Origin of the sequence: Sphingobium sp. BHU LFT2 (genome assembly GCF_018604485.1) — a bacterium.
Classification (GTDB): domain Bacteria; phylum Pseudomonadota; class Alphaproteobacteria; order Sphingomonadales; family Sphingomonadaceae; genus Sphingobium; species Sphingobium yanoikuyae_A.
Window position 1 is genome coordinate 170,011 of the sequence record NZ_JAFCGW010000008.1, and the last position, 45,246, is coordinate 215,256.

General features: G+C 60.0%; 34 protein-coding genes and 3 pseudogenes (1 of these 37 only partly in view). 13 read left to right on the plus strand and 24 right to left on the minus strand.

Annotated features, from left to right (window positions below; all coding sequences use genetic code 11):
• Together JQK15_RS16205 and JQK15_RS16210 are read right to left on the minus strand one after the other, a co-directional pair.
• Positions 1 to 3,259, minus strand: partial view of a chemotaxis protein CheB gene (locus JQK15_RS16205; RefSeq protein WP_214866435.1) — the 5' portion only. 143 nt of this gene lie to the left of the window's left edge; 3,259 of the gene's 3,402 nt are visible here — the first part of the coding sequence; the start codon lies at positions 3,257 to 3,259; its stop codon lies beyond the left edge, outside the window.
• A gap of 41 nt (positions 3,260 to 3,300) precedes the next feature.
• The gene (locus JQK15_RS16210; RefSeq protein ID WP_214866436.1) at positions 3,301 to 3,858 is read right to left on the minus strand and encodes a PAS domain-containing protein; all 558 of its coding nucleotides are present in this window, start codon (positions 3,856 to 3,858) and stop codon (positions 3,301 to 3,303) included.
• Between the two features lie 678 nt (positions 3,859 to 4,536).
• Between JQK15_RS16210 and JQK15_RS16215 the strand changes: the two genes are divergently transcribed.
• Together JQK15_RS16215 and JQK15_RS16220 are read left to right on the plus strand one after the other, a co-directional pair.
• Entirely contained in the window at positions 4,537 to 4,803 is a 267-nt protein-coding gene (locus tag JQK15_RS16215) for an N-6 DNA methylase (protein ID WP_214866437.1), read from the plus strand.
• 225 nt (positions 4,804 to 5,028) lie between these two features.
• Positions 5,029 to 5,289 (plus strand): hypothetical protein, encoded by a 261-nt coding sequence (locus tag JQK15_RS16220; protein ID WP_214866438.1) that lies wholly within the window; start codon positions 5,029 to 5,031, stop codon positions 5,287 to 5,289.
• A 227-nt stretch (positions 5,290 to 5,516) separates the two neighbouring features.
• Here the strand turns inward: JQK15_RS16220 and JQK15_RS16225 are convergent, their stop codons facing one another.
• Together JQK15_RS16225 and JQK15_RS16230 are read right to left on the minus strand one after the other, a co-directional pair.
• Entirely contained in the window at positions 5,517 to 5,654 is a 138-nt protein-coding gene (locus JQK15_RS16225) for a DUF5818 domain-containing protein (RefSeq protein WP_251007796.1), read from the minus strand.
• Between the two features lie 62 nt (positions 5,655 to 5,716).
• Positions 5,717 to 6,568 (minus strand): S1/P1 nuclease, encoded by an 852-nt coding sequence (locus JQK15_RS16230; RefSeq protein ID WP_214866439.1) that lies wholly within the window; start codon positions 6,566 to 6,568, stop codon positions 5,717 to 5,719.
• Between the two features lie 532 nt (positions 6,569 to 7,100).
• On the opposite strand from JQK15_RS16230, the gene JQK15_RS16235 reads away from it, so the two are divergent.
• Entirely contained in the window at positions 7,101 to 8,870 is a 1,770-nt protein-coding gene (locus tag JQK15_RS16235; protein ID WP_214866440.1) for a GGDEF domain-containing protein, read from the plus strand.
• Positions 8,871 to 8,973: 103 nt separating this feature from the next.
• On the opposite strand, the gene JQK15_RS16240 is transcribed toward JQK15_RS16235, so the two are convergent.
• The 9 genes from JQK15_RS16240 to JQK15_RS16280 form a co-directional block, all read right to left on the minus strand.
• On the minus strand, positions 8,974 to 9,306 hold the full coding sequence (locus tag JQK15_RS16240) for a c-type cytochrome (RefSeq protein WP_251007797.1): 333 nt from the start codon (positions 9,304 to 9,306) through the stop codon (positions 8,974 to 8,976).
• A gap of 82 nt (positions 9,307 to 9,388) precedes the next feature.
• The gene (locus JQK15_RS27475; protein ID WP_353047208.1) at positions 9,389 to 10,282 is read right to left on the minus strand and encodes a cytochrome c oxidase assembly protein; all 894 of its coding nucleotides are present in this window, start codon (positions 10,280 to 10,282) and stop codon (positions 9,389 to 9,391) included.
• A complete protein-coding gene (locus JQK15_RS16250; protein ID WP_214866443.1) occupies positions 10,255 to 10,575 on the minus strand; it encodes a hypothetical protein in 321 nt (106 codons plus the stop codon). Before JQK15_RS16250 ends, JQK15_RS27475 begins: the two co-directional genes overlap by 28 nt.
• On the minus strand, positions 10,572 to 11,189 hold the full coding sequence (locus JQK15_RS16255) for a cytochrome c oxidase subunit 3 (RefSeq protein WP_214866444.1): 618 nt from the start codon (positions 11,187 to 11,189) through the stop codon (positions 10,572 to 10,574). The genes JQK15_RS16250 and JQK15_RS16255 overlap by 4 nt, the downstream gene beginning before the upstream one ends.
• Positions 11,186 to 13,075, minus strand: coding sequence for a cbb3-type cytochrome c oxidase subunit I (locus JQK15_RS16260; protein ID WP_251007798.1), 1,890 nt, complete (start codon positions 13,073 to 13,075; stop codon positions 11,186 to 11,188). The genes JQK15_RS16255 and JQK15_RS16260 overlap by 4 nt, the downstream gene beginning before the upstream one ends.
• Positions 13,075 to 14,064, minus strand: a complete 990-nt coding sequence (gene coxB, locus JQK15_RS16265; RefSeq protein ID WP_214866446.1) for a cytochrome c oxidase subunit II — start codon at positions 14,062 to 14,064, stop codon at positions 13,075 to 13,077. The genes JQK15_RS16260 and coxB overlap by 1 nt, the downstream gene beginning before the upstream one ends.
• Positions 14,061 to 14,519: a c-type cytochrome gene (locus JQK15_RS16270; protein ID WP_214866447.1), complete on the minus strand. Its 459-nt coding sequence runs from the start codon at positions 14,517 to 14,519 to the stop codon at positions 14,061 to 14,063. Before JQK15_RS16270 ends, coxB begins: the two co-directional genes overlap by 4 nt.
• Positions 14,520 to 14,521: 2 nt before the next feature.
• Entirely contained in the window at positions 14,522 to 16,798 is a 2,277-nt protein-coding gene (locus tag JQK15_RS16275; RefSeq protein WP_214866448.1) for an FdhF/YdeP family oxidoreductase, read from the minus strand.
• Positions 16,799 to 17,340: 542 nt separating this feature from the next.
• A complete protein-coding gene (locus tag JQK15_RS16280; RefSeq protein ID WP_214866449.1) occupies positions 17,341 to 17,685 on the minus strand; it encodes a hypothetical protein in 345 nt (114 codons plus the stop codon).
• 163 nt (positions 17,686 to 17,848) lie between these two features.
• Here JQK15_RS16280 and JQK15_RS16285 point away from each other — a divergent pair, with 163 nt between their 5' ends.
• Together JQK15_RS16285 and JQK15_RS27480 are read left to right on the plus strand one after the other, a co-directional pair.
• Positions 17,849 to 19,342 carry an ATPase domain-containing protein gene (locus JQK15_RS16285; RefSeq protein ID WP_214866450.1) on the plus strand — a complete coding sequence of 498 codons (1,494 nt, stop codon included), beginning with the start codon at positions 17,849 to 17,851 and terminating at the stop codon, positions 19,340 to 19,342.
• 102 nt (positions 19,343 to 19,444) lie between these two features.
• Positions 19,445 to 21,424: a hybrid sensor histidine kinase/response regulator gene (locus JQK15_RS27480; RefSeq protein ID WP_270093793.1), complete on the plus strand. Its 1,980-nt coding sequence runs from the start codon at positions 19,445 to 19,447 to the stop codon at positions 21,422 to 21,424.
• A gap of 748 nt (positions 21,425 to 22,172) precedes the next feature.
• On the opposite strand, the gene JQK15_RS16295 is transcribed toward JQK15_RS27480, so the two are convergent.
• The 4 genes from JQK15_RS16295 to JQK15_RS16310 all read right to left on the minus strand — a co-directional run bounded on the left by JQK15_RS16295 (position 22,173) and on the right by JQK15_RS16310 (position 25,447).
• Positions 22,173 to 22,403 carry a type II toxin-antitoxin system RelE/ParE family toxin gene (locus JQK15_RS16295; RefSeq protein ID WP_251007799.1) on the minus strand — a complete coding sequence of 77 codons (231 nt, stop codon included), beginning with the start codon at positions 22,401 to 22,403 and terminating at the stop codon, positions 22,173 to 22,175.
• 53 nt (positions 22,404 to 22,456) lie between these two features.
• Positions 22,457 to 23,203: a GntR family transcriptional regulator gene (locus JQK15_RS16300; RefSeq protein WP_214866452.1), complete on the minus strand. Its 747-nt coding sequence runs from the start codon at positions 23,201 to 23,203 to the stop codon at positions 22,457 to 22,459.
• A gap of 31 nt (positions 23,204 to 23,234) precedes the next feature.
• The gene (locus tag JQK15_RS16305; RefSeq protein ID WP_214866453.1) at positions 23,235 to 24,302 is read right to left on the minus strand and encodes a Rieske 2Fe-2S domain-containing protein; all 1,068 of its coding nucleotides are present in this window, start codon (positions 24,300 to 24,302) and stop codon (positions 23,235 to 23,237) included.
• Positions 24,303 to 24,799: 497 nt separating this feature from the next.
• Positions 24,800 to 25,447, minus strand: coding sequence for a helix-turn-helix domain-containing protein (locus tag JQK15_RS16310; RefSeq protein WP_214866454.1), 648 nt, complete (start codon positions 25,445 to 25,447; stop codon positions 24,800 to 24,802).
• 170 nt (positions 25,448 to 25,617) lie between these two features.
• On the opposite strand from JQK15_RS16310, the gene JQK15_RS16315 reads away from it, so the two are divergent.
• From JQK15_RS16315 to JQK15_RS16345, 7 genes and pseudogenes are all read left to right on the plus strand, one after another.
• Positions 25,618 to 27,600: a serine hydrolase domain-containing protein gene (locus JQK15_RS16315; RefSeq protein ID WP_214866455.1), complete on the plus strand. Its 1,983-nt coding sequence runs from the start codon at positions 25,618 to 25,620 to the stop codon at positions 27,598 to 27,600.
• Between the two features lie 2 nt (positions 27,601 to 27,602).
• Positions 27,603 to 28,610 (plus strand): dipeptide epimerase, encoded by a 1,008-nt coding sequence (locus tag JQK15_RS16320; RefSeq protein WP_214866456.1) that lies wholly within the window; start codon positions 27,603 to 27,605, stop codon positions 28,608 to 28,610.
• Between the two features lie 169 nt (positions 28,611 to 28,779).
• Positions 28,780 to 30,957 carry a TonB-dependent receptor gene (locus tag JQK15_RS16325; RefSeq protein ID WP_214866457.1) on the plus strand — a complete coding sequence of 726 codons (2,178 nt, stop codon included), beginning with the start codon at positions 28,780 to 28,782 and terminating at the stop codon, positions 30,955 to 30,957.
• A 14-nt stretch (positions 30,958 to 30,971) separates the two neighbouring features.
• Positions 30,972 to 32,015, plus strand: a complete 1,044-nt coding sequence (locus tag JQK15_RS16330; RefSeq protein WP_214866458.1) for an N-acetyltransferase DgcN family protein — start codon at positions 30,972 to 30,974, stop codon at positions 32,013 to 32,015.
• Positions 32,012 to 33,145, plus strand: a complete 1,134-nt coding sequence (locus JQK15_RS16335) for a YkvI family membrane protein (protein ID WP_214866459.1) — start codon at positions 32,012 to 32,014, stop codon at positions 33,143 to 33,145. Before JQK15_RS16330 ends, JQK15_RS16335 begins: the two co-directional genes overlap by 4 nt.
• A complete protein-coding gene (locus JQK15_RS16340) occupies positions 33,142 to 34,722 on the plus strand; it encodes a serine hydrolase (RefSeq protein ID WP_214866460.1) in 1,581 nt (526 codons plus the stop codon). Before JQK15_RS16335 ends, JQK15_RS16340 begins: the two co-directional genes overlap by 4 nt.
• Positions 34,719 to 35,894: pseudogene (locus JQK15_RS16345) on the plus strand (dipeptidase); the annotation flags it as partial. The gene JQK15_RS16340 and the pseudogene JQK15_RS16345, both read left to right, overlap by 4 nt.
• Positions 35,895 to 35,916: 22 nt before the next feature.
• Here JQK15_RS16345 and JQK15_RS26925 read toward each other — a convergent pair.
• The 7 genes and pseudogenes from JQK15_RS26925 to JQK15_RS16375 form a co-directional block, all read right to left on the minus strand.
• Positions 35,917 to 36,087: pseudogene (locus JQK15_RS26925) on the minus strand (IS630 family transposase); the annotation flags it as partial.
• Between the two features lie 166 nt (positions 36,088 to 36,253).
• Complete coding sequence (locus tag JQK15_RS16350) at positions 36,254 to 36,391, minus strand: helix-turn-helix domain-containing protein (RefSeq protein WP_214866461.1); 138 nt, start codon at positions 36,389 to 36,391, stop codon at positions 36,254 to 36,256.
• A 66-nt stretch (positions 36,392 to 36,457) separates the two neighbouring features.
• The gene (treY, locus tag JQK15_RS16355) at positions 36,458 to 38,857 is read right to left on the minus strand and encodes a malto-oligosyltrehalose synthase (RefSeq protein WP_214866462.1); all 2,400 of its coding nucleotides are present in this window, start codon (positions 38,855 to 38,857) and stop codon (positions 36,458 to 36,460) included.
• Positions 38,854 to 40,620 carry a 4-alpha-glucanotransferase gene (gene malQ, locus JQK15_RS16360; protein ID WP_214866463.1) on the minus strand — a complete coding sequence of 589 codons (1,767 nt, stop codon included), beginning with the start codon at positions 40,618 to 40,620 and terminating at the stop codon, positions 38,854 to 38,856. Before malQ ends, treY begins: the two co-directional genes overlap by 4 nt.
• Positions 40,617 to 42,323 carry a malto-oligosyltrehalose trehalohydrolase gene (gene treZ, locus JQK15_RS16365; RefSeq protein WP_214866464.1) on the minus strand — a complete coding sequence of 569 codons (1,707 nt, stop codon included), beginning with the start codon at positions 42,321 to 42,323 and terminating at the stop codon, positions 40,617 to 40,619. Before treZ ends, malQ begins: the two co-directional genes overlap by 4 nt.
• Positions 42,320 to 44,425, minus strand: coding sequence for a glycogen debranching protein GlgX (glgX, locus tag JQK15_RS16370; RefSeq protein WP_251007800.1), 2,106 nt, complete (start codon positions 44,423 to 44,425; stop codon positions 42,320 to 42,322). Before glgX ends, treZ begins: the two co-directional genes overlap by 4 nt.
• A 44-nt stretch (positions 44,426 to 44,469) precedes the next feature.
• Positions 44,470 to 44,676 (minus strand): DUF2934 domain-containing protein, encoded by a 207-nt coding sequence (locus JQK15_RS16375; protein ID WP_214866465.1) that lies wholly within the window; start codon positions 44,674 to 44,676, stop codon positions 44,470 to 44,472.
• Positions 44,677 to 44,821: 145 nt separating this feature from the next.
• Between JQK15_RS16375 and JQK15_RS27485 the strand changes: the two are divergent.
• Positions 44,822 to 45,146, plus strand: a pseudogene (locus JQK15_RS27485) (antitoxin Xre-like helix-turn-helix domain-containing protein); the annotation flags it as partial.
• Positions 45,147 to 45,246: the final 100 nt, after the last annotated feature.

Genomic DNA, 45,246 nt, shown 5'->3' on the forward strand with positions numbered 1-45,246 from the left:
GTGAGGAATTCGTTTCTTTCCAGAAGATCGTGAGGTGATGGTCGGCTAGTGCCCACCCGATGGTCAATTTGCCCTGTGGCGTGCGCAAGGCCCCGTATTTAGCCGCATTTACTGTCCATTCGTGAAGGATAAGCGCCACGCTCGACAAGGCATCAGAGGAAATTATGATGTCACTGCCCTCGATTTTGATGCGAGCTTGCCCTGAATAGGCCTCCAAAGTTGTCTCAACAAGAGCGCGCAGGCAGACAGACTGTTGCTCGCCTGACGGCGATGCAAGGGAATGGGCTCGGCCCAGCGCCGCTATTCGATCCCGCACATCTTCGCAGTAGGCTCTAACATCATCATGCGTCCGCGCAGCGACCGACATGATTCCGCTCACGATCGCAAAGAGGTTCTTAACCCGATGGTTCAATTCTCGCAGCATCATCGCGCGATTTTCCGCAAGAGAAAGTTCCGGTGTCACGTCGATCGTTGCCCCGATCAGTCGAGTAGGGACTGAGCCCCTTACCACCTGCGCGAAGCTTTTGAGATGTCTCTCCCTGCCGCCTGACCAAAGGCAATAGGTTTGTTCGAACACGGCGTGGGACGATGCTGCTTCACGCAAAGCGCCTAGCACGCGATCACGGTCCTGCAGGTCGATCGCGGCACCAAACATATCGATGCTCGCCCTGCCGTCTTTAAGACCAAGCAGTGACTGATGCGTCTCGTCGAGCATCAGTATGTCATCATCGGCGCATAACTCGAAAACGCCGATGCGGCCAGCTTGGGTCGCAAGTTTGAGGCGTTCGCGCTCAACCTCGAGGTCGTTTTGCAACTGGAGAGCATGAGAAATGTCGGTCAACACAAGCGTGGCGCCGTCTATTTCACCTTGCTGGGTCCGATAGGGCAGGGCCCGAAGCGAATAGGTCCGCTGACCGTCTTTGGATAAGATCTGCCGGCGAATGTCGTTACCCGAAGCCGCAACGCTTCTAGCATCGTCGAGATAACTGCTATCGGCCAGGCGGGTGGACACATCGGCTAGCGGGCGCCCGCGGTCGGAAGCTTTCATTGGGAAAACCCCCACTGCAGCTTGGGTGAAGTTCCGGATGCGCAGGTCACGATCAACAACGATAACCGCCATATCGGTGGATTCAAAGAAATTGCGTATGTCCGCGTTGGCGACCGTCAGCTGCTCAACCTTGTGCTTGAGCTCATCATTGACTGTCGAAAGCTCCTCGTTTGTCGACTGAAGCTCCTCATTCATGGACATCATTTCTTCGTTGGAACTTTTAAGTTCCTCATTGGCGGTCTCAAGTTCCTCTACGGCAGATCGCAACTTATGGCGGGTAAGGCGCAACTCTTCCTCGAGCGCGTCCATGTGGTCGCCGCCCGCTTCAAGATCATCGATATCAGGGGCATCGCTGACTACGAAGCTTCCGGTGTCGCGATAAATGACAAGAAAACTTTTATCTGGCAGGGGATCACAAATTATCTCGATGGGCTGGGTCCCAAAGTCCGTAACGACTGTGATATTGCGCGCTGCGGTACGCCGCCCTGTATCGCGAGATTGACGCAGCAGTGGCCCGAGTGCCTCGCGCAGTCCCGGCCGCGCGAGATTGAACGCGCTGATCCCGCCGGTGCGCGTAACCGGAAAATCGAAATAGCGGCCCAGTTTACCATATGCCGCCAGCACAAGGCCATCTTGGTTGAGGATCATCGATGGCGGTGCGTAACGCTCCGCGAGGCGGGTGACGGCATCTGAGGTCTGTATCGGATCGGCATGATCATTGCGCCGGCCGTAGCTTTCGTCTCGCCGCCGGACCGGGCGGTCATGCATCGGCAGATCTAGTGGATAGCGACTGCCGCCCTCGCTGCGCTCAAAGATCCGCGAATGATGATCGATTGCTGGGAACAGCTGATCGAAGCGGCCTATGCTTTCGGATGGGCCAAGGAAAAGATAGCCGCCAGGCCTAATCGCATAATGCAGAAGCGGCATTACGGTTTGCTGCAAGCGCTCGTCGAAATAGATCAGCAGATTGCGACAGGACACAAGGTCAATCCGCGAGAAGGGCGGATCGCGGACGATACTATGATTTGAAAAGCGGATTAGGTCCCGAATGTGCCCGGCGATTGTGAAATGATCGCCATGGGGAATGGTATAGTTTTCCTGAAACATACTCGGCATGTCGCCAAGCGCCGAGGCGGGATAGCGTCCCTCGCGCGCGACTTGCAGCATCTGTTCGTCGATATCGGACGCAAAAATCTGCACCGGATTAGGTACATCAAGATTTCGCGCAGCCTGCGCGAAAAGCATGGCAATCGTATAAGCTTCCTCACCGCTTGAGCAGCCGGGCACCCAGACCCTGATGTCCTCGTCAGGATGACGATTGCGCAACAACGGTTCGATCACTTTGGTTCGCAGGGCATCAAACATCTCGGCATCGCGGAAGAAGCGGGTTACGTTGATCAGAAGATCCCGAAACAACGCTTCGCATTCAGAGCTGTCAGCGCGAAGCCGATGCAAATAGGCCTTGCCAGATTTGATGTTACGCACGTGCATGCGCCTCTCGACGCGGCGTATGAAGGTCGATTTTTTATAGCCTGCGAAATCATGTCCGACAGCCTTGCGCAAGGTAGCGCACAAATCTTCTATATGATCCGCAACCTGCCCTGCCTCCTCTTCCAGTACGTCTAGACCGTTTCGGTCGAAAAACGAGAGCAAGCAATCGATGATCTGGTCCGGGGGGCGCACAAAATCGACCAGTCCCGTTCCGACGGCGGCAGTGGGCATCCCGTCGTAACGCGCGGTGTCGGGCTGCTGCGCGATGCTGATGCCGCCATGTTCCTTGATCGCCCGCAGCCCTGTCGAGCCATCTGCTCCCGTGCCAGAAAGGATCACGCAGGCCGCATTTCCTTGCTGATCGCTGGCAAGTGAGATAAAAAAATCGTCGATCGGTCGCCGAAGCCCGCGAGGCTGCGCGAAGTCGGTGAGGGCAAGCCGGCCTTCCTGGATTGCCAAACCTCGGCCAGGCGGAATGATGTAAACCCTGTCGGCAAGAATCTGCTCGCCGCCTTCGCATTGCAGGACGTCAAGCTCTGTCGCCCTGTCGAGCAGCTGTGCGAGCATGCTTTCATGGGTGGGATCGAGGTGCTGGACCACGACAAACGCAAGGCCTGTCGGAGCTTTGGCAGCGCCCAACATTTCGCGTAATGCTTCCAGGCCTCCGGCCGAGGCCCCAATGCCGATGATAGGCACAGGCGACTCTTCCGCTTCGGACATAGCCGATCCTCTGTCTTGCGCTGATGTCATTGAAAAAAAGCTCAACCCTCTAGATTAGCGAGCATCATTTTAGCCTGAGCTATCATATGCGCGGAATTGGCAATTGTCGTCAGCGAACCTTCGATAATCATCCCGGTTTCCGCGACGAGAGGGGTGATTGTTGCGAGCGTCTCATTTAGAGCTCTGTCATATTCCTCGAGACGTTCAGGGTGCGCTCGGCTCACATCAAATTGCGATGCGAAAAAAAACTGCGTCAAGCCATCCGGGCTACGAAGCCGCGACATGTAAAGCAGGTTTACAAACACGCTCCCGCTCTTTTTAAAGTTTACAATAGGCGTGCGGACATTTGGCGCAGCGTCATTTTCGAGAAATGCGCGTAAAGTCGCGCGCGCCTCGCTGTTATCCGCGTCGCGCTGCAACAGCCTGCAATTACGGCCTATCACTTCCTGCGAAGCATATCCAGTCAGCTTCTCAAAGCCAGGGTTTGTGAGAATTAAAGGGGTGTCATCATCCGTTGAAGCCAGCGCCAGCGCGATTGTAGATTTGTCAAAATATGCGCGTAAATGGGCCGGGACATCAAATGGTGCATATTCTGACATCTGGTTCTAAACTCCTGAAGCTCGTCACCCCCGTGGTTTGAAGCTGGATCCTTCTGCCCGATTCCGCAATATGGCGCTATCTTCATCTGGAGCCTGCCCCTTCAGTGTAACCCTAGGCGTCCAAGGGCCCTTGGAGCTTCATTCAGTCCTGACGTCGTTTGTTTCTGGTAGATGGGGCTTGCGCGTGGAGAAACGAAGTCGTGACCTGTAAAAACATTGCAGTTGATATGCGACTATTGAATGCATCAGTTCCACTGCGCGCCAAAGCAGGGGGCTGCCACCATGGTGTGGAAGAGTGAGGGGAAGTTGCAAACCTTCTAGCCACGGCAAAGGGAAGTCGGTCACATCCATTTACGATCTTAAAGCGACGTGCGTTGGGCAGGGGCAATCGTTGAGACGCAAGGAGGGCATTCGGATTGAGCGCCCGCTCAACCAAGGGAATTGTCTCGGCGTGGCGTCATGCCTTTCGAGCTTGAAATCCCTTCCCAAGCTTAAGCATGATATGTCGTGCCATAGAGCCCCCTCAGGTAAAAAAGAGCGTATCTGACACCTACTCCTCGGAGCAGCGCATCGAAATCTAGCTGCAGATATGTCCGCGATGATTTCACGGCACCGTCTCCCACAAGCAGCCCAATTTCCTCCAGCATATCATGACGAGCCTGCGCCCCGGCGGCCGTAGTGTTGCCCGACAACGTGCTGTTGGAGGGGGGCGCGGCTGAGGCAATCGGTAGGCGGCTGCTCAAGGACTTCAATTTCTACATGCTGCTGTTCGTGCCGACCGGTATTCTTTACAAACAGGGCGTGAAGGCGAACGTCCTGTTTGTCGAAGAGGTGGCAGCAGGCGAGCGCACCGCTCCCGAGGAGATGAGCTCTATCATTCCTGCGCCAAGCAGCGCCCCGCGAAAATTATCAGCAAATCCTCCAGCTCTATGCCTCGGTAGATAATGAGCAAAAATATCGCTGAATATTTTTTCACCGCAAGTCATATAGGTAATTTTACGTTTTGCTGGATTACCGCGCCGTGACGTTGGCGGAAGACCAATTCTTAATTTCGATCAACCGCCGTGTTTCTCGCCTCGCGAAAACACCCATTCGGCTTGTTAACCATCCATGTCCAGGCCTTGTTCATTGCGACATTTGCTAGAACGTTCGGGTAAATTGGAGGCAACCATGGATGCGGCGCTGATCTGTGAGAGGTTCGAACGCTGGCCAGGGTCATTGGCCGGCCAGTTGTTGTGGGGAGGCACAATCGAGGACATCACTATCCATAAGGTATCGGAATATGGGATCGTCTTCTCGGCTCTCTATGTGCCGCACGTAAATTCGCCAGTTACTCTCTTATTGGATGAGTATCGGGCAGAGGCCATCATCAGCTCCCGGAACGCGAAAAGGGGCGCAATGCTCTTTGTCCGGCCGGCCAGCAAGCAGTGAGCATAGAGCCGGGGTTGGATCTCATGTGTAACGATTGATCCGCCCGATAAGGACGATGGCAGAAGCAACATGAAGCAGGGCGGCTGCAGGTTTAATGGTTCGGTCGAACCCTTCTGCGTCGATCCCGATCTGCTCTTGGGTTCGGACCGCATGGCGGACCAGCCGACACAAAGCATCAAAATGAGGGCTGGTGATTTTCGGTGACAAAAAACCAAAGGGCGTAAGGCTCAGGCGGGTTCAATGCGCTCGATGTCGATCATGTCGAAGTCCGAGCCCAGGCCCAGGATCCGCACCCGCTGGCTAAGGAGGTGGCGGCAGGATTTGATGCAATTTAAGCGCCATTCTCCGCCATCATCGACGCGCATCACAGGGGAGGCCGGCGCTTAGCAAAATGCCGACAAGCTCATGATGAGTGCTGTGCGGCATCTCAGTTGCGCCTCCTTCGCTTGGCTCGGGTCTCGGAACCAGACTCGGTCTTGTTATGGTCGCGGGGCTGCTCGAAGACCCAATTGAGATAGGCGGCGATGCGGATGCCTGCATGTTTCAGCCGATCGTCAAGCTCGAGACGGTGCTGATAGGCATAGTCCCATGACAGGTTATTATCTGCGGGATAAATGGTCTTGCGCAGTGCAATACTCTCGCCAATCCAGGTATGCGGATCACGGTCATTCCAGGCAATGACCTGCAAGGGGGTGATTGCGCGCGACAGCCAGTCGGCCAGTTCGGAATAGGAAAGCGAGCGCTGCTCGATCATCGCGCTGTCCCACACCGAATGAAGATTAGTCGAACGACCAAACCAGCTAACCTTCACATCATTGCCCCCCCGGTCATCCCCGCCGCCGGCATGGAGCGGCTGGTGGAGGTCGCCGATGATATGAACGATGAACCGCAGGGCGAGGCGCCTGTCGTCAGCCGAGACAGAAGGATCGCGGAGCGTGGTGGTGAAACGGGTTAGTGCCGTCATGGCGTCTCCTTGGGCAGGTGCGTCGCCGCTGCTATAGGCGTCGCCCTCCCGGACCGTCACATAATGCCAAACACTGGCCTGCTTCTGCCAAAAATCGGAAGGATCGGACTTCATGTCATCAGGCCAAGTCGCCGCCTCGGCCAGATCCTCTTCCCCCAGCAGAAGCTCGACATTGGCCCGCGCGATACCACTCAGGTTGCGCTCCGCAATTGCGCCGGTCACCCGGTGGCCAATGGGTCCCCAGGCAAAAGCGGAAGGGGTGAGGGCAGAGGTCGTCAGCCCAATAACGAAGGCTGCTATGAAGGTCTTGTACATGATCCCTCCATAGCCCGCGCGCAGCATGAATCTAGGGTCTGGGTCAGCGTTATGCCCTGCACCTTTCGACAATCTGGCGCGGACATTGTCCAGGCGCCTTCCTGAACACAGCCTGCCTCGTCCGAAAAATTTCTGCTCCTGTGAGGCATTCGCACCTTCGCGCGGCAAATATGATTAGATGATGTGGCAAAGGGATTTCCATTATGCCCAGCAATAGATTGACCCGGCTCAAGCGCCTCCGCCTCCAACTCGACATTGACCGGCCCGTGGCGAAGGCGGGCCAACCAAGGCCCCGACCCGCCGCCCATGTCCCCAAGCTAAAAATATCCCACAATGCGGCAAGCCCGACGCGACGCAATCTGCGCCGTGCCCGAGGTTCGCGGGGCGATCAGCCAAACTAGGGAGCGCAGCGTCCGGTAGATACGCTGATGCTTACTTGCCGGCAGCCTCTCTGACAGAAAATACAGGACGCTGGACGGATTCGTCGCATTGTCCATGATCTGTTTGGGATTTTGCCATAGGCCGGGCCGGGATGGACCGCGAATCGCTCAGGCTGCGCCGCTTCCCAAAAGCCATGAAAGCACTTTGCATGATCGTATGCATGGTGATGATGGGGCTTGGGTGGTCCTCCCCCGCCTCTTCGGAAATGCTGCGGATCGGCCATCGCCTATGTTATGCCGTAAGCGAAATGACAATGCCCCGCGATGTTATGCCTTCAACATTCTCCTGTGCTGGGGTGCCCGAGGGATATCAAATGGGAACGCTCTGGCTTCGTGCCTCCGTGTCCCCCGACACCCACAAATCTGACGATCTCTCGCTGATCGTCCACAGTTCGCGCTTCGATCGCCTTATCGTGGCATTCACCTATGCCGATGGCATAGTTGAACGGCAGGATGTCCGCAGCGGTGATTTCGGGATCCATTGGCGTGCAGGTGGGCAACTGGTCTTTCAGGCGCCTCATCGGGATGCTCAACTGGCAGCGGTGACCCTCCGGTTCGACAAGGTGGCCAGTGCACGTCTGCTGCGTATCCGGTTGGTTCAGCGAGGCGAGGAAAGTACTCAGACGACCGGATTGGCCATTTTGATTGGTGCCGCACTCGTGCTTCTGCTCGTTGGCGCAGTCTACAACGCTTCCCTTGCGCTGGCCGTACGGAAGCAGTTCTCCGCTTGGCAGGCCGCATGGGCTGCCTCGATGGTGGCCTGGGGGGCATGCTGGTCGCAGATCCACCTCTTCGTCTTTCCTAAAATGGCCGGCGCACTATCAGCCCAAATCTGCACCGGCCTTTCCTGCCTCGCGATTGCGCTTGCGACCTTGAGCGTCGTTACAGCCCTAAACGACGTGCATCTTAGCCGCTGGCTCCGACGAACTGCGCTCGGCTTGTCAGGAGCGGTTGTCCTGCTCGGCATTCCGCTGTCCATGATGCGATCAGGTCCCATCGACCAGCTTGGGGCAGCCCTTGGTATGCTGGTCCTTGCCGATCTGGTTACGGTCGCCTTTTCGATCGGGCAGGCTTGGCGGCGTGGCAGCCACGAAGCCCGCAGCTTTGCGGGCGCATGGGCGGTGCCCATGCTTGTCCTTGCCTCCACGAGCTTTTTTGACGCGGACGCCATGTTTTGGGGCGCAGGCTCGCAGATCTTCGTGCTCTTCGCAGCCGCGTGGCAGACGCTCTGGCTTTCGATCGCTGCATCGCGGGTTTATGCCCGTATGCGCGTGGAACGCGATCTTGCGTGGCAGGCTGAGGCGCAAGCACAGGAACTGGCACGCCGCGACGCGCTCACTGGTCTGCCCAATCGGCGTGGCTTCATCGATCGGGTCGAAACAATCCTCGACCATATGAGGAACGCGGACGAAACGGTGGCCATGCTCCTGATCGACGTGGACTGGTTCAAATCCATCAATGATGTTTATGGTCATGATGCGGGCGATGTTGTGCTGCAGGGAATAGCGCGCTGCCTTGCCCCTGAGGAAAGTTCCGTGTGCGCAGTTGCCCGGTTAGGCGGCGAAGAGTTCGCCATGCTGGTCGCCGGAATGGAAAATGTCGCGCTCATGCGTTTTGCAGAATTGCTCCGCGGCAGAATAGGCAGCTACGATCATGGTGCGGTTATTGCCAGTCGCGCGGTAACGGCGAGCATAGGGATAGCAAGGGCCGAGAAGGCAGCCGACTTTCATTCCCTGTACCGCGCGGCGGACGAAGCGCTTTACGAGGCGAAGCGATGCGGACGGAACCGGGTAGCGATCCAGCTGCTGCATGCACCCGAGCCGTCTGACAATGTTCGTCGCCCAGTTGCTCTGGAAAGCTGAAAGATAGAGCTATTTTGATCACCGTCGCATCCACTCGTCCTCGTGAGCGCGTCGGATTAAGTGGGCTACACGATCATCGCGCTGCGATTGACGTGCTATGCTATCAGTACTGGGCATAGAGATAGGCCGCTATGTCTCTGGCTTCCTGGGGCTGTACGCCTTGTTCGGGCATTCCGCTACCAGGGCGCAGCTTCTGGGGATGCGCTATCCAAGCGACCATGGTCGTTGGGTCATTGCCAAGCGAGCCGGCCAGGGCTGCCCGCTGAGCCACGTGCGTCAGGTCAGGGCCCACCTTCCCCAACCCGCTGTCGATACCCGGGATGATGTGGCAGCTGCCGCAGCCATAGCGTTCGATCGCAAAGCGCCCACGATCCCACGCGCCGCCGGTTATCATGTTGGCCCGGCTTTGATGCTGTTCTTGCGTCTGGACGTACATCACGGCGCCCGTAGTCATGGCGAACACAACACATGCAAGCAACAAGATCGTGAGCCACCAAATGCTCGAAGGGATCGGCCGGCTAGCCATGAACAGGCCTCAGCATGCGGCGCAAGACAAGCAAAGCGGCACTGGCATGGACCAGGCCGCCCGGCACCCACATGAGAAGTCCCGCCAACTGCTGGTCCTCCGCGGGTGTCAGACCCAAAGGGGCAAGGCCAAGCCGAGCATAGCCAGCATACCAAGGGCTTGTTGCGAATGACATTAGTGCGCCTAGCGCGCCTGAAACTATCGAGGTCGCCACGAGGCAGAGCGCGGCCATGGGCTGCGCTGTCCTGCGACTGGTCATCGCGGTCCAGAAAAGGAGGGCAGTTACAAGGAAGGACAGATGCTGGGCCGCATGCCACCCCTCGCTGGCCAAGGCGCGGTCAAACAGCACAGGCGCATGCCAGAGCCAGAGCGCGCTGGCCTGGAGTAATGTCGCGGTGACAGGTTTGGTGAGAAATCGCCAGATTTGCCGCACGACAGCGACCCGGCTCCATCTTCCGATCAATGATCGAGATGTTGGAGAGACACCCCAGAGTATGACGGCCAAGGGTTCTGCGAGGACCAGGAAGGGAGCTGCGGCGAGCATGATCAGCTCGTGCTCGAACATATGCGCGCCAAACGAGCGCTCGCCGGCCTCGTGGAGCGGCGATACCAGTGCGGCCGCGAGGAGGAGCCAACCTGCGCCGAAAAGCCGGGCGCGTACCCACAGTGCTTTATGTCCGCGCCTGGAGCGGCGCGATAGGCGGACTGCGCCCAGTGCGAAGAGCCAAAGGGTCAGCAGCAGTGGTCCAACGATCCATGGATCCCAGGTCCACCCTACAGGCTCGTCGTGCACGCTGCCTGTGTCATGCGCCGCGGCCGCAGCAGCGTTGAGCGCGAGGCAAGTGGCGAAACATAGGATCATCCCACGCATGGCGGAACCAACCATAGTGCGAGGGTCTGAAAGACAATGGCGAGCGAAAAGATGCCGGCTACCGCGATCGCCATATGCGCGATCCACGGATGGGTAACCTCTCCCTCAGCCTCCCTGACGGGCCATGCAAGGTTGGCTGCGGCGCCGCAAAGCGCCAGGCTTGCAAGGCCCCAGAGGATTCCGATCGGTGCAGCCTCGCAGCGCGCATGCAGCAGGGCGGAAAGGCCCTGTTCGAAGCCGAACCAAATCGCTGGCGGAAGAAGCAGCGCCAACCATGCACGCGCGCGGAACGAGAGGCGTCTGTTCATGATGCTCTGGGCGCCCAGTAGATAAGGACGTAGACCGGGAGCCAGCACAGGACGACAAAGCTCCAATAGTTGGAATTATCCTCGACGTCAGCGAATTGATCATCGCCCACTTCGTGCGTGAAAAGCCAGGTACCAAGGACGAGCGTGTCACCCCAGTCCGTCACGACGTGAACGGTGTGCAGCATGAGCAGCAACCAGATAGCCGAGCCGTAAGCGTCCTGGTGCCACGGGACGCCCAGATGTGCGAATTCCAAAGCGCGCGGCACAAGCAAGAGGAGCCCTATGACGGTCATCGCCAATGTCCCCCAGCGAACGCCCGACAGCTTCTTTGCGCGGGCACAGCGCAACACCCACAGGTTGGGAATTGCGCTCACAAGCAGTCCTACGGAGAATATCCCGCTCCAAAAAAGGCCCGGCAGCCTGTCACCCGCTGGCGGCCAGACGGGCGCCTGGGTCATGAGATAAAGATATGCGGCAGCCGCCAGCGCGAAACCGGTGCCCTCGATCACCATGAAGCCGATATTGCCCCACCAGACGAGGTGTCGGGGCCCCGTTGCGCTGACGGGCAGGGCTGCCAGTGTGTCGATGATTTCGAAGTCGCGAGGAGCTGTCATGGTCGGGACCCCAGAGGACCATTCGCCGCCCGGGGCCGGTTTGGCCAAAACCAACCGGTCAGCGCCGCGGCGATCGGCAGCGTGCCCAACGCAATCGCCCAGGGCGTGAAGATGCTGCCGATGAACATCGTGGAGACCGCCAGCGCGGCCATGAGTGGCCAGATCGAGGGCGCCGGGCTCTTCTGTCGGTATATTGGCTCAGCATCAGTGACTGATGTGACCAGTACTTGGCGCTTGTCAGGAGAGAGGCCGTCCATCGCTTTGAGCGCCTTGCCGCCATTCCACATCGGCGTGAGATCTTCAACGACTGGGGTAAATGGGAGGTTCCAGGGTGGCGGGGGCGAGGGACTGGCCCATTCCAGCGTTGATCCGCCCCAAGGGTCCGAACCCGAAGGCTCGCCGTGCCAGTAGCTGATCAGTGCGTTTGCGACGAAGATGAGGCCGCCGATCACGGCAACACCACTTCCAGCAGTGGCGACCTGATTGAGGGTTTCCCAGCCCATTCCTGCAGGATAGGTGTACACCCGGCGCGGCATGCCCATGAGGCCAAGGACGTGCATCGGGAAAAAACCGAGATTGAAGCCGCCGACGATCAAGCCGAACGCGATTTTCCCCCAGCTTTCGGACATCATCCGCCCTGTCGCCTTGGGATACCAATAGCAAAAGGCGCCGAACAGTGGGAACATGGCTCCGCCAACCAGCACATAGTGCAGATGGGCGACGATGAAATATGTGTCGGTAAGTTGCAGGTCGAGCGCTGCCGACGCTGTCATTACCCCCGAGAGGCCGCCGATGACGAAGGTTGCGAGGAAGCCTAGAACCCAGAGCATGGGTGTGGCAAAGCATGTGCGTCCCGCCCAGATGGATGCGATCCAGCAGAAGATTTGGAGGCCGGCTGGCAGCGCAATGGCCATACTTGCGGCCGTGTAGAAATTATTGCCGAGACGCGGCAGGCCAACGGCAAACATATGGTGTACCCACAGGCCAAAGGCGAGCGCGCCGATAGACACAATTGCCAGGACAAGTGCGCTATGCCCAAACAGCGGTCGACGTGAGAAGGTCTCGACGATCGAAGAGACGAAGCCCGTTGCGGGTATGAATATGAGATAGACTTCCGGGTGTCCGAAAAACCAAAAGAAATGCTGGAAGAGCACGGCGTCGCCGCCGGTCGCAACGGAAAAGAAGTGCGTAGAAACGAGTCGGTCGGAAATTAACATCGAGGTCACCAGCATCACTGCGGGCATGGAGAGGATCGTCATGATCGATGCGATCAGCATGGCCCAGAGGAACACCGGCATGCGCGCCAGTGTCATGCCTGGCGGACGCATCTTCAGGATGGTCGCCGCGACGTTGACCGAGGCAGCGAGCGCCGCGACCTCTGTGAAGGTAATCATCTGAGCCCATATGTCGGCGCGGTGACCTGGCGAATAGGCAGGGCCCGACAGTGGCGGATATTCAAACCATCCAAGGTCTGGCGTGATGTCGATTGCGTGCGCAATCCAGAGTGTGAGTACGCCGCCGAAGTAGAGCCAGAAGCTGAAGGCGCCCAAGCGAGGAAAAGCCATGTTGCGCGCGCCGAGCATCAGCGGCACGAGCCAGAAAGCCATTGCCTCCATGATCGGTACAGACACCAGGAAGAGCATGGTCGAGCCGTGCAGCGAAAAACTCTCGTTGAAGGTCTGGGCTGTCATCCGGCTGTTTTCGGGAACCGATAGCTGCCAGCGCATGTCCAGCGCCAGCATGCCGGCAAGGAACATGAGGAGGAGGGCCGTTACGATATAGCGCGCGGCAATACGTTTGTGGTCGACCGTAGTCAGAAATCCCCAGAGGCCGGGCGGGTCGCGCCAGGTGCGGTGGAGACGGTCGATGAGCGATCGATCAAGCATCACCGCAAGCTCTCCAGATAGGTGGCGACCGCATCAGCGTCGGCCGGCACAAGCGGCACCGCCGGCATCGATGTACCAGGCTTGAGCGCCTGCGGTTGCGCCAGCCAGCCCTGAATGCCCCCCCGTGTCATCGGCACGGTGCCCGCCGCAATCGAGCGGCGGCTGGCAAAGTGAGTCAGGTCCGGGCCAGCCCGGCCGACCGCAGGCGTGCCGCGGACTGCGTGGCACGATCCACAGACACGCAGGAACAGGGCGGCAGCGCGCGAGCCGACAAGTGCTCCAGCTGCGACTGGATCGCTTTGTCGCGCAAGCCAGGCGTCGAATTGCGCTGGAGTGTCGACCTTCACGTCGAAAGACATGTGCGCGTGCTGTGTCCCGCAGAATTCCGCACACTGTCCGCGGAACCAGCCTAGCCGCCGCGGCGTCAAGTCGACGAGGTTACGGCGGCCCGGGATCATGTCGATCTTGCCAGCCACATTGGGGACCCAGAAGCTGTGGATCACATCTCCTGAGGCGAGTTGGACGCGCGCGGTCCTACCGAGCGGAAGATGGAGTTCATTTGCAGTCTCAATCCAGCGGCCACTGGCAGGGTCGCTATACTCGATCCGCCACCACCATTGATGGCCCGTCACCCTAATATGCAGGGCGTCATCATCACGGGCCGCTATGAGCGCCCGGTCGACAACCAAACTGCCCACGATCAATATTGTGAGCCCCACGACGATCCCGGCTGCAGCTGAGTAGAAGCCCCGATTGAGTATTTTTTCGCTGCCGTCTGGCGCCGCATTCCGCCGGCGTGCTTTTGCTGCGAGCACACTCCACATAATTGCGCCGATTATGATGAGATAGACGCCGCCGCAAACGATCATCATCAATAGGAAAAGAGAGTGTAGCGCGGAGGCTTGATCGCCTGCCGGCGACAAAGGCGTCTGGATCCCGGAACATGCGCCAAGTAGCAGCATCAGAAGAGAAAGGCCGAACTTGCTCATTGCGGACCGGGCCAGCGCGGACCTTGCGCCTCGCCCTTTTGGTCAAGAGAGACGCGGCGCCGTTTCTGAGGATAATGCTTGGCCAGATCGCGGACATAGGCGGTAACCTGCCAAAGTTGCTCGAGCGGAATGACGTCGCCATAGGCAGGCTTTGGCCGGTGCGCTGCGATCGACTGATAGACATCGGCAAAGCCCCCGCCGCGTTGCCATCGCTCGCCGGTGAAGCTTGTCGCGCTCGGGGCTGTGCCGCTATGACAGGCTACGCAGCCATACCAGTAGAAATAGCGGCTGCCCTGCGAGATCTGGTATAGGTTGGCTTGATAAGCTGATATCCGCGGGTCGGTGTTTCCCGTGGGAGCGGTCTGCGGAATGCCAGGAGCTACCTCGCGCGCCTCATTGCTGCAACTCGCGAGAGCCCCCAAGATCAATAATGGTGCTACCCCCATGATATGCACGGCTAAGTCACGATGCGGACCGGCACACCCTTTGCCGCCGGTGTTTTGGACTGTTCATCATGATACCAGAGGGGAATGAGAGGATTCATTTCAGGATAGTAAGCGCCAAGGCACCCACGCGGCAGCAGGAAAGGGATGACAGTCAACCCATCGACCTGCCGATGGACGCCGTCACCGGCATCGCTCGCCAGCGCGACAAGCTGCCCATTCTCAAGTCCGGCTGCGGCAATGTCTTCAGGATTCATAAGGACGACGTCCCGGGTACCCTCGATACCGCGGAGGCGGTCGGAGTAGCCATAGATGGTGGTGTTGAACTGGTCGTTCGAGCGCAAGGTCACCAGGCGATAGCGTCCCTCTGCCGGGGCAAAGCCGACCGAGGTCATGGCTTTGGGTACCGTGAACTCCGCTTTGCCGCTCGGTGTTTTCCAGATACGCTCGCGCGCAGAATTACCGCGATAAAAGCCGCCCGGCGTGAACACTCGGTCATTGAAATCACGGAACTGATCAGGATAGGTCTGCTCGATAGCGTTCCGGATCTTTGCATAGTCGCCGGTCCAATCGTCCCATGGCAACTTCGGATTGGGCGGGAGGGTCGCTTTTGCCATACCCGCAACGATGGCAACCTCGCTTTTAAGGTGCTGTGAGGCAGGCGTGTTGTTGCCGAGCGAACCGTGGATGCAGGAGAGTGAGTCCTCCATCGTTACAGCCTGCGCGCCGCTTACCTGGCTGTCCTTCTCCGAGCGGCCGAGACAGGGCAGGAGATATGCCACCTCGCCGTTGATCAGATGACTGCGGTTGAGCTTCGTGGCGATCTGTACGGTGAGGCGCATTTTTTGCCAAGCTGTCTCCATCATCTCGCGCTCGGGTATGGCTCGCAGAAAATTGCCGCCCAGTCCGATGAAGGCTTTCACATCGCCCGAAATGATCTTCTCGCAGGCTTTGACCGTATTCATTCCTTCTTCACGCGGAGGCTCGAAACCATATTGCCACGCGAGCCTGTCGAGTGGCACAAGCTCTGGCTTTTCCGAAATGCCTACGGTCCGCTGACCCTGGACGTTGGAATGGCCGCGCACCGGCGAGATGCCGGTTCCCTCGCGGCCGATATTGCCTTTGAGGAGCCAGAGGTTGGTGAGCGCGGCAAGGTTCTCAAATCCGTGGACGTGCTGCGTGAGACCCATGCCGTACATGGCGATCGAGCGGCTTGCCTCGATGTAGATTTGCGCGGCCTCCTCGAGATCGGCGCGGGCGAGCCCGCTTTCGCATTCTACCTCCTCCCAACTTTTCGCCTCAACCTCCGCCTTCATCGCTTCGAAGCCGTTCGTGTGCTGCTGGATAAATTCGATATCGAGAATATGCAGCTTTTCCTGCGCCCATTTTCGCTCTTCGGCCGCAAGGACGTGCTTGATGAGCCCTGTTATCGCGGCGATATCGCCCCCCGCCTTTACCTGCAGATATAGGGTCGAAATTGGCGTCTCTTTGGGGGTCAGCATCTCGGCGGGGCTCTGTGGATTTTTGAAGACCTCCAGACCCTTCTCGCGGATTGGGTTGAACGTGACGATCTTGACGCCGCGCTTTACTGCCTCCTGCAAGGGATGAAGCAGGCGCGGGCTGTTCGAGCCGGTGTTTTGCCCAAAGAAGAAGATGGCATCGCACAAGTGAAGGTCGGAAAGGACGCAGGTTCCGACCGGCGAGCCAATCAGCTTCTTGAGCGCCACCGAAGTCGTCTCATGGCACATATTCGAGCTGTCGGGCAGATTGTTATGCCCATAGACGCGAGCGAACAAAGCGTAGAGGTAGCTCGTCTCGAGACTGGCGCGGCCAGAAGCATAGAAGACGGCCGAGCGTGGATCGATGGCCTTTAGCTCGCGGCCGATCGCGGCAAAGGCCTCTTCCCAGCTGCATGGTACATAAGTGTCCGAAGGGCGGTCGTAACGCATGGGGTGCGTGATCCGGCCAAGCTGCTCAAGATCATGATCTTTCCAGGTTCGAAGCTCGCTGATCTTGTGTGCGGAAAGCACCTCGGGCGTACAGCGCCGGGAGGTTAGCTCCCAAAACGTCGCCTTGGCGCCATTTTCGCAGAATTCGAGCGGATGCGCCTGGGCCGGCTTGGTCCAGGCGCACGACACGCACATGAACCCCCTGACCTTATTCTGGCGGCGCAACGTGTCGAGGACGGCGGGGGTAGGTTTTTCGCTCCAGGCGATCGACGCCATTCCTCGAAGCGATCCCCAGCCCCCCTCGGCCCCGTCATAATGGACCGTTTCTTCCTCTTCAGCCATATCGACACGCCTCCTGACGGCATAATGATCCCGTGGCCGAGTGCGGCAACTAACCTATGTTCTTCCTTGGCTGCTCGTGGATTTGATGGTCGTTGAAGCGTGCTCTTAAGACGGTGAAATGCTTGTAGGGTGAAGCTTAGCATTTTTAATCTTGCATCAGTGCCGCCCGACAACATGAGGCTGCTGACCGAACCATCGGCTTGCATCTTAAAAAGGGCTGGGAGCGCCCATATTGTCGGCGGCCTCGGCCGGACCGATCGCCGACCGTTCGCACGGCCTTTCGCGGAACAATTATCTTGGCGGAGCGTAATGGCCAAGCAAGCCTACCACGCTTGCACCTTCTCAACTGGCCCCGCTGTCCGACCACTAGCGGGGTTTTTCTTGCTTGCCACCTGTCTGTAACTGAAACATGTTCTGAAGATAGCGACGAGACTCTTACCTCGTCGCTCTCCCCGGACTGGCCCTGCGCGTCCATTCGCTGCGGGGCCTTTTCGTGAGGTTTGCGTGCTCAGGAATTCAAGACGACAGCAGCCCACCGATCCTTAGAGCGTCAATTTGTGCCTGCAGCGCGCGAGCGGCCCACAAAGGGCCAGTAAAGTTTTTTGAGGCTGATCGTCGTTCCACAGCAGATCGGGATATTGCCGGAACCGGACAATTGCCGCTTGGGGCAGAGCTAACTGAGCTTTGGGCAATTTGCTGCCGCGTAAGAAAGCGGCAGCGGTGCACCGATTATTGTTGCCGGAGACATGGCGAATTTTCAGAAAATGCTCGGAATTAAGCGCCCAGCGCAGGAAGTTATCTAACCTGCTGACGGTCGCCAACAGGCCTGAAAGCAGAGAAGCGTTGGCCAGAATATTCAAAGCGCCGTACGGGTGGCCCGCCAGCATATTGCTTCGCGATGGAAAGCCTTTCGATCTTTCACATCGTTACGGGCGCAACCCAGTCGTGGGTCTTGGCGTTAGATGAATGTGGTGTCGCCAAATCCAGGCTTAATGGAAAGTAGCCTTGGGCAATGGGAACGAGGCAACCGTTGGAAGCGAGAGATTACCGATGAGAGAGAAGGATGCGCGTGTTTCGACCGGAAATACCGGCCTCGACCTCGTGCTGCGCGGCGGACTTCCGGCCAACAGATTATTTTTGCTTGAAGGAATGCCGGGCTCAGGCAAGACAACCCTCGCGCTCGAATTCCTGCTGCAGGGCGTACGTAATGGCGAGCCGGTTCTCTACGTCACGCTATCGGAAACCAGCGAGGAGCTGGAGATCGTTGCACAGTCGCACGGCTGGTCGTTGGAGGGGATCGATCTGTTTGAACTGGCATCGGCGGACGAAGTGCTCGGAGTGAGCCGCGATCAGTCGATCCTACATAGTTGGGAAATGGAATTAGGCGGGACGATCCAGCTGATCCGCGAGGAAGTGGAGCGAGTGAAGCCCAAGCGGATCGTGTTCGACAGCCTTTCGGAGATGCGGCTGTTGGCGCAGGATCCCTTGCGCTATCGTCGCCAGCTTCTGTTCCTCAAGCAGTTCTTTTCGGGGCTCGACACCACCGTGCTGCTGGTCGATGACATGACCGGATCGAACGGCGGGCGTGATAATCATCTTCATAGCCTTTGTCATGGCGTGCTTACACTTGAACGGCTCACGCTTGATTTCGGTGCTGCGCGTCGGCGCATGCAGGTGCAGAAGATGCGCGGCGTCGATTTCGTAGCGGGTTATCACGACATGATCATCCGCCCTGGTGGCATCAACATCTTCCCACGCCTTGTGGCGGCCGATCATCACACGCCGTTTATAGGCGAGCACGTGCCGAGCGGCCTCGACGCACTCGACGCGCTTTTGAACGGAGGCCCTGCCCGGGGCACCTCTACGCTGATCACCGGGCCGGCTGGTTCGGGCAAGACCACACTATCCCTCCAATATCTGGCTGCCGCATGCCAGCGCGGTGAAAAGGCGGTGATCTACGAGTTCGACGAGCGCATCGGCACGTTGATCAGCCGGGCGCAGGCATTTGGTATCGATTTGCAAAATCTCATGACGGACGGACGCCTGACTATCCGCCAGATCGACGCGGCGGAGATCGCGCCGGGGCAGTTCGCGGCAATGGTTCGTAGCGAGATTGAGGAGAATGACGTCGAGGTCGTGATGATCGACAGCCTTAATGGCTATGTCGCTGCGATGCCGCAGGAAAAGCAACTGATCCTGCAGCTGCATGAGCTCCTGTCCTATCTGAACCAGGCCGGGGTCGTAACGTTTCTGATCAATCCGCAGTCCGGGTTCTTCGGCACGATGCACGCCAGTGAACTCAACGTCTCCTACATCGCCGATATTGTCATTCTGCTGCGCTTCTTTGAAAGCCGTGGTCGCATCCGCAAGGCGATCTCGGTCGTCAAAAACCGTAGTGGCCAGCATGAGGACACCATTCGCGAACTGCGCATCGACGCGCACGGGATCCGCGTCGGAGAGCCGCTGGCCGAGTTTCGCGGGGTCCTGACTGGAACACCTGAATATGTCGGGGAAAAAGCGCCTCTGTTGGAAGACCGTAGTTAAGTGCATCGCTCATCATCCAACGGCCATCGCGTCCTAGTCAGCGCACCCTATGGCAGCGACGCTGCGAGCGTAGGGAAATTACTTGGCACGCAAGGCTATGATGTGAGCATCTGTGCGTCGCTAGCCGATGTAGCAGCCACGCTCAGCGAGGATATTGGAGTTGTCCTGATAACCGAGGAGGCACTCTTTACCGATCTGGGGCCGCTCAATCGAGCGCTTGAGGCGCAGCCGGCATGGTCGGACGTGCCCTTCATTCTGCTCGCAGGGCGGCAAGCTGGGCGCGCGACAGGAAGTGAAGCGATCAGACGGCGGCTGCCCGACAGCGCAATCAACGTCGTCCTGCTCGAACGACCGCTCAGCAGCGAATCGTTGTTCAGCGCCATTAGCTCGGCAATACGCGCGCGGCAGAAACAGTTTGAAATACGCGACCGGCTGGCAGAGCTAATGAGTGAACGCACGCGCCTGACGACCCTGCTCGATACGATCCCGGTCGGCGTGGCTTTCGTGAACCCGGACGGATCGACCCTGCTATCAAATCCCGAATTCCTACGTTTTCTTCCGACCGGCGAGGTGCCCTCACGTGTTCCAGGTTCGCAGGATCAGTGGGAAGGATATGAAGCCGATGGGAGACGCATTGAGCCTGATCGCTATGTCACGGCAAGATCGCTGCGCGGAGAGCGCGTAGCTGGCATTGAATTCCTGCATCATCCTGTGGTTGGCGAACCGGTATGGACACGAGTGAGCGGAATTCCTCTGCTTGAAGGCGATCGGGTGACAGGTGCGATTTCGGTGATCGTCGATATCGACGAACAAAAGCGCGGTCAGGTTGCTCTCGCCCAAGCTGCAGGCAAGCTCGAGCAAAAGGTTGCTGAGCGGACCGAAGCGTTGACTAAGGCCTTGAGCGAATTGGAGGCTGAGGCACAAGTGCGCGAACGAGCCGAGGCGGCACTACGCCAGTCGCAAAAGATGGAAGCGGTCGGGCAGCTGACCGGCGGTATCGCGCATGACTTCAACAATATGTTGACCGGGGTGATAGGCGCTATCGATATCATGAAACGCCGGATCGCTTCGGGACGGCTGGACGACCTTGACCGGTTCATGGACGCGGCCAGCGTGTCGGCTCAGCGCGCCGCAGGGCTGACCGCGCGCTTGCTGGCGTTTTCGCGTCGCCAGTCGCTCGACAGTCGACCTACGGATGTCAACGCGCTGATTGCATCGCTGGAGGACCTACTGTGCCGAACGATGAGCGAGCAGATTTCGGTCTCGATTCTATCAGCCCGCGACATCCCGCCGGCCGTTGTCGACGCCAACCAGCTTGAGAGCGCGATCCTGAACCTGGCGATTAATGCGCGCGATGCCATGCCTGAGGGCGGAGCGCTAACTCTTGAGACCAGCGTGACGATTCTAGACACGAAATATTGCCAGACGCATCCCGGCGCGATGCCTGGACGCTATGTTGTCGTCGCAGTGTCGGACAGCGGCGTTGGCATGGATGAGGATACGCTCGCGAAGGTGTTCGATCCCTTCTTTACCACCAAGCCGGTTGGACAGGGCACCGGACTTGGACTGTCTATGGTGTACGGCTTCGCCAAGCAATCAGAGGGGCAGGTTCGAATTCACTCGACACCAGGCCATGGCACGTCGGTCAAGCTTTTTCTGCCGGTCGCTCAGGACGGCATCGTCGGCGAGGATGATGCACCTGCCCCAATTCATCATGGGGACGGGCAGACTGTATTGCTGGTTGAGGACGACGAATCGGTGCGCCTATTGGTGCGCGAAGTCCTAAGCGAGCTGGGCTACAAGGCAGTGGAGGCAGCCGAGGCGCAATCGGCAATCCGTCTGCTCGACAGCGGCCACAAGTTTGATCTGATGATCACCGATGTAGGCCTCCCAGGAATGAACGGGCGACAGCTTGCTGAGGTTGCGCGTGAACACTTGCCCGCACTCCCGATCTTGTTCGTCACCGGCTATGCCGAGAACGCGGCGATCCGTGCGGGATTCTTGGGCACCAACATGCAAATGATCTCTAAGCCGTTCCAGATCGAACATCTTTCCGCAAAAATTGGCGAAATGCTGAAATAGGTCACTGTCTTGGCAATAATGGTCGGTGAGACAGTTACACAGAACGAGCCCTATGACAGCGAAAAGGCCATAGCGCCGGCGAGTCGTACAGCAGCCAGTGCCATGTCGGCAGGCACGATGTTGCGCAAATTTTCGACGATCGACGTCTTCGACGCAGCGGGCATCGTCATTCCACTTTTGACAGCAGACATTTGGCTGCATGACGCGCGGCCCTCTTTGGACCCAAATCTGCGAAGGCATGATGGCGTCGCAAGGCGCCATCATGCGTTTGTAGATCGGCCATTAGAAGCGGCGACGGTCTGATCTGTCGATCAGGTAGTACCGTCCCCGAAAACTGTAAGGGCGGTGCCCTCGATGCTCACCTTACCGCTGCGGCGATTGATCGTGACCAGCGGTTTGTTTGGACCATTGAGCCTCGGACGAAATGTCGCCAAAAAATCACAATTCGCCAGCCCGGGCCAACTGCTGCAATTGCGACCGAGATCTTTAGCTTTGATGTGTGGAGCATCGCCAGGTGGGCCTTTCACCCGCTAGAAAGTGCCGCCTTTGCATGGCGCACACCCTTTCTGGACGCTTGTTGCGCGTTTTACGTGTCCGGCCTGACCGGCAGCTATTCCCTTGGATACCTCAGCCTGACGGTAATGCGACATATCTCCGAGGTACGCTCATTCTCTTATGGATCCTCGAGCCAAGCCGGAATGACACAGCGTGCATCAATCACCCGCCATACGTCGATATGGTCGTCTCGTCAGACGTAGAAGTCGAGCCACGGAAAACGGGCGAGCCGACGATGTCGCAGCCCCGGCAGGTTCAGCTCATGTGCGCAACGCGGCGAACCAACGCCGGGATGCTCCGCAATCGCACGGTAGGCTGCTTCGAGCCCATCGACGAAACCGAGCGCGATGTCTGATCCGGCCTCTCTCACGTAATGGTCGATCGCGCGCAGTTGCACGCCGCGCTGGCCCGGATCGCGCAGCAAGGGCAGGATGGAGCGGACGGGATTGTAGTCGACGGGGACTGACGAGTGATCGTCTAGCCGGCTGTGGATGCGCCGGCGCCGATCCCCAGGCGTCTGAAGACGGACGCACTGCCGACAGCGGCTTCGGCATGAGTGCGCATCATCTGTTCCGCTTCATCGGGGGCCCGGCGAAGGATCGCATCGATTACCGTACAATGCGCCCGGTGCGCTGCCTCAAGATGCGCGAACTCGGCGGGCCGATCGCTCCAGTCGACCGCCAGTGCCGACGCCGAAGCGAAGGGCAGGTGATTGTTGCGCGCCAGCGCCTGTCCGATCGACGGGTTGCCGCTGACCTCGATCAGCAGATCGTGGAACGCCAGATTATAGGCGTAGAAGCGGTCAAGGTCGCCGTCGCTAAGGCCGCCCTTGGCAAAAATCGCTTCTCCCTGTGTCAGGCAGGCCGCAAAGCGTTGCTCATCCAACGAAGAAAGGCCCTGCGTCGCGATCCGGCGCGCCGCCAATCCCTCCAACACGCCTCGGACTTCAATCGCGCCATGAATCTCGGACGCCGTGATCGCCCGTGCGGCATAGCCACGACCGCCGAGCTTTGTGACCAGCCCCTCTGTCTCGAGCGCCCGAAGCGCGGTGCGGACCGGCATGCGCGACACGCCGAGTGCTGCCGCCGTCGCCACTTCGGCGATCCGCTCTCCCGGCTGGATCGCCCCTTCGGCAATCATGCGCCGCAAGGAGATGATGACATGCTGTCCGGGCTTGGTGGGGCGCTGGTCGACGTTCCTATCGCTGTCGGATCGATGCTGCATGCCATGTCTTTTGAACGTTGATCGCCGGCTGTCAAACCGGCGACATCTCCGCCGCGATGGCCCGCTCGATCATCATGCGCGATCGCACCCCGCCGGCGTCGATATTCAGCTTCAACAGCCGGCGATCGGGATATCGGGTCAGATTGGCCTGCTGCTGTTCGAGCATGTCGAGATCTTCGGCGAAGATCCGCCCCTGTCCCTCGCGGATCGTGTCGGTAAGCATCTCATCTTGCGTCGCGAAGCGGCGCGCCATGCCCCAGAAATAATGGTGCGATGTCTCGGTTTCGGGTGTGATGAAATCGACAACGATTGCGGATGCCTTGAGCGCGTCCTCGGCGTCATAGCCTCCATGCCCCTGCAGCGCGACACCCACCTCGATCATGACATGGCTCGGCAGGGTGAAGCGGCAGATTTGCCAGCGGTCGACCGGTGCGTCCTCCGGCAGGCCTGCCCCCCGAAGCGCCATTTGCCAGAAGGGCGGCGCAGAGACGGCATCCATGAACCGACTGGTGACGACCTCGCTGTCGGTTGCGCGGGTCTTGACCGGGGCCTCATCGATTTCCTTCTGCCCGATGCTGCTGGCATGGACATAGGTTTCATGGGTCAGGTCCATGAGATTGTCGACCATCAGCCGATAGTCGCAGGCGATGTGATAATAGCCGCCACCATAGGCCCAATCGGCGCTTTCCGCCCATTCCAGATGGTGCAGCGCCGCCGGATTGGCCGTATCGGCCTTGCCGGGCCATACCCAGATGAAGCCATAGCGCTCGATCGTCGGGAAATGCCGGGTGTTGGGGAAGCCGCCGACCCGCTGGCCGGGCATGGAGGCGACCTTGCCATGGCAATCGGTCACAAGGCCATGATAGCCGCAAACCAATTGGCCATCCTTGACGAAGCCAAGCGAGAGTGGGGCGCCGCGATGCGGGCAGAAATCCTCCAGCGCGCAAACCGCGCCATCCTTGCCGCGAAAGAACACCATGCGTTCGTTGCATATGGTCCGGGCCAGAGGTTTGTCGCTCACGTCAGCTGAGGTGCAGGCGACATACCAGCTATCCTTCGGCCATGATTGCGCGCCGGCCGGTGCCACATTTGCCTGCATGATCCACTCCTATTATTGGATCCATTGTGTACGTTAGTGGATCCAATGACAAGGCGATTTCGATGATCCGCTCTCGAAAGTGTCGGATTCAATTCAGCCAAAGATGAGGGGCCAGGGCAGACCTTGAGACAATTAAGGGTACAGTCGGACATCGGCAGTGGGGAGGAGCTCGAACTGCTATCCTGACGATGCCTGGAACCTCGGTCACCAAAAAGTCGGGCACCAGATGCTTTCTATCCTTGATGCGTTAGTCTGCGGCCCGGTCCCAAACGCGCATAGCGCAGGTTATTGCAGCGTTGAGCTAGTAGTGCGACCACTGGTGCGTGACCCGCTCAGGCTTCGCGGGTGGACGCAAAACTGGGGCAATAGCCTAAATTGGCAGACAAACGAGGCGATGCGCGAGCGATAAGATGGCAAGAAGCGGAGCTGCCTGGCGCCGTTGATGCCCAAGCCAAGGCGTCGAGGGCGCCCCCACGAGGCGGATTTACGCGAGACCCTCACTGCCTTGCGTTATCCTGTTCACGTTCCTCGTCATGCAGGGTAAGCAGCGAATTCATAAGGTCGTCATCGGCGCTTGAACAGACGCCGAGAATCACGGCCTCATCGCAGCCGTCGCCAGCGACATAGGCATGCCCCATGTTAGAATCGATGTAGATGGATTCGCCTTCCTCGAGCATGACCGGATCGTAAAATTCGGTGTGGACAACGATCCGTCCCTCAATAACGAAGATGAACTCTTCGCCGGAATGGTGGACTAGATCGCCAAATTCTTCTGTCGACTTGGCGCGCACCCGGGTCACGACCGGGATCATCCGCTTGCGCCGCAATTCGGTGCAGAGATAATAATAATCGTAATTGTCGGTGTTGACCCGCACGGCCCGCGCCATATCGCCCAGGCTGCGGCGCGCCGTGACCGCCACTTCGGGCGCCGCGTCATTTTCCGCGAACAGTTCCGACATTCGGATATTCAAGCGCTGGCTGAGTTGCAGCAGCTTGTCATAGGTCAGCGTCAGCCGGTCATGCTCGACTTTCGACAGGGTCGACACCGGAATGCCGCTGCGGTTGCTCATTTCCTTGAGTGTCCAGTTGTTCCGGGCCCGCACCGCCTTGAGCAGGGTACCAAGGGTCGGTTGCGCCTGGGTCATGCCGCATCTCCTGCCAGACCGGGTTCCGGATTTGACAATTTTCTAAATAGGATCATTATGTCTCAACCAGGATTAATTTGTTTCATATCAGGCGATAGATTAGACGGAACCGCCAAGAGACGCAATCGGCCGATGGCCAGGGAGGCCATAAGGAAAGGGGCTCGCAATATATGTGGAAGCGCTCGTTCAGATGGGGATTGGCGGCGTTGTGCGGCCTTGCCGCAGCCGCCCCCGCATTGACCCAGCAGACATCCTCGCTCCTGCCGCAGCCGGCGGTCAGGACGGAGCAGGCACCTGTCGCACCGCCGCTTTCGGCTGGTGACGGCACGCTGACCAAGGCGGACGTCGATGCCTGGCTTGACGGCTATATGCCCTATGCGCTTGGCCGCGGCGACGTGGCCGGGGCTGTCGTGGTCGTCGTCAAGGACGGCCAGGTGCTGACCCAGCGCGGCTTCGGCTATGCCGATGTTGCCCGGCGAAAGCGAGTCGATCCGGTGACCACCCTGTTCCGTCCCGGTTCGACTTCCAAATTGTTCACCTGGACTGCCGTGATGCAGCAGGTGGAGGCCGGCAGGATCGACCTCGACGCAGACGTGAACCGCTATATCGACTTCAAGCTGCCACCCTACAAGGGCAAGCCGATCACGATGCGCCAGATCATGACGCACACCGCCGGCTTCGAGGAGATCATCAAGAATCTCCTGACCTTCGACAAGCCGCTCAAGTCGCTGGGCGATACGCTCAAGGAGCGGATCCCGGAACGAATCTTCGAGCCCGGTTCGACTCCGGCCTATTCCAACTATGCGACCGCGCTGGCCGGCTATATCGTGGAACGAGTGTCGGGCGTACCGTTCAATGACTATGTCGAACGCAACATTTTCCAGCGGCTCGGGATGCGTTACGCAACCTTCCGCCAGCCGCTGCCGCCTGCGCTCAAGCCCTATATGTCGCAAGGCTATCAGTTGGGGTCCGGCAAGGCCGAACGCTATGAGGAAATCGGCCTGGCTCCGGCGGGGGCCATGGCCGCAAGTGGCGCCGACATGGCCAAATTCATGATCGCGCATCTCAACGGCGGAGCGCCTCTGCTCAAGCCCGAGACCGAAAGGCTGATGCAGACCGCGCAGAACAAGAGCGTTCCTGGGCTTAACCAGATGGCACTGGGCTTCTATGAACAGTGGATCGATGGTCATCGCGCGCTGGCCCATGGCGGCGACACCGTCTATTTCCACAGCGACCTGCTGATCTTCCCGGCAGAAAAGGTCGGCATCTTCATCTCGATGAACAGTCCCGGCAAGGAAGGGGCGGCGGGCGCGATCCGCGGCACGCTGATGGACGAATTTGTCGACCGGTATCTCAGCCCCGGCCCGCGTCCGGTGCCGGTCGAACTGTCGACCGCCAAGGATCATGCCAAGCTGCTGGTCGGCAACTGGAGCAACAGCCGCCGGGTGGAGTCAAGCTTTGCCTCGATCGTCTATCTGCTTGGTGAGGCGAAGATCGGCATCGATGCCGATGGTCGCCCTTCGATCCCCAGCGTGCTGTCGCTGGGCGGCGCGCCGCGCAAGTGGATCGAGGTCGCGCCCTTCGTCTGGCAGGATGCCTATGGCCATGAGAAAATCGCGGCACAGGTGGTCGACGGCAAGGTTGTCCGCTGGAGCTTCAACATGGTCTCGCCCTTCATGGTGTTCGATCGGACGCCTTGGTACGCGACTGGTTCCTGGCTGATCCCGGGCCTGCTGTTCGGAATCGTCATCATATTGTTGACCGCCCTGTCCTGGCCGGTGGGATGGTTCGCGCGCCGGCGCTACGGCACGGCGCTGATGCTGACCGGGACGGATCGGCGTGCCTACCGGCTGGTGCGCGGCTTTGCCTGGCTGGTCGTCGCCGTGCTCGTGGGCTGGATCGGCGTGGTGATGAGCGTCGAGAATTTCGATGCGCACGCCGCGCTCGATCTGCCGATCCTGCTGCTCCAGATCCTCGGCACGATCGGTTTCATCGGCCTGTTCGCGCTCGCGGCCTGGAATCTATGGCTGGTGTGGAAGGGCAAGCGCGGCTGGTTCGGCAAGCTGTGGAGCGTGCTGCTGCTGCTCGGCGCTTTCTTCATTCTCTGGGTCGCCGTGATGTTCAAGCTGATCAGTTTGGGCACGGCCTTTTGACGATGGTGCATCGCCTGACCCTGGACGTGCGGAAGGCGAATTTCGCCTATGCCAAGCCGTTCCGCATCGCTGGCCATGTCTTCACCCAAAGCTCGGTGGTGGAGGTCGGCCTGTCCGACGGCCTCCATGTCGGGCGAGGGGAGGGAGGCGGTGTCTTCTACCTCAATGACGATGTCGCCACGATGGCCGCCGCGATCGAGAGCGTTCGCGATGCGCTCCAAAGCGGTCTGTCACGTTCGACCTTGCAGGAGGCGCTGCCGCCGGGCGGTGGTCGCAACGCGCTCGACTGCGCTTTGTGGGAACTGGAAGCCAAGGCCAGCGGTGTCCCGGTGTGGAAACTGGCCGGCTTGTCGCCGCCTCGGCCGCTGCGAACCACCTTCACCCTGGGTGCGGATGATCCTGCGGTGATGGCGCGGGGAGCCGTCGAGACCTTCCCGGATGCTCGCGCGCTCAAGCTCAAGCTGACCGGCGATCTCGATCTAGATGTCCTCAGGGTAGCGGCGGTCCGGGCTGCACGGCAGGACTGCTGGATTGGCGTGGACGCCAATCAGGCCTATGACATTGCTGATCTGCCCGCTCTGGTCCGCGTTATGATGCGGCTTGGCGTTAATCTGATCGAGCAGCCGCTGGCTCGCGGGCGGGAGGCGGATCTGGACGGCTTCACCTCGCCAATCCCGATCGCCGCCGACGAAAGCGTGCTCGGTCTCGCTGATGTGGAGGCAATGCCCGGCCGCTTCGACGTGGTGAATATCAAGCTCGATAAATGCGGGGGGCTCACGGAGGCGCTGGCTATGGCCCGCCGTGCCCGCGCCCTGGGGCTCGGCGTGATGGTCGGCAACATGATGGGCACCAGCCTGGCGACCGCGCCAGCCTATCTGGTCGGCCAATATTGCGACGTCGTCGACCTCGATGGCCCGACCTTCCTGGCCGCCGATCGGCAGCCTGGCATCGTCTATCGCGATGGTGACATCGAATGCGGCGATGCCGTGTGGGGCCATCTCGCTGCCTAATGCCCTGCGGCAGTCCGACAGATATATGTCGACTATTTTTCAAATCAGGATTGACAATTTTCTCACCGGGATAAATCATCCTATTTAGAAAATTAACCTGACAGCCGGATAGAATCGCGATGCACGCGGGCTGCCGGTGACCATCGACCTTCCAGGGGGGAGACCCACGATGACGCACAGGATCATACGGGAACTGATGATGACTGCGGCAGCCGGCGCACTGCTGCTGCCCGGTCTTGCGCTGGCGCAGGATGCCGCACCGCAGGCGGGGGTGGCGAGCGATGACGCGATCATCGTCACTGCCCAGAAGCGTGCCGAGCGGGTACAGGACGTGCCGATCTCGATCAGCGTCGTCGGCGGCGAGCAGATGCAGCAGAGCGGCGGTTCGCAACTGCTCGACTATGCAGCCTATGTGCCCGGCCTCCAGGTCGACAATGGCGGCTCGCCCGGCCGTTCTACCCTGTCGCTGCGCGGCGTCGCACCGATCGGCCCAAGCGCGACGGTCGGCGTCTATCTCGACGATGCGCCGATCGGCTCCAGCGGCATCTATAATCGCGGCCAGAGCTTCTCGCTCGATCTGCTGCCCTATGATGTCGAGCGGCTGGAGGTGCTGCGCGGACCGCAGGGCACGCTCTATGGTGCCAGCTCGATTGGCGGTTTGCTCAAATATGTGACGGTCCAGCCCGACCTGCAGAAATTGTCGGTGCGCGGTGGGGTAGAACTGTTTGCTATTGCCCATGCCAGCGATCCGGGTTGGGCCGCCAGCGCGATGGTCAATGTGCCGATCATCTCTGACCAGTTGGCTGTCAGCGGCAGCTATTCGCGGCGCGAGACGCCCGGCTACATCGACAATATCCTGACTGGAAAGACGGATGTGAACGAAGCGGTGCAGGAAGGCGGCCGCGTCGCCTTGCTGTGGAGGCCGGACCCGGCCTTGACGATCAAGCTCAGCGGTCTGTGGCAGTCGGTCGATTCCGATAATTTCGGTATCGTCTATGAAGGAATGAACAACAGCGCGCTGGCACCCGGCGCAAAGTTCCTGAACACCAACAGCCAGCTCGACGAGCCCTTCAGCAGCGACTTCCAATATTACTCCGGCAGCGTCGCCTATGATTTTGGTTTTGCCGAGCTAAGTTCGACCACCTCTCACAGCAAACTCAAGATATTGGAGACGAGTGACGCGTCGCGCATCTATGGCGTCCTGTGGGGCGGTTACGCGATCTATCCGGCGCGGTTGCACCAGAAGAAATGGACCGAGGAACTACGCCTCACCTCAGCTTCCAGCGACGCGCTGGAATGGATGTTGGGCTTTTTCTACACGGACGAAGACAACAGCCATGATCAGTTGGTCAATGCGCTGGACCTCGACGGTAATCCTATCCCGGGTATCGATCCTTTCGCGGTGGTGGCGCTGCCCAACACCTACAAGGAATATGCGTTTTTCGGCAATGCGACCTGGAAGATCAGCGATCTATTCCACCTGACGAGTGGGCTGCGCTGGGCGCGCAACGATCAGACCTTCACCCAGTTGACACAGATCCCGCTAGCGGGCCTGGATAGTGGCGGTGATGGCAAGTCCCACGAGGAAATCCTTACATACAGCATCAGTCCGCAGCTCAACCTCAGTCGTGACACCATGCTCTATGTCCGTGTTGCCAGTGGCTACCGCCCCGGGGGTCCGAACATCGCATTGCCCGGCTTCCCTTCGACCGTCGATTCCGAAACCGTGACCAGTTACGAGGCTGGCATCAAGGCCCGCTTCCTCAATGGCGCGGTGACATTCGACGCGGCCGCCTTCCTGCTCGACTGGAAGGATCTGCAGATATCTGCTGCCTTCGCGGCCGGTATCAACGGTCTGGTCAATGCTGGCAAGGCGCGCAGCAAGGGTGTCGAAGCCTCCTTGCTGGTCGAGCCGGTGCGCGGCCTGAGTGTCGGGGCCAATTTCGCTTATACCGACGCGCGCTGCACACAGACGACCGACAATTGCGCCGATGGCGACCAGTTGCCCAACGTACCTAAGCTTTCGGCGGCGATGACAGCGGATTACCGCTTCCCGGTGGGGGGCACGGCCGAGGCGCGGATCGGCGGCGCATTGCGCATCGTCGGGGATCGCGTTTCGGCAGTGGAAAGCTCGCCCCTCTTCGTGCCGGTGGACGGCTATGCCACGCTTGACCTCAACGCAGGCATCACCTTCGACCACAAATGGACGCTGCGAGCCTATGTCCGCAACCTTGGCGACGAGGAAGGGCGGATCACGACCAGCGTCGCCACCACCAATCCCGGCTATCTGTCGACCGTGCCGCTCCAGCCCCGCACGCTGGGCATGGCGATCGACGTGGCATTCTGAGCGGAGTTTCCTCCATGAACGTGCCTTTCGGCTCGCGCCCCGACGCGCTGGCCTTGCCCCAGCCCTATCTGCTCTTCCTGGGCGACACGACTGAAGAAGGCTTTGCCAAGACCGCCTTTGGCCTGCGCGACTGGGCGGCGGACAAATGCGTGGGCGAATTGGCCTGCGGCGCGACCGTCAGCACCGGCCTGCCCAGTCTGACTCCGGCGCAAGCCGTGGCCAGGGGCGCACGCGGGCTGGTGGTCGGTGTGGCCAATCCGGGCGGCGTCATTCCGCCGCTGTGGCGCGCATCGCTGGTGGAGGCACTGGAGGCAGGACTCGACATCATCGCCGGAATGCACATGAAGCTCGCCGATATTCCCGAACTCGGGCAGGCGGCGGAGCGGCTTGGACGCCGGCTGATCGACGTGCGGGTGCCGCCGGCGCAGATACCGGTCGCGACCGGGCGCAAGCGCAGCGGCAAGCGGCTGTTGACGGTCGGGACCGATTGTGCGCTCGGCAAGAAATATACCGCGCTGGCGCTCGCTCGTGCCTTTGCCGCGCGCGGCGTCGACAGCGATTTCCGCGCCAGCGGTCAGACCGGAATCATGATCGCCGGGCGCGGCATCCCGATGGATGCGGTGGTCTCCGATTTCGAGGCTGGCGCGGCGGAAATGCTGTCGCCCGATGCTGCGCCGGATCATTGGGACGTGATTGAGGGGCAGGGTGCATTGACCCATCCTGCCTATGCCGCCGTGTCGCTCGGCCTGCTTCATGGCAGTCAGCCTGATCTGTTCATCGTGTGCCATGAACCCGGCCGCACCGACATGCTCGGCACGGCAGGCTACACGCTCACCAGCATCGAGCATATTATCGAGCTGACGACCCTGCTTGGCCAGCGCACCAATTCGGCGATCCGCTGCGGCGGGATCAGCCTCAACACGGCGGCGCTCGATGCGACGGAGGCCGATGCGCTGATCGCCAGCGAGAGTGCGCGACTGGGCCTGCCGGTCGCCGATCCGATGCGCGGCGGCCCGGCCTTCGACGCGCTGGTCGATTATTGCCTGGCAGCGGCATGAGCGGCGCGGTGGCGGGATCCAGCTGGTTTCAGCGCTTCCTGCTACCGGGTTTTGCGCTCAAGGCCGTGATCATCGGTGGTGGCTACGCCACCGGCCGCGAATTGGCCGAATATTTTCTGACCGGCGGGCCGTGGGGTGGCCTGTTCGGCATGGTATTCGCAGCACTGCTCTGGAGCCTGATCGCGGCTGTGACCTTTGCCTATGCACGGCTCGTCCAGGCCTATGACTATCGCGCTTTTTTTGTTGCACTGCTCGGCCCCGGCTGGATCGCGTTCGAGGCTGCCTATGTCATCTTCGTTGTCCTCATATTGGCGGTGTTCGGTGCCACGGCCGGGGCGATCGGCCAGGCGTTGACCGGCGCGTCCGAATATGTCGGCACGCTGCTGCTCGCCATCGGCATCATCGTCACCACGGCGCTTGGCACCGGCGCGGTCGAGCGCATGTTCAAATATGTCTCGCTGCTGCTCTACGCCGTCTATGCGCTGTTTCTGCTGCTTGGCCTCTGGAACTTCGGCGACCGCATTGCCGCAGGCTTTTCGACGACGGTGCCGACGACCGGCTGGATGCTCGGCGGTGCCACCTATGCCAGCTACAATATCGTCGGCGCCGTGGTGATCCTGCCTGTGCTGCGACATCTGACCAGCCAGCGCGATGCCGTGGTCGCGGGCCTCATCGCCGGTCCGCTTACCATGTTGCCCGCGATCCTGTTCTTCATCTGCATGGTCGCCTTCTATCCCGGAATCGGTGCGGAGACGCTGCCATCCGACTTCCTGCTGCGCCAGCTCGACATCCCGGCCTTCCACTGGTTGTTCCAGTCGATGATCTTCTGCGCCCTGCTGGAAAGCGGCGCTGGCGCGGTCCATGCCATCAACGAGCGTATTGCGGGCGTTGTCCGGGCGCGGCGCGGCCATGATCTGGGGCCGGGTGCCCGCGCGCTCATCGGAGTCCTTCTGCTGACCCTGTGCATGGCCGTTGCCAACCGCATCGGCCTCATCGACCTGATTGCCAGCGGCTATCGTTTCCTCGCTTGGCTGTTCCTCATCGTCTTCGTCGCGCCGCTGCTGACGATCGGGCTCGCCCGGTTGCTGCGGCGGCCATCCACCCCGCTTGCCGGAGAATTGCCGTCATGACCCCGCGCCTGCTTCGCGGCCTGTCCGGGCTGCTGCTCGTCCTTGCCACCCCCGCCCTGGCCGAACCGCCCAAGGGGCTGGCCGACCGGGTCGAGGCGCTGCGTCGGCAGGTCGGGGCGCCTGGCATCGCCGTCGCCATCGTGGAAAAGGGGCAGACGACGCTGGCTCAGGGCTGGGGCGTGCGCAGGCTGGGCGATCCCGCGCCGGTCGATGCCGACACGATTTTTCAGACGGGTTCCACCGGCAAGGCCTTTACCGCAGTCGCGCTCGCCATCCTCGTCGACCAGGGTAAACTCGGCTGGGACGACCGGGTGATCGATCACATGCCCTGGTTCCGCATGTATGATCCGTGGGTCACGCGCGAAATCACGGTGCGCGACCTGCTGGTCCATCGCAGCGGCCTGGGTCTAGGGGCGGGCGATCTGCTGTTCGTTCCGCGCGGCAGCCTGTCGCGCAAGGAGACGGTGAAGCGCTTGGCCTATATTAAGCCCGCCACCAGTTTCCGTTCGGGCTATGCTTATGACAATATCCTCTACATGGTCGCCGGCCAGCTGATCGAAGAGATCAGCGGCCGGAGCTGGGAAGAGTTCATGACGCAGGAGGTGCTGAAACGCGGCGGCCTGGCCAGCGCGACGGCAACCTATGAAGCGCGCTGGGCGACCCCCGATCGCGCCTTCCCCCATGCCCGGATCGGTGGTGCGGTCCGCGGCGACGGCGCCAATTCCCTGCTCGACGAGCGTGAGGAACTGGGGCGCGCGGCGATGCCGGCAGGTGGTCTGGCGCTCAGCGCCAACGACCTTGCGCAGTGGCTCAAGATTCAGCTCGGCCGTGGCGCGCTGCCCGGCGGCGGAAGGCTGTTCAGCGAGATGCAGGCGGCCGAGATGTGGAAGCCGGCGACGATCGAACCAGCCAAGGCCTATCCGCCCAGCCTCGCGCCGCTGGCCTCCCATGTCACCACCTATGCGCTCGGTTGGGAGGTGTCGGACTATCATGGCGCCCGCATCCTGTCCCATGGCGGCGGTGTGTTCGGATCGATCACCCATATCATCCTGCTGCCGGATCAGGATGTCGGCATCGCCGTGGTCGTCAATTCGGAGGATGTGGCACTGTTGCGCGGCGTCGCCCATATGCTGGTCGATCATTATCTCGGCTTGCCCGATCAGGACTGGCCGGCGCGGTTCGGTCAGTTCATGGAACAGCGCATCGCCGGCGGCAAGGCGGCGCTCGCCGTCGCGCGGGCCGCGCCCGCCAGGATTGGCCCGTCGCTGCCGCTCGACCGCTATGTCGGCACCTATCGCGATCCCTGGTATGGCGATGTCGTCGTCACGCGCGAGGGCAAGGGGCTGCATATCAATTTCACCACCACCCCGCGCATGGCGGGGCGGTTGGATCATTGGCAATATGACAGCTTCGTCACCCGCTTCGACGACAAGGCGATCGAGCCGGCCTATGTGACCTTCGCGCTCGACGCGGACGGCAAGGTCGCGCGCGTCTCGATGAAGGCGGAAAGCCCGATCGCCGATTTCAGTTATGATTATCAGGATCTCGACCTGCGGCCTGTGGAGACCGGCAAGTGAAGCGCGCATCCCTTCTGTCCCTGCTGCTGCTTGCCGGCTGCGCGACCACCGCCTCGGCGCCCCAATCGGAGGATGCCGCAGCGCTCCATGCCCGATTGCTTTCGCTCGACACCCATATCGACACGCCGATGCATTTCGCACGGCCGGGCTGGAGCTTCGGCGAGCCGCATGATCCGGCCACGGATCTGGTTCAGGTCGACATGCAGCGGATGGAGGCAGGCGCGCTCAGCGGCGGCTTCTTCGCCATCTATACCGAGCAGGGGCCTTTGACCGCGGAGGGCTATGCCGCTGCGCTCGCCTATGCGCGCGGCCGGTCGGACCTGATCGACCGCACTGTTGCCGCCTTTCCCGGACGGATCGCGCCGGCTCTCACGGCGGATGATGCTGAGCGGCTCCATCGCCAGGGCAAGCTGATCGCCTTCAAAAGCATGGAAAACAGCTATGAATTGGGAGAGGATATCGGCCTGCTCGACGAATTCTACGCTCGCGGCGTCCGGCTTGCCGGGCCGGTGCACGGCGCCAACAACCAGTTCGCCGATTCCGCCACCGACAAGCCGAAATGGAATGGGTTGAGCCCGCTTGGCCATCGTTGGGTGCAGGAAATGAATCGGCTCGGCATGGTGATCGACGCCAGCCATGCGTCCGACGCCGCCTTCGACCAAATGCTGACAGAATCGAAGACCCCGATCCTTCTGTCTCATTCGAGCGCACGCTGGGCCTTCGATCATCCACGCAATCTCGACGACGGCCGCATTCGCAAGCTGGCGGCGAACGGCGGGGCGATGTGCATCAGCACGATCTTTCTGTCGGACCTCAATCTTGCCGGCGAGCGCGCCGCCTTGTTCGCACGCTATGAGCATATTTCGGATCTCAGCCCGGCCGAACAGGTCGAACTGGCACGGCAATGGCGTGAGTTGGACCGTACCCAGCCGCTCTGGAACACCGATTTCGAACGTTATATGGCAATGATCATGCATGTGATCGAAGTTGCCGGCGTCGACCATGTCTGTTTTGCGGGTGATTGGGATGGGGGCGGCGGCTTTGTGGGCTTTAACGATATTTCTCAGCTGCCACGTGTCACCGCCCGGCTCAGACAGGCCGGCTATTCGGATGATGAGCTGGCCAAGATGTGGGGGGGAAACGTGCTTCGGATCCTGCGCGAAACGCAAAGCGTAGCGGCAAACTGGGTGTCAGTGTCTGCAACGTCACGCCGCCAATCCGCGCGGCATCGCTGCGGCTCCCACCATCATAAATTTCCGCCAAGGCCAGCAGCCGCCGTCCCTGGTTCGCGCTCCTGGTCGCACGCGCCAGTCGCCTCAAGCCCACCGCGTCAAAGTCGTCCCGCAATCCGATCGCTGCACCCATCGCCATGCCCTCCAACGGAAAGCCATAGATTCAGAAATTCAGCGCCTTGGGAATCCCCCTCGTGAGTCAGCATCACTGGAGGTCGGTATAAGGGCCTGTTCCCCAGCTCGTCGAGCTGTTTGAGCGCCTGCAAACGCCGAACAAGGCGGACATTCGCAAACCTTGTCTAGTCTAGGGCATTGTCGGTGACGAGATAATCGACCGTGGTATCGAATGCGTCCGCGAACTTGACGAGGACGTCGATCGGCGGTGTGTTGAAGCCGCCTTCATATTTATAGATCTGCTCGAACCGGATGCCGACCATGCGGGGGCCCGCCCATTGCTTTTTTATTCGCCATGTCTGCGAGTCCAGCTGGGTCGAACCAGCGACCTACTGATTAAAAGAAAGCGGGTCGAGGCGAATGTAAAAAGGGTGATGAGCAAACATCTGTCGCGCCGCCACGGGGCGCGGCGTGAGGAGATATGTGTCCTGCCACCAATGCGAGGACGGCAGGCATCCAGATGCGATGATAGGGTCCGCCGCGCGAATGAGGACGGCGCAGGTTAGTCGCTTTGTGGCGCCGCTGCGGGTGAAGGCAAGGATACTGCCGGCCCTTTGACCTTGGACTAGCACGGGGTCGTAACAGGACGATGAAAATAACGAAGGATTGTCCCGCCGCATCGTCAAAAGCCTGCGAATAAGATGCAGTTTGCCGTTCCCTGCATTGTCATTGGAAGCAAGCGCGGTCTGGCGTAGCGTATAATCTACCGGGCGTCGATTATCGGGATCGACGAGGCTCAGATCCTCGAGCTCGCAGCCTTGGTAAATGTCGGGAACACCAGGGAGACAGAATTTCAAAACGGTCTGCACCAGGCTGTGAACCCGTGCGGCGGGCTCGATCAGGCCGAGAAGTCGCTCGATATCGTCCCGGAAGCCGGGGTCGTTGACAAGACCGCATGCCAGATGGGCAGCCTTTTCCTCATAGTGGGTGCATGGCTCCTCCCAGCTTGAACGTAGCCGAGCCTCCCGAAGTGCTTTTTTCTGCCAGGCGAGGATGCGATCATTATAGGCAGGAGATCCACCTGAACCGTCCCAAGTGCCAAGCAAGGTCTGGAAAAGCTGATAGCGATCGGCAGGATGGATGTCGCTGTGGTGCGCGACGGCAAATTCATTCCATCGCTGAACATAATCCGCCCAGAGTTCGGGCACGCCGCTAAGAACGGCAATGCGTGCGCGGTTATCCTCACCACGCTTATGATCGTGGGTTGCGCTCGCAAGCATGGCCGCTGGAAAGTTGCTGGCGCGCTCACAAGCGCGGCGATGAAATTCCGCCGGCGAAATGGCAAATTCGCCCGGCGCGGATCCCACCTCATTGGCTGACAGTAGAGGTGCTCGTCTATAGAAGGCGGTGTCTTCCACTCCCTTGGCGGCGATGGGCGCCGATAGCTGCTGAAATCGGCGTACTGCCTCAGCCGCAAGGTCGGGCACGCCAGGGCCATCACCTGCAAGCCAAGCCAGAATCTGCTGCGCGACCGGTTGTTCGCCCGGGGGAAGGTAGGGCTTTGCCGCTTCCCATGCCTCAGACCGTGCTTCCTCGTCACTTGCAGGAGCCGATTGTCCATCGCCATAAGTGCGATAGACAGGAAAGGTCTGTAGCAGGCCGCTAATCGCGCGGCGAAACATTGGCTTCGTCCACGCCATGATCGCTGCATGTCCGCTGCTTTGTGCGACCGCGCGGAAGGCGTCGACGCAGCCGCTCAGCTGCGCCTCAAACTGCCATTCCAGCATATCGCGTTTCGCGCGCCGGATCACATCTTGCGCGTTGGACTGATCGGGCTCGAGCACTGTCCAAAGGTCGGAGAGGGGTTTTTCTCCATTTGGCTCGTGAAGCAGGGCCATGACGTCGCGCATGAAGTCATAACCAGTGGTGCCCTCGACGCCCCAATCGGCAGAGAGCGTCTCCCTGGGTCCAAGTATCTTTTCGACCAGAATGGTGGCGCCAGGGCGAATTTGGTCCATGCGCGATCGCAGCTGCCGGCAATAGCGGGCGGGATCGGAGAGGCCATCGACATGGTCAATGCGCAGACCGTCGATCAGTCCATCCTGGTACAGGCGGAAATAGAGGCTGTGCGTGGCCTCAAAGACTTCAGGGTCTTCGACCCTGATGCCTGCCAGATCGTTGATCGAGAAAAATCGACGCCAGTTCAGCTCATCACCGGCTGCACGCCAATGTTTAAGGGCATAATGCTGCGCCTCGACAATGGTGGCGATGTCGCCCTGCTGCGGCCCGTCGGGCCGTAGCGGAAGCTTGTGCTCACCGTAGAGCAACAGATGCGGTTCACCCGTTGACCCGAGGGCCAGATTGCCCTGCGCCAAGACATCGCTTAGGGGCTCACCCAATATAGGCAGTGCCAGCGCGCTGTTCCAGTCGATATCGAAATAGTGGGCAAACGGGCTTGCAGAACCCAGGCGCAGCACATCATTCCACCAAAGATTCTCGCCGCCAGCCACGCCCATATGGTTTGGAACGATGTCGATAATGATGCCCATTTCATGAGCGCGCAATGTCGCGACCAGGCTTTGAAAACCAGCTTCGCCGCCAAGCTCGGGGTTGATGCGGGTCGGGTCGATGACGTCATAGCCGTGAGTTGACCCCTGGCGCGCTGTCGTGATCGGCGAAGCGTAGAGATGGCTGATCCCGAGCTGCGCGAGATAGGGAATGATTTTTTGGGCCGCCGCAAAAGGGAATTCCTTTGTCAGTTGTACCCGGTAGGTCGCGCGCAGCGTCATTGCTGTTTCCCTTGGCGCGGAACATTTCTCTGGCGGCCCTTGGTCAGGCAGGCAATACGTCGTTGGACGTCAGCATCGGCCAGCAGCCTTTCGAGCGGCGCTGGAAGGCGACGGCGCCAATTGGGATGTTCGATCGTGGTGCCCGGTAGGTTAGGCTGCTCGATAAGGCCCATAAGATCCTCCATTGGCACCAGCAACAGGGGCGCTGCTGAGCCGGCAAGAAAGGTGAGGGCGCGCTCGATGACCGGTGCCGTGTCTGCATCATCGGGCTGCGGAGCACCTGCACCGATTGCTGTCCACAAGTCCAGACGGGCTTTGGCCCGTTGGGCTCGCGTTTCGCCTCCGCGATCGAGCCTGCGGTTCCAGTCAAGATCGCGGCCCGTCCACCAGCCCGCGATCGTCGCGATGTCGTGTGTTCCGCTCATGGCCACGGATCGCTCGGGATAATCAGAAGCCGGCAGGAAGCCTTCATCATCGCGAGCGAAAGGCAGAACGGTCATGCCGTAGATATTTGCCCTCTCCAGCGCTTCGTCAAAGCCGGTGGGCCGCGTGCCCAGATCCTCCGCGATGACTATGGATCCTGCGCGCCATGCCTCCAGTTTGAGAAGGCGCAGCATGTCGGGGAAGGGATAAGAAAGATAAGCTCCCTCGGCTGCCGGACGGCCCTCGGGAATGACCCATAGCCGCTGCAGTCCAAAGCCATGGTCAATACGCATGCCCCCGCCACGCGGCATGTTAGCTCGCAGCAGCGCGATGAAGGGCGCAAATCCGCGGTCTTCCAGGCCCTGTGGGCTGTAGCCCGTCAGGCCCCAGTCCTGCCCCCGTGGCCCGAGCGGATCAGGCGGCGCGCCTATGCGAAGACCTTGCAGAAAGGCGCCGGGGTCTTTGCGTGCATCCTCTCCTTGCGGATCGACGCCGACAGCAAGGTCGGTTATGACGCCGACTGCCATGCCCGCTTCCTTTGCGGCACGTTGGATAGCATCGAGCCCTGTACGCGCCTGCTCCTGCAAGAAAGCTTCAAAGTTGCCGGCATCAAATGTCGTATTGCCTTCCGGCGCAGCGCGCATGAACGCCTGCTCCAGCGCCTTCAGCTTGGCAGGACCGGCAACCTCCCAGTCTATCAGTGTCGCCGATGGCGCCACTCCTCGCGCGTCTACTGGTACCAGGAGCGCGTTGAGTGCAATCCGGCTCGAGGGAGAGTAGGGCGCAAAATCGCCGGGCGCGAGGAGCGATTGCGCATGAACAGGGCTAAGGGCTATGGCGTCCGCCCCACAGGCGCTAAGACGCAGGACCGCGTCCATAAGAGCGTCGAAGTCGCCAAAATCCTTCCCCTCCTCGCGCAGCGAAGGGATCTGGACTGTAACGCCCCATCCGCGGGTCCTGATAGCGGGACAGGAGGGCGGCGCGACCGCCACCATCATGCTGCCGCCATCAAACTCGGCGCAATAATAACCCGGGGCTGATACTCCATGGTCGGGGTCGATTTCCAGCGCCGTCCCCCTCTCGTCCCGGAGGGTAAATTCGCCGCTGGGCAAGGGCAGGGGCTCGCCGTAATCAACCGTTACCAATTTGGGGCGGGCAGAACGCCGCTGGTGAAGCGTGGCGCGTGACACTTTCACAGCCTCGTCATCACCAGCGGATAGGCCGAGCGCGGCCAGGATCGCACGCAAGCTGTCATCGCTTACAATCTGCTCGACCCCGTCCGCATTGGTCCACCGGCGAGAAATGCCTGCTTCCTTCGCAAGCTGATGAAGCGGTCTCATTGCGGTTGACTGATCCAGACGGCGCAACTGGCCGGTGCGCCTGGCACCCCGGTGGCGAACGCGGGCTCGCTATTTTGGGGAAGAGCGACGGCCATCTCGCCAAGATTGATGAGGATGGTAAGCAGGCGCCCGCTCCCAAGCATCCACCTTGCCTCGACTGCGCCGCTGGAGAGCGCAGCCGCGCCAAGAGCGCGTGCCCCTGCGATACCTGGTATGATCGCCTGGCGGCGGAGGGTTAAAAGCGTGGCATAAAAGGACCGCCAGTCATTGGCATCCTCGCCGGGCAGGATCCTGGCCATCTTGAATGTGTCGAACGCATTGGGATCGGGGATGCGGTCCCTGGCATCGCTGCTCGAGAAGGCGGCAAAGCCCTTGAACTCATGACGCCGGCCCTCCCGAACGGCGTCAGCAAGCTCATCATGGAAATCGGTGAAAAATAGAAAGGGGCTCCTTGCGCCTACCTCCTCGCCCATGAACAACAGGGGGATATGCGGCAGGAGCAGTAGCAGACATGTCGCGGCCCTGAGCCGTTTCAATGATGTAAGATTGATCAGCCGCTCGCCGAGCGCCCGATTACCGGTCTGATCGTGATTTTGCAGGAAGGCGATGAAGGCGCTAGGGGGGAGATGTGCACTTTTACTCCCGCGCAGCTTGCCATTTTGATGCGGTGAGGGATCGCCCTGATAGACGAACCCCTCGCTCAGGCAGCGTGCCAGCTTCTGCGTGGGTTCGTGCGCGAAGTCCTCATAATAGGCATCATGTTCACCTGTCAGAAGAACATGCATGACATTGTGGAAGTCGTCATTCCACTGGGCGTCATAGCCCTTCGGGCCCAGTCTGGCGGCATCGTTGCGCTCGTTTTCGAGCATCAGATATATCTGTCGGCCATTGGTTCGTTCGCGGAGATAGCGTGCAAGGCTGTCAAGGAAATCGTCGTTGCCGATTGCATGGACCGCATCGAAGCGAAGGCCGTCAAAGCCATAGTCGTTCAGCCACATGAGCGCATTTTCGCGGAAATAAGCCGCAACCTGCGGTCGGTCGACCGCTACTGCCCCGCCCCATGGTGTATGTTGCTTTGCGTGAAAAAAGGGCTTGGCATAGCTGCCGAGATAATTCCCGTCGGGTCCAAAATGATTGTAGACGACGTCGAGAAGGATCATCATCTCCAGGCGATGGGCGAGGTCGATCAGCTCGCGCAGCTCCCTCGGGCTGCCATAGGCTTCGGCAGGCGCGAAGGGAAGCACGCCATCATAGCCCCAATTGCGTGATCCGCTAAACGCATTGATCGGCATGAGCTCAATCGCCGTTACACCTATCTCGGCCAGAGCAGGCAGCTGCTCAGCCACCCCTGCAAATCCACCATAAAGTCCGACATGCAGCTCATAAATGACGACTTCCTCCCATGGGCGGCCCACCCAGCGATCGGGAGGCGGTGCGATCGGGGTGATGACGCTCCAGCCATGCACGCCGCCACATTGGCGGCGGGATGCAGGATCGGGGACAGCAAGGTCTGGGGCAATTCGAAAGCGATAGCGACTTCCTTCTCTTGCTTCAGTCTCGACACAGAACCAGCCTTCACCGGCTTTTGCCATCGGTAGCGGCTGCGCGCAGTCCATCTCCAAAGTTACATGCTCCCGGTCAGGCGCCCAGAGCGCAAAGCGCCATCGCCCGTCGCCAAGATCGGTTGGCCCCCAGTCGGTCATGCGACCGGTCTTTCGCCAAGCCAGGAAATCAATACGGCGGCGTGCGCCGCGACCCTGTATCCGTCACCGATTGCAAAGGGCGCTCGCTCGGGCTGCGCACTGTCGATGAGCACCTGGCGCGGCGCGGAAGGAGCTGGAAGGGTAAAGTCAATCGCATCCCCGCTTGCGTTGAGCAGCAATGTCAGAGCCTCCACGCGCCCGTCCTCCAGCAGGCTTGCCCGTCGCATGACCAGGGCGCGCCCTTCAGGGTTGTTCCAGTCGTCCTCGGTCAGTCGCTCCCCACGTTCATCCCACCATTCAATATCGTTGATGCCAAAGCCCGGTGAATCCTGACCATAAAGAAAGGTCGCGGCCCGCAGCACCGGGTGGGCCTTGCGCAGCCCGATCAATCTCGCTGTAAAATCGAAAAGATCCTTGCCCTCCTCACTCTCCATCATCGACCAATCGATCCAGCTTATTTCATTGTCCTGGCAGTAGGCGTTGTTGTTTCCCCCCTGGGTACGGCCAAATTCATCGCCCGCCACCAGCATTGGAGTACCAAGAGAGGCAAAAAGGGTCGTGAGCATGGCACGGCGCACATTGCCTCGTCGCGCAGTTATGGCCTGGTCATCCGTCGGCCCTTCTTCGCCCCAGTTTCGCGAGAGATTATTGTCGTGGCCATCGCGATTATCCTCGCCATTGGCTTCATTATGCCGGTCCTCATAGGAGACAAGGTCCGCAAGCGTGTAACCATCATGGCTGGTTAGAAAATTTACGCTAGCCCAGGGACGGCGTGCACGACGGTCGAAAAGATCACCAGATCCAGAGAGCCGCGCTGCCAGATCCGCTCGCTGCAGTGGATCCCCCCGCCAGAAACGACGCGTGGTATCGCGATATTTGTCGTTCCATTCAGCAAAGCCTGGCGGGAAATTGCCAAGCTGATAACCCCCCATGCCCACATCCCATGGTTCGGTGATGAGCTTGAGCCGTCCAAGTACCGGATCCTGTCGCAGGACATCAAAAAGGCCGGCATTGGGATCGAATCCATGATCTGTGCGACCAAGTGTCAGCCCGAGGTCAAACCGAAAACCATCTATACCGAAACTGTTTGCCCAGTAGCGCAGTGAGTCAGCCACCATTTGGATGACCCTGGCATGGGTCAGATTAAAGCTGTTGCCCGTGCCGGTATCGTTAAGACAATAGCGCGGATCATCGGGCAGGAGCCTGTAATAGGTTGCATTATCAATGCCGCGCCAGGAGAGAGTAGGACCTAGCTCGCTTCCCTCGCAACTATGATTATAAACGACATCCAGGATGACCTCGATCCCGGCTGCGTGAAGGCGTCGCACGGCAACGCGCAACTCGTCATGGCTATCGCTTGCGAAATAGCTAGGCTCGGGTGCGAAGAAGCTGAGGCTGTTATATCCCCAATAGTTGCGCAGGCCTTTTTCCAACAGGAAGCGATCCTGGGTAAAGGCGTGGATGGGCATCAGTTCGAGCGCAGTGATGCCCAGTCGCTTCATATGGTCAATCACCCTTGGATGAGCGAGTGCGGCGAAGGTGCCGCGCTCCTGCGCCGGGGCGGCCTCCAAAAGCTTGGTAAGACCCTTGCTATGGGCTTCGTAGATGACGGTCTGCGACCAGGGGATATTGGGACGAATGTCGCGGGACCAGTCGAAACTGTCATGTGTTACCACCCCCTTGGGCATGGCGCTTGCACTGTCGCGCCGATCAAAACCAAGGTCCTTTTGCCGGCCCCGGACCCGATAGCCGTGCAGCACATCATTCCATCGAATATTGCCCGACAGGCGGCGCGCGTAGGGATCGAGCAGCAATTTGTTCGGGTTGAAACGATGGCCCTCCTGCGGCGCGTAGCGGCCATGCACGCGGTAGCCGTAGAGCAGACCTGGCCGCACATCTGGAAGATAGCCATGCCATACTTCATCGGTACATTCGGGAAGGGGGAGGCGAGCTAATTCCTTTCGGCCGCTAGGATCAAACAGACACAATTCGATCCGGTCGGCATTGGCAGAAAAGATGGCGAAGTTGACACCCAGACCATCGAAGCTGGCGCCAAGGGGGTAGGGCGATCCGCCCTCGAGACGATCAGGATATTGGCTCAAGGGCGGTATTGTCCCGTAATTTGCTGACGGAAAAGGCTCCAGCTTCAGGCTCTGGTGGGCTTCTTTTTGGTCAGTGCTTCGGCTGCCGCGCCGCTTGCCAGAGGATTGGGTAGCTGACCTACCGCTTGGGCCTGGGCAATCTCGGCTTCAGCCTGGCGCCAATGTTCGGTTGCCAAACCTTCCGGATGACCTTGCGCCTCCCAGATGGCGTGGGCGCGCTGGCGAATTCTTGCTTCACTCTCGTCTGTCATGATGGCTTCCTGCCTCGGGATCTTTCACGATAATCCAAATGCACGATATGAATTTTGGATGCGCATACTGATATGGATCAGGCTGATTTTGCCTTGGGCCTATTTGACATTTTTTGGGACGAGCCGATGCCCCCCCATCGTCGCGATGCCGCAGCCAATCGATACCTTGCTCGCGCCATTCCGGCCGGAACCGGTAACCCCAGAAGAAGGGCGCGCGATGTTTCGCGCAGCGCTCCAACCTGTTTGGCAAATGGGGCGCTACGGATGAGCAGGCTGCCATTTTGACGGAGATGCCGGTGCGCAGCTTCCGTCGCTGGAAAGCAGAAGGGCCGGGCCGGATCTCGCGCGATGGGCTTGCCCTGCTTTTCAACCTCATGGGCATCCATAAGGCGTTCCGGATCATCTTTCAGGAGCTGCAGCGGGGTTATGACTGGATCAAGGCGCCTAACATGGCCATCACGGGCGGATCATTCAACTAGAGGCTGTTATGAACCGGCGGCGATGGCAGCAGCTTGCTTCATCATGATGCAAGCGAACGCGACGACATGCAGTCCGGCGAGTGTTTGGGCG

Coding starts and splice junctions, on each gene's coding strand:
- JQK15_RS16210 (WP_214866436.1), bottom strand. CDS start 3,858: ATGTCAGAATATGCACCATTTGATGTCCCGGCCCATTTACGCGCATAT.
- JQK15_RS16220 (WP_214866438.1), top strand. CDS start 5,029: ATGGATGCGGCGCTGATCTGTGAGAGGTTCGAACGCTGGCCAGGGTCA.
- JQK15_RS16225 (WP_251007796.1), bottom strand. CDS start 5,654: ATGCGCGTCGATGATGGCGGAGAATGGCGCTTAAATTGCATCAAATCC.
- JQK15_RS16230 (WP_214866439.1), bottom strand. CDS start 6,568: ATGTACAAGACCTTCATAGCAGCCTTCGTTATTGGGCTGACGACCTCT.
- JQK15_RS16235 (WP_214866440.1), top strand. CDS start 7,101: ATGGACCGCGAATCGCTCAGGCTGCGCCGCTTCCCAAAAGCCATGAAA.
- JQK15_RS16240 (WP_251007797.1), bottom strand. CDS start 9,306: ATGTACGTCCAGACGCAAGAACAGCATCAAAGCCGGGCCAACATGATA.
- JQK15_RS27475 (WP_353047208.1), bottom strand. CDS start 10,282: ATGGTTGGTTCCGCCATGCGTGGGATGATCCTATGTTTCGCCACTTGC.
- JQK15_RS16250 (WP_214866443.1), bottom strand. CDS start 10,575: ATGAACAGACGCCTCTCGTTCCGCGCGCGTGCATGGTTGGCGCTGCTT.
- JQK15_RS16255 (WP_214866444.1), bottom strand. CDS start 11,189: ATGACAGCTCCTCGCGACTTCGAAATCATCGACACACTGGCAGCCCTG.
- JQK15_RS16260 (WP_251007798.1), bottom strand. CDS start 13,075: ATGCTTGATCGATCGCTCATCGACCGTCTCCACCGCACCTGGCGCGAC.
- coxB (WP_214866446.1), bottom strand. CDS start 14,064: ATGAGCAAGTTCGGCCTTTCTCTTCTGATGCTGCTACTTGGCGCATGT.
- JQK15_RS16275 (WP_214866448.1), bottom strand. CDS start 16,798: ATGGCTGAAGAGGAAGAAACGGTCCATTATGACGGGGCCGAGGGGGGC.
- JQK15_RS16280 (WP_214866449.1), bottom strand. CDS start 17,685: ATGCTGGCGGGCCACCCGTACGGCGCTTTGAATATTCTGGCCAACGCT.
- JQK15_RS16285 (WP_214866450.1), top strand. CDS start 17,849: ATGAGAGAGAAGGATGCGCGTGTTTCGACCGGAAATACCGGCCTCGAC.
- JQK15_RS16300 (WP_214866452.1), bottom strand. CDS start 23,203: ATGCAGCATCGATCCGACAGCGATAGGAACGTCGACCAGCGCCCCACC.
- JQK15_RS16305 (WP_214866453.1), bottom strand. CDS start 24,302: ATGCAGGCAAATGTGGCACCGGCCGGCGCGCAATCATGGCCGAAGGAT.
- JQK15_RS16310 (WP_214866454.1), bottom strand. CDS start 25,447: ATGACCCAGGCGCAACCGACCCTTGGTACCCTGCTCAAGGCGGTGCGG.
- JQK15_RS16315 (WP_214866455.1), top strand. CDS start 25,618: ATGTGGAAGCGCTCGTTCAGATGGGGATTGGCGGCGTTGTGCGGCCTT.
- JQK15_RS16320 (WP_214866456.1), top strand. CDS start 27,603: ATGGTGCATCGCCTGACCCTGGACGTGCGGAAGGCGAATTTCGCCTAT.
- JQK15_RS16325 (WP_214866457.1), top strand. CDS start 28,780: ATGACGCACAGGATCATACGGGAACTGATGATGACTGCGGCAGCCGGC.
- JQK15_RS16330 (WP_214866458.1), top strand. CDS start 30,972: ATGAACGTGCCTTTCGGCTCGCGCCCCGACGCGCTGGCCTTGCCCCAG.
- JQK15_RS16335 (WP_214866459.1), top strand. CDS start 32,012: ATGAGCGGCGCGGTGGCGGGATCCAGCTGGTTTCAGCGCTTCCTGCTA.
- JQK15_RS16340 (WP_214866460.1), top strand. CDS start 33,142: ATGACCCCGCGCCTGCTTCGCGGCCTGTCCGGGCTGCTGCTCGTCCTT.
- JQK15_RS16350 (WP_214866461.1), bottom strand. CDS start 36,391: ATGGTCGGCATCCGGTTCGAGCAGATCTATAAATATGAAGGCGGCTTC.
- treY (WP_214866462.1), bottom strand. CDS start 38,857: ATGACGCTGCGCGCGACCTACCGGGTACAACTGACAAAGGAATTCCCT.
- malQ (WP_214866463.1), bottom strand. CDS start 40,620: ATGAGACCGCTTCATCAGCTTGCGAAGGAAGCAGGCATTTCTCGCCGG.
- treZ (WP_214866464.1), bottom strand. CDS start 42,323: ATGACCGACTGGGGGCCAACCGATCTTGGCGACGGGCGATGGCGCTTT.
- JQK15_RS16375 (WP_214866465.1), bottom strand. CDS start 44,676: ATGACAGACGAGAGTGAAGCAAGAATTCGCCAGCGCGCCCACGCCATC.